Origin of the sequence: Bartonella callosciuri, from assembly GCF_014203215.1 — a bacterium.
In the GTDB taxonomy this organism is placed as follows: Bacteria; Pseudomonadota; Alphaproteobacteria; order Rhizobiales; family Rhizobiaceae; genus Bartonella; species Bartonella callosciuri.
Genome location: NZ_JACHIM010000002.1, coordinates 1 through 57,671 on the forward strand (window position 1 = coordinate 1; position 57,671 = coordinate 57,671).

48 protein-coding genes and 2 pseudogenes (1 of these 50 running past the window's edge) are annotated in these 57,671 nt (G+C 38.3%); 32 read left to right on the forward strand and 18 right to left on the reverse strand.

What is annotated here, in order from left to right; genetic code table 11:
* The 16 genes and pseudogenes from HNQ69_RS01955 to HNQ69_RS02030 all read left to right on the forward strand — a co-directional run.
* Positions 1–432 (forward strand): YadA-like family protein (locus tag HNQ69_RS01955; RefSeq protein WP_183228420.1); only part of this gene is annotated, 432 nt, incomplete at its 5' end.
* Between the two features lie 2 nt (positions 433–434).
* Positions 435–1,031, forward strand: a complete 597-nt coding sequence (locus tag HNQ69_RS01960) for an invasion associated locus B family protein (RefSeq protein ID WP_183228421.1) — start codon at positions 435–437, stop codon at positions 1,029–1,031.
* A gap of 825 nt (positions 1,032–1,856) precedes the next feature.
* Positions 1,857–3,169, forward strand: a pseudogene (locus HNQ69_RS01965) (Ppx/GppA phosphatase family protein).
* Positions 3,170–3,202: 33 nt separating this feature from the next.
* A complete protein-coding gene (locus HNQ69_RS01970; protein WP_183228422.1) occupies positions 3,203–3,931 on the forward strand; it encodes an RlmE family RNA methyltransferase in 729 nt (242 codons plus the stop codon).
* Between the two features lie 156 nt (positions 3,932–4,087).
* Complete coding sequence (gene obgE / locus HNQ69_RS01975) at positions 4,088–5,101, forward strand: GTPase ObgE (protein WP_183228423.1); 1,014 nt, start codon at positions 4,088–4,090, stop codon at positions 5,099–5,101.
* 14 nt (positions 5,102–5,115) lie between these two features.
* Positions 5,116–6,255 carry a glutamate 5-kinase gene (gene proB / locus HNQ69_RS01980; protein ID WP_183228424.1) on the forward strand — a complete coding sequence of 380 codons (1,140 nt, stop codon included), beginning with the start codon at positions 5,116–5,118 and terminating at the stop codon, positions 6,253–6,255.
* A gap of 48 nt (positions 6,256–6,303) precedes the next feature.
* Positions 6,304–7,560 carry a glutamate-5-semialdehyde dehydrogenase gene (locus HNQ69_RS01985; protein WP_183228425.1) on the forward strand — a complete coding sequence of 419 codons (1,257 nt, stop codon included), beginning with the start codon at positions 6,304–6,306 and terminating at the stop codon, positions 7,558–7,560.
* Between the two features lie 29 nt (positions 7,561–7,589).
* The gene (locus HNQ69_RS01990; RefSeq protein ID WP_183228426.1) at positions 7,590–8,183 is read left to right on the forward strand and encodes a nicotinate-nucleotide adenylyltransferase; all 594 of its coding nucleotides are present in this window, start codon (positions 7,590–7,592) and stop codon (positions 8,181–8,183) included.
* A gap of 56 nt (positions 8,184–8,239) precedes the next feature.
* Positions 8,240–8,668: a ribosome silencing factor gene (gene rsfS, locus HNQ69_RS01995; RefSeq protein WP_183228682.1), complete on the forward strand. Its 429-nt coding sequence runs from the start codon at positions 8,240–8,242 to the stop codon at positions 8,666–8,668.
* 1 nt (position 8,669) lies between these two features.
* On the forward strand, positions 8,670–9,152 hold the full coding sequence (gene rlmH, locus HNQ69_RS02000) for a 23S rRNA (pseudouridine(1915)-N(3))-methyltransferase RlmH (protein ID WP_183228427.1): 483 nt from the start codon (positions 8,670–8,672) through the stop codon (positions 9,150–9,152).
* A 96-nt stretch (positions 9,153–9,248) separates the two neighbouring features.
* Positions 9,249–10,535, forward strand: a complete 1,287-nt coding sequence (locus HNQ69_RS02005; RefSeq protein ID WP_183228428.1) for a murein hydrolase activator EnvC family protein — start codon at positions 9,249–9,251, stop codon at positions 10,533–10,535.
* Complete coding sequence (locus HNQ69_RS02010) at positions 10,525–11,835, forward strand: S41 family peptidase (protein WP_183228429.1); 1,311 nt, start codon at positions 10,525–10,527, stop codon at positions 11,833–11,835. Before HNQ69_RS02005 ends, HNQ69_RS02010 begins: the two co-directional genes overlap by 11 nt.
* 42 nt (positions 11,836–11,877) lie before the next feature.
* Entirely contained in the window at positions 11,878–12,399 is a 522-nt protein-coding gene (locus HNQ69_RS02015) for an RNA pyrophosphohydrolase (RefSeq protein ID WP_183228430.1), read from the forward strand.
* A gap of 125 nt (positions 12,400–12,524) precedes the next feature.
* Positions 12,525–13,085, forward strand: a complete 561-nt coding sequence (locus HNQ69_RS02020) for an invasion associated locus B family protein (RefSeq protein ID WP_183228431.1) — start codon at positions 12,525–12,527, stop codon at positions 13,083–13,085.
* A gap of 358 nt (positions 13,086–13,443) precedes the next feature.
* Entirely contained in the window at positions 13,444–13,737 is a 294-nt protein-coding gene (locus HNQ69_RS02025; RefSeq protein WP_183228432.1) for a YggT family protein, read from the forward strand.
* A 30-nt stretch (positions 13,738–13,767) separates the two neighbouring features.
* On the forward strand, positions 13,768–14,091 hold the full coding sequence (locus HNQ69_RS02030) for a DUF167 domain-containing protein (RefSeq protein WP_183228433.1): 324 nt from the start codon (positions 13,768–13,770) through the stop codon (positions 14,089–14,091).
* A gap of 40 nt (positions 14,092–14,131) precedes the next feature.
* Here HNQ69_RS02030 and ppa read toward each other — a convergent pair whose 3' ends face one another.
* From ppa to mgtE, 3 genes are all read right to left on the reverse strand, one after another.
* On the reverse strand, positions 14,132–14,662 hold the full coding sequence (gene ppa / locus HNQ69_RS02035; protein ID WP_183228434.1) for an inorganic diphosphatase: 531 nt from the start codon (positions 14,660–14,662) through the stop codon (positions 14,132–14,134).
* Between the two features lie 68 nt (positions 14,663–14,730).
* Entirely contained in the window at positions 14,731–16,557 is a 1,827-nt protein-coding gene (typA, locus tag HNQ69_RS02040; protein ID WP_183228435.1) for a translational GTPase TypA, read from the reverse strand.
* Between the two features lie 864 nt (positions 16,558–17,421).
* On the reverse strand, positions 17,422–18,798 hold the full coding sequence (mgtE, locus tag HNQ69_RS02045) for a magnesium transporter (protein ID WP_183228436.1): 1,377 nt from the start codon (positions 18,796–18,798) through the stop codon (positions 17,422–17,424).
* 352 nt (positions 18,799–19,150) lie between these two features.
* Between mgtE and HNQ69_RS02050 the strand changes: the two genes are divergently transcribed.
* Positions 19,151–21,175, forward strand: a complete 2,025-nt coding sequence (locus HNQ69_RS02050) for a M3 family metallopeptidase (protein WP_183228437.1) — start codon at positions 19,151–19,153, stop codon at positions 21,173–21,175.
* A gap of 146 nt (positions 21,176–21,321) precedes the next feature.
* Here HNQ69_RS02050 and HNQ69_RS02055 read toward each other — a convergent pair whose 3' ends face one another.
* Entirely contained in the window at positions 21,322–22,389 is a 1,068-nt protein-coding gene (locus HNQ69_RS02055; RefSeq protein ID WP_425486671.1) for an SGNH/GDSL hydrolase family protein, read from the reverse strand.
* Positions 22,390–22,404: 15 nt separating this feature from the next.
* On the reverse strand, positions 22,405–23,661 hold the full coding sequence (locus HNQ69_RS02060) for a lytic murein transglycosylase (protein ID WP_183228438.1): 1,257 nt from the start codon (positions 23,659–23,661) through the stop codon (positions 22,405–22,407).
* A gap of 258 nt (positions 23,662–23,919) precedes the next feature.
* On the opposite strand from HNQ69_RS02060, the pseudogene HNQ69_RS02065 reads away from it, so the two are divergent.
* Both HNQ69_RS02065 and HNQ69_RS02070 read left to right on the forward strand, forming a co-directional pair.
* A pseudogene (locus HNQ69_RS02065) lies at positions 23,920–24,830 on the forward strand (UTP--glucose-1-phosphate uridylyltransferase).
* Between the two features lie 39 nt (positions 24,831–24,869).
* Positions 24,870–25,862: a KpsF/GutQ family sugar-phosphate isomerase gene (locus HNQ69_RS02070; protein ID WP_183228439.1), complete on the forward strand. Its 993-nt coding sequence runs from the start codon at positions 24,870–24,872 to the stop codon at positions 25,860–25,862.
* A gap of 254 nt (positions 25,863–26,116) precedes the next feature.
* Here the strand turns inward: HNQ69_RS02070 and omp10 are convergent, their stop codons facing one another.
* Positions 26,117–26,488, reverse strand: a complete 372-nt coding sequence (omp10, locus tag HNQ69_RS02075; protein ID WP_183228440.1) for an outer membrane lipoprotein Omp10 — start codon at positions 26,486–26,488, stop codon at positions 26,117–26,119.
* A gap of 253 nt (positions 26,489–26,741) precedes the next feature.
* Between omp10 and HNQ69_RS02080 the strand changes: the two genes are divergently transcribed.
* The 3 genes from HNQ69_RS02080 to guaB all read left to right on the forward strand — a co-directional run bounded on the left by HNQ69_RS02080 (position 26,742) and on the right by guaB (position 31,795).
* Positions 26,742–28,127, forward strand: a complete 1,386-nt coding sequence (locus tag HNQ69_RS02080) for a sigma-54-dependent transcriptional regulator (RefSeq protein WP_183228684.1) — start codon at positions 26,742–26,744, stop codon at positions 28,125–28,127.
* 460 nt (positions 28,128–28,587) lie between these two features.
* A complete protein-coding gene (locus HNQ69_RS02085; RefSeq protein ID WP_183228441.1) occupies positions 28,588–30,159 on the forward strand; it encodes a phospholipase D family protein in 1,572 nt (523 codons plus the stop codon).
* Positions 30,160–30,295: 136 nt separating this feature from the next.
* Positions 30,296–31,795: an IMP dehydrogenase gene (guaB, locus tag HNQ69_RS02090; RefSeq protein ID WP_183228442.1), complete on the forward strand. Its 1,500-nt coding sequence runs from the start codon at positions 30,296–30,298 to the stop codon at positions 31,793–31,795.
* Positions 31,796–31,958: 163 nt separating this feature from the next.
* Here the strand turns inward: guaB and HNQ69_RS02095 are convergent, their stop codons facing one another.
* The gene (locus HNQ69_RS02095; protein ID WP_183228443.1) at positions 31,959–32,108 is read right to left on the reverse strand and encodes a hypothetical protein; all 150 of its coding nucleotides are present in this window, start codon (positions 32,106–32,108) and stop codon (positions 31,959–31,961) included.
* A 524-nt stretch (positions 32,109–32,632) separates the two neighbouring features.
* Between HNQ69_RS02095 and HNQ69_RS02100 the strand changes: the two genes are divergently transcribed.
* The 3 genes from HNQ69_RS02100 to HNQ69_RS02110 all read left to right on the forward strand — a co-directional run bounded on the left by HNQ69_RS02100 (position 32,633) and on the right by HNQ69_RS02110 (position 36,499).
* A complete protein-coding gene (locus tag HNQ69_RS02100) occupies positions 32,633–33,919 on the forward strand; it encodes an RsmB/NOP family class I SAM-dependent RNA methyltransferase (protein WP_183228444.1) in 1,287 nt (428 codons plus the stop codon).
* A 131-nt stretch (positions 33,920–34,050) separates the two neighbouring features.
* Positions 34,051–35,607 (forward strand): glutamine-hydrolyzing GMP synthase, encoded by a 1,557-nt coding sequence (guaA, locus tag HNQ69_RS02105; protein ID WP_183228445.1) that lies wholly within the window; start codon positions 34,051–34,053, stop codon positions 35,605–35,607.
* A gap of 169 nt (positions 35,608–35,776) precedes the next feature.
* Positions 35,777–36,499 (forward strand): glycerophosphodiester phosphodiesterase, encoded by a 723-nt coding sequence (locus HNQ69_RS02110; RefSeq protein ID WP_183228446.1) that lies wholly within the window; start codon positions 35,777–35,779, stop codon positions 36,497–36,499.
* 115 nt (positions 36,500–36,614) lie between these two features.
* Here HNQ69_RS02110 and HNQ69_RS02115 read toward each other — a convergent pair whose 3' ends face one another.
* From HNQ69_RS02115 to HNQ69_RS02145, 7 genes are all read right to left on the reverse strand, one after another.
* On the reverse strand, positions 36,615–37,661 hold the full coding sequence (locus tag HNQ69_RS02115; protein ID WP_183228447.1) for a sn-glycerol-3-phosphate ABC transporter ATP-binding protein UgpC: 1,047 nt from the start codon (positions 37,659–37,661) through the stop codon (positions 36,615–36,617).
* Positions 37,662–37,663: 2 nt separating this feature from the next.
* The gene (ugpE, locus tag HNQ69_RS02120; RefSeq protein WP_183228448.1) at positions 37,664–38,515 is read right to left on the reverse strand and encodes a sn-glycerol-3-phosphate ABC transporter permease UgpE; all 852 of its coding nucleotides are present in this window, start codon (positions 38,513–38,515) and stop codon (positions 37,664–37,666) included.
* A gap of 10 nt (positions 38,516–38,525) precedes the next feature.
* Positions 38,526–39,410 (reverse strand): sn-glycerol-3-phosphate ABC transporter permease UgpA, encoded by an 885-nt coding sequence (gene ugpA / locus HNQ69_RS02125; protein ID WP_183228449.1) that lies wholly within the window; start codon positions 39,408–39,410, stop codon positions 38,526–38,528.
* 103 nt (positions 39,411–39,513) lie between these two features.
* Entirely contained in the window at positions 39,514–40,839 is a 1,326-nt protein-coding gene (ugpB, locus tag HNQ69_RS02130) for a sn-glycerol-3-phosphate ABC transporter substrate-binding protein UgpB (RefSeq protein ID WP_183228450.1), read from the reverse strand.
* A 1,272-nt stretch (positions 40,840–42,111) separates the two neighbouring features.
* Complete coding sequence (locus HNQ69_RS02135; protein WP_183228451.1) at positions 42,112–43,038, reverse strand: metal ABC transporter solute-binding protein, Zn/Mn family; 927 nt, start codon at positions 43,036–43,038, stop codon at positions 42,112–42,114.
* Position 43,039: 1 nt separating this feature from the next.
* Entirely contained in the window at positions 43,040–43,921 is an 882-nt protein-coding gene (locus HNQ69_RS02140; protein ID WP_183228452.1) for a metal ABC transporter permease, read from the reverse strand.
* 3 nt (positions 43,922–43,924) lie between these two features.
* The gene (locus HNQ69_RS02145; RefSeq protein WP_183228453.1) at positions 43,925–44,677 is read right to left on the reverse strand and encodes an ABC transporter ATP-binding protein; all 753 of its coding nucleotides are present in this window, start codon (positions 44,675–44,677) and stop codon (positions 43,925–43,927) included.
* Positions 44,678–45,356: 679 nt separating this feature from the next.
* Here HNQ69_RS02145 and nrdH point away from each other — a divergent pair.
* Genes nrdH through nrdF form a run of 4 tightly spaced genes read left to right on the forward strand, consistent with a single transcriptional unit; the run spans position 45,357 to position 49,098 of the window.
* Complete coding sequence (gene nrdH, locus HNQ69_RS02150) at positions 45,357–45,575, forward strand: glutaredoxin-like protein NrdH (protein ID WP_183228454.1); 219 nt, start codon at positions 45,357–45,359, stop codon at positions 45,573–45,575.
* A 6-nt stretch (positions 45,576–45,581) separates the two neighbouring features.
* Complete coding sequence (gene nrdI / locus HNQ69_RS02155) at positions 45,582–45,980, forward strand: class Ib ribonucleoside-diphosphate reductase assembly flavoprotein NrdI (RefSeq protein WP_183228455.1); 399 nt, start codon at positions 45,582–45,584, stop codon at positions 45,978–45,980.
* Between the two features lie 26 nt (positions 45,981–46,006).
* Entirely contained in the window at positions 46,007–48,112 is a 2,106-nt protein-coding gene (gene nrdE, locus HNQ69_RS02160) for a class 1b ribonucleoside-diphosphate reductase subunit alpha (protein ID WP_425486672.1), read from the forward strand.
* 11 nt (positions 48,113–48,123) lie between these two features.
* The gene (gene nrdF, locus HNQ69_RS02165) at positions 48,124–49,098 is read left to right on the forward strand and encodes a class 1b ribonucleoside-diphosphate reductase subunit beta (RefSeq protein WP_183228457.1); all 975 of its coding nucleotides are present in this window, start codon (positions 48,124–48,126) and stop codon (positions 49,096–49,098) included.
* Here nrdF and prmC read toward each other — a convergent pair.
* The 4 genes from prmC to secA all read right to left on the reverse strand — a co-directional run bounded on the left by prmC (position 49,095) and on the right by secA (position 54,384).
* Complete coding sequence (gene prmC, locus HNQ69_RS02170; RefSeq protein ID WP_183228458.1) at positions 49,095–49,961, reverse strand: peptide chain release factor N(5)-glutamine methyltransferase; 867 nt, start codon at positions 49,959–49,961, stop codon at positions 49,095–49,097. The two genes, nrdF and prmC, sit on opposite strands and share 4 nt — an antisense overlap.
* The gene (prfA, locus tag HNQ69_RS02175) at positions 49,958–51,037 is read right to left on the reverse strand and encodes a peptide chain release factor 1 (RefSeq protein WP_183228459.1); all 1,080 of its coding nucleotides are present in this window, start codon (positions 51,035–51,037) and stop codon (positions 49,958–49,960) included. Before prfA ends, prmC begins: the two co-directional genes overlap by 4 nt.
* Positions 51,038–51,230: 193 nt before the next feature.
* The gene (locus HNQ69_RS02180; protein ID WP_183228460.1) at positions 51,231–51,647 is read right to left on the reverse strand and encodes a Fur family transcriptional regulator; all 417 of its coding nucleotides are present in this window, start codon (positions 51,645–51,647) and stop codon (positions 51,231–51,233) included.
* A 19-nt stretch (positions 51,648–51,666) separates the two neighbouring features.
* Positions 51,667–54,384 carry a preprotein translocase subunit SecA gene (gene secA, locus HNQ69_RS02185; protein ID WP_183228461.1) on the reverse strand — a complete coding sequence of 906 codons (2,718 nt, stop codon included), beginning with the start codon at positions 54,382–54,384 and terminating at the stop codon, positions 51,667–51,669.
* A gap of 412 nt (positions 54,385–54,796) precedes the next feature.
* Here secA and HNQ69_RS02190 point away from each other — a divergent pair, with 412 nt between their 5' ends.
* The 3 genes from HNQ69_RS02190 to mutT all read left to right on the forward strand — a co-directional run.
* Positions 54,797–55,750, forward strand: a complete 954-nt coding sequence (locus tag HNQ69_RS02190) for a peptidylprolyl isomerase (RefSeq protein ID WP_183228462.1) — start codon at positions 54,797–54,799, stop codon at positions 55,748–55,750.
* A 145-nt stretch (positions 55,751–55,895) separates the two neighbouring features.
* A complete protein-coding gene (argJ, locus tag HNQ69_RS02195) occupies positions 55,896–57,134 on the forward strand; it encodes a bifunctional glutamate N-acetyltransferase/amino-acid acetyltransferase ArgJ (RefSeq protein WP_183228463.1) in 1,239 nt (412 codons plus the stop codon).
* Positions 57,135–57,269: 135 nt separating this feature from the next.
* Positions 57,270–57,671 carry the 5' portion of an 8-oxo-dGTP diphosphatase MutT gene (gene mutT / locus HNQ69_RS02200; protein WP_183228464.1) on the forward strand. It continues 12 nt past the right edge of the window, so only the first 402 of its 414 coding nucleotides appear in the window; its start codon is at positions 57,270–57,272; its stop codon lies beyond the right edge, outside the window.

Sequence of the window (57,671 nt, forward strand, 5' to 3'; positions counted from 1 at the left end):
AAGGAAGCAGTGAATGGAGGTCAGTTGCATGATTACACTGAGCAGCAGATGAAAGTTGTTCTTGATGATGCGAAGAAATATACGGATGAACGTATAAAGGATATTACGATTGGTGCCATTGATGATGCTGTTTCCCGTGCTAAGGACTACACGGATATGAAGTTTGAAGCATTAAATTATAACATTGAGGGAGCACGCAAAGAAGCAAGACAAGGGGCAGCTATTGGCTTGGCTGTGTCTAACTTGCGTTATTTTGATACACCAGGAGCTTTGAGTGTTGCCTTTGGTAGCGGCTTATGGCGTAGCCAATCGGCCTTTGCTTTTGGTACTGGTTATACATCTGAAGATGGAAAAATTCGTTCTAACCTGTCTGTAACGAGTGCCGGAGGCCATTGGGGTATAGGTGGAGGAATTACTCTGAAGCTGAGATAATTATGCAAAAAACTGATATGATAATAAAAAAGAAAGATATTTTATTATGTATTATGTTCGTCCTTGCCTTAATCGGCAGGGGCGAAAGTTTTGCCAACGATAACGATAATATTTATACGTTGCATCCACCACATTTATCTATTCCTAAGGGAAAACCTGGTGAAACACGTCGAATTATTACGCAATTTTATAATTGGACTTTGATTTGCGATGAAAAACAAGAACAAAAGCTTAAACAAGGTGTATGTAATGTGACGCAAACCGTTCATGATCAGGAGGATAATACTATTTTTAGTTGGTCTCTTGTTTCTACAAAAAGTAGTCAAGCGGTAATGCTCCTTCGAACATTGTCAAATGCTGATACAAATGTTCCTATTCAAATGTTTTTAGAAGGTGTTAAAAAGCCTGTCCTCATTCATTATACACAATGTAATGAAGAGATTTGTTTAGCACAGTTGCCTATAGGACCAAGTTTTAGTAAACAAATAGAGCAAAAGAAAAAAGTACGCATTTCCTATAAGGTTAAAGACGGAAAGACATTTTCTTTTATTTTGCCATTTGAAGGGTTGAGTGAAGCAATTTATTCTTTACAGCGCTAGATTATTTAGAGTGTTTTTAACAAAGTTATTATTCTTGTAACTCATTGCGCTGTCTTTTCAGATCTAAGTATAAAAAATGCAACAAGGAAGCAATTTCCTCCTTTGTAATCTAAAGCAAATTATTCAAAATGAAGCATATTGTACAAGTGTAAATCACAATAAGATATTTTAGAAAGTTAAGTGAGAGCTTTTCGACAGGGCTTATAAGGTTAAACACATTAAGATTAACAGTTAAAGTCACTGAGAGCAATCAGCTTTAAAATTATAATAAATAAAACTATATGCTTCTATGGAAAAGTAATAAATCTATTTTTGCAAAATTTTTTACGGATTTTGAGAGTGATATTTTTTGATATCAATAACGCCTAATTGAAGTCCTGCAGCAGTTTTAATGGTGATGGCATAAAAGCCAGTCATTTTGCAAAGTGCAATTACTATGTTATTGTCATACGAATACAAGGAAAATGAGGGTTCAAAAAACTTCTCTAGGAATATAAATTTATTTTTTTACAAGAGTTTTTTTTCAAAGATATCCCCCATGTGAATGCTACAATGAGCGGCTAGCAAGTCATGATAGGTGTAAATGTAAACGATTGATTTGTAGTTTTCGGTCCATAAAGAGAGGGACAATTTTCTAAAAACAATAAAAAATTATTCAGAAACCTGAATGATGCTAGTATCAAAAATCATGATGATAGAAAAATAGCTAAGGTTTTCTTGATATTTGTAATTTAATATCGCATTGTGATTTTAGCTTTAGTAATGGGTAGGGGGACTCTCTCATCTTTGTTTATTTTTGGGAAAACGCTTAAGGAATAAGGAAAAATGACTCCGTTAGATTATGGTTCAAAAGAGTCAAAGCAAGGAAGAGCGTATAATAATAGAACAGAGAAATTATGTGGTCACCGTAGGTGCAATCAAAACAATCATTCTGTATTGTTGCAGACAGAGCCCGCCTCTATTTCTTTTGATGTAAAGAAACGGCAGCGAAAAAGGCATTATAAACAGAAGCAGGTTTTTGTTCAATCGGAGATGGCTTTTGAATTTCATGGTCGAGCAGTTGTAGGTGTCGAAAAAACAAAAATTCCTAAACTGTCTTTTTTTTCGCGGTTCTCTCAATTAAAATCTGCGCTTCTTTATGCGGCACTTGATTTGGGAACGAGTAATTGTCGTCTTCTTATCGCATCTCCGAGCAAACCAGGGTATTTTCGCGTTGTTGATGCTTTTTCACGTATTGTACGATTGGGGGAAAGTTTAGTAAATAATAGCCTTCTTAATACACCAGCTATGGATCGTGCGATTGAGGCGTTAAAGATTTGTTGTCTAAAATTAAAACAAAGACATATTAGACGTTATTGCTTGGTTGCAACAGAAGCTTGACGTTCTGCCAAAAATGGTCGACATTTTATTCAACGTGTTTTGGTTGGGACGGGATTTGAATTGGAAATTGTTGATCGAGAAACAGAAGCGCGCTTTGCTGTTTCAGGATGTGGTACGCTGGTTGAGCCAACTACTGATGCAATTGTACTTTTTGATATTGGAGGAGGGTCGTCGGAAATTGTTCTTCTTGATGTTTCAAAAAAGCGTTCTTTACCTTTAACTGAACAGATTACGGCTTGGACTTCTCTCCCTGTTGGTGTTGTCACGCTTGCTGAGCGCTTTGGGGAAGACGATATTAGTGTAGAAGACTTTGAAAAAATGAAAAGCTATGTACGGAGTTTTTTAAATAATTTTTCAAGTCGTCATAAGTTGGGGGCTCTAGCTCAGGGCTCAAAGTTTTATCTTTTGGGAACTTCTGGAACGATTACAACTTTAGCGGGAATGCGCCTTAATTTAGAGCGTTATAATCGAAGGCAAATTGGATGGTATCTGGATGAGTGATGCAGACATTACTCTTGTGAAGAAACGCTTATTGTCATAGGACATAAAAAAACGGGTAAATAATCCTTGCATTGGGCGAGAGAGAGCAGATTTAATTTTAGCCGGTTATGCAATTTTAGACGTTATTCGGGAAGCTTGGCCCAGTCAACGATTAAGAGTTGCTGATCGTGGGTTGAGAGAAGAAATTTTTGATAGAGTTGATGTTACGTGACGGTGTATGGTGTCGTCATAGAAAAGGAAAAAACTTTAAAGGCTAAATAGTTATTAGAATACGGAGACAGTGAATAACGATGAAAAAAACGATAAAAACACCGACTGGCGGCTATGGTGGTTCAGGATCGCATGAATTATATCAGCGTGTAAAGAAGAAAGCAGGAACCATTAAAGCGTCGTCACGGCGATGGTTAGAGAGGCATCTGAATGATCCCTATGTTCATCAGTCGAAAGTAGATGGTTATCGTTCGCGTGCAGCTTATAAATTAATCGAAATGAATGAGCGCTATAAATTTCTTAAAAAAGGCCAAAAGGTTATTGATTTAGGAGCAGCGCCGGGAGGATGGTGTCAGGTCGCTGTACGTGTAGTCGGGTTAAGTGATCAAAAACCTAGTGTGGTTGGTATTGATTATTTGCACGTTAATCCATTACCTGGAGTTGTGATATTAGAAATGGATTTTTTGCAAGCAGATGCACCGCAAAAATTGATTGATGCTTTAGGAACGAAGCCGGATGTTGTTCTTTCCGATATGGCTGCACCAACAACGGGGCATCGTCAGACGGATCATTTAAGGACGGTCCATTTATGTGAAGTTGCTGCTGATTTTGCCCTTTCAGTTCTCAAGCCTGGAGGGCATTTTTTAGCAAAGGCCTTTCAAGGTGGGGCAGAAAACACTCTTCTCACGACATTGAAACAGAATTTTAAAACAATCCATCATGTTAAACCACCTGCAAGTCGATCAGAATCCGTAGAGCTTTATCTTCTTGCACTCAAATTTAAGGGAAAAACAGAAGTGCAACCATAGCTTCTTCTTTAGTCTACTTAACATATTGAATGTATGGATATTTTCAAACAGGCGTCAAAGATATTTTTTGTTTTTCTCTTGTCATGATGAAAAACTAGTAAAATTGATGTATTACCTATAGAGGTAGAGGGATTGATTCCTCAGTGAGTATTTTTAATGAAATTTCTTGATCAAGCTAAAGTTTATATTCGTTCTGGTAGTGGAGGAGCTGGGGCCGTATCATTTCGTCGTGAAAAGTTCATCGAATTTGGAGGTCCTGATGGTGGTGATGGGGGACGTGGCGGTGATGTTTGGGCGCTTGTTGTTGAGGGGCTTAACACGCTAATTGATTATCGCTACCAGCAGCATTTTAGAGCAAAAACGGGAGGGCACGGTAGAGGGCGTAATATGACGGGTGAAAAGGGTGATGATATCATTCTTAAAGTCCCGGTTGGGACACAAATTTTTGAAGAAGATAATAAAACGTTAATCTGTGATTTAACAGAAGTTGGACAGCGTTACCGTCTTGCAAAAGGAGGGAACGGTGGCTTTGGGAATCTTCATTTTACAACATCTACGAATCGGGCACCTCGCCGTGCGAATCCTGGCTTGGCTGGAGAAGAGCGCACCCTATGGCTGCGTTTGAAGTTAATTGCTGATGGTGGACTTATTGGTTTGCCAAATGCTGGGAAGTCAACTTTCTTAGCTTCTGTGACGGCGGCAAAACCCAAAATTGCGGATTATCCTTTTACCACCCTACATCCTCATCTTGGTGTTGCACGCATTGATGCTCGTGAGTTTGTTTTGGCTGATATTCCTGGTTTGATTGAGGGTGCGCATGAAGGCGTGGGGATTGGAGATCGTTTTTTAGGGCATGTAGAGCGTTGTCGTGTTTTACTTCATTTGATTTCTGCTCAAGAAGGAGATGTAGCAAAAGCATATCAGGTTGTGCGTAATGAGCTAAAGGCATACGGAAACAACCTTAGTAATAAGACTGAAATTGTCGCTTTAAGTCAGATAGATACTCTCACTATTGAAGAGCGTAAAGCCAAACAAGAGGTTTTGCAAAGAATAACGGGTAAATCTGTTATGATGTTTTCTGCGGTTAGTCGTGAAGGTTTAGAAAATGTGCTCCGTGCTGTTGCACATATTATCGAAATGGCACGGGAAGAAGATGACGATAGAAAATAGCAGGATTGATTAAGATGGCAGTTGGATTACAAAAACTTGCACATTATAAACGGATTGTGATCAAAGTTGGATCTGCGCTTTTGGTTGATCCTCAGACAGGTTTACGCGCTGAATGGCTTAAAAGTTTAATAAGTGATGTTGCTAAGCTGCGTCAAAGAGGTGTTGAGATTTTATTAGTGTCTTCAGGTGCTATCGCTTTAGGGAGAACATTGCTACAGCTTCCTAAGGGGGCTTTAAAATTAGAAGAAAGTCAGGCATGTGCTGCTTTAGGGCAAATTGAATTAGCCAAAACATATGGTGATGCGCTTGCGCAGTATGGATTAAAAACAGGGCAAATTTTGCTCACTCTCTTTGATACGGAAGAGCGTCGACGTTATCTCAATGCACGTGCCACAATTAATGTACTTTTGCGTTTTGGAGCGGTACCGGTTATTAATGAAAATGATACTGTGGCAACAAGTGAAATTCGCTATGGTGATAATGATCGTTTAGCCGCGCGTGTGGCAACGATGATGGGTTCAGATCTTTTAATCCTTTTATCAGATGTTGATGGCCTTTATACGAAGTCTCCCCATCGTGATCTAACAGCTGAATTTATTCCCTTTATTGCATCAATTACAAGTGATATCGAAAAGATGGCAGATGTGGCTGCCTCAGAGCTTTCCCGTGGAGGCATGAAGACCAAGCTTGATGCCGGAAAAATAGCAAATTCCGCTGGAACGGCGATGGTTATTACTTCTGGTAAGCGTATGAATCCTCTTGCGGCGATTGATAAGGGAGAACGTGGAAGCTTTTTTGCTGCCAGTGAAAAACCTGTTAATGCTTGGAAAACTTGGATTTCTGGTCATTTAGATCCATCTGGTATTTTGACGATTGATCAGGGAGCAGTTAAAGCTCTTGAATCTGGAAAATCTTTATTAGCTGCAGGGGTTGTCGCAGTTGAGGGAAAGTTCCATCGTGGAGATACGGTTGCAATTGTTGATGCAAATGGGGTTGAGATTGCTCGTGGACTTGTGAATTATAGCAAAGATGAAGCCGTGCGCATTATGGGGTATAAAAGTGAAGAAGTTGAATCTATCCTTGGGTATGAAGCGCGCTCTGCTATAGTGCATCGTAATGATATGGTTTTACGTTGCTTGACCGATTCTGCTTAAAAAAGTTATTTTTACCTTGTTTATTGTTTTAACAGAGTGGATGATTGTATGGCTTTAAAAGAACAGATGAAAGAGATGGGGCAAAAAGCGCGCCGTGCTGCCGCAATACTGTCTGTTATGTCTTCTGAACAAAAAAACAAAGCATTAGAAATGATAGCTTTGAGTCTAGAAGCTCAGTCAGATGAAATTTTACGAGCTAATCATCAGGATTTAGAGAACGCTGTGCATAATAATTTGAAGGTAGCGATGGTTGATCGGCTTAAGTTAGATGAATTGCGTTTGCGGACAATCATAGACAGTGTCCGCCAAATTGCTTGTTTGCCTGATCCTATTGGACAAGTGATGAGTGAATGGACACGTCCAAATGGACTTCATATTAGCCGTGTCCGTACACCTCTTGGTGTTATTGGTATCATCTATGAAAGCCGACCAAATGTTACAATTGATGCAAGTGCTCTGTGTTTGAAGGCTGGAAATGCTGCAATTTTACGTGGTGGTTCGGATGGTTTTCATTCTGCCCAAGCACTTCATTTTGCGTTGGTGAGAGGGTTAGAGGAAGCGGGTTTTCCTAAAGATGCCGTTCAAATGGTTGGAACAACAGATCGTAATGCTGTTGGAGAAATGCTTCAAGGGTTGGACGGTATGATTGATGTGATTATACCCCGTGGCGGAAAAAATCTTGTTGCGCGCGTTCAGTCTGATGCACGTGTTCCGACTTTCGCGCATTTAGAGGGCCTCTGTCATATTTATATTGATCAATCGGCAGATTTAGAGATGGCGCGTGATATTGTTTTAAATGCAAAGCTGCGGCGTACAGGTATATGCGGTGCTGTTGAAACAGTTCTCATTGACCGTCAAGCATTAAAAAAGTTTTTTCCCGTTTTGACTGCTTTACAGGAAAAGGGGTGTGAAATTCGTGCAACAGAAGATATTGTTTGTCTTATGTCAGACGCCAAATTAGCCTCTGAAGAGGATTGGTCATATGAATATCTTGATGCAATTCTTTCTGTCAAAACAGTTGAGGGTATTGAGGAAGCTATTGCGCACATTCAACGTTATTCATCGGGGCATACGGAATCGATTATTGCTGAGGATATGAAGGTAGTAAAAATATTTTTTAATCGTTTGGATTCGGCTATTTTACTTCATAATGCATCTACACAATTTGCTGATGGAGGTGAATTTGGTTTTGGAGCGGAAATTGGTATTGCAACAGGAAAAATACATGCGCGTGGTCCTATAGGTGTTGAACAGCTGACATCATTTCAATATCATGTTAAAGGAAATGGACAGGTTAGGCCTTGAAAAACCTACTTTTCCCTTGGAAGAATCGCATGCCACATGTTGAAAGATCGAATGTTGTGGGTCTTTTTGGTGGATCTTTTAACCCACCGCATGGTGGGCACCTTTTTGTTGCAAAAAGTGCAATTCGACGTTTACGTCTTGATCAATTATGGTGGATGGTAACTCCAGGGAATCCTTTAAAAAACTGTACAGATTTACCATCGTTAGATGAGAGGATACGATTAAGTGCTGAACTCATTGATCACCCAAAGATCCGCGTAACGGGTTTTGAGCAAGCGATAGGTAGTAGAGTATCAGTAGATACGATTTCTCATATTCTTACACGTTGCCGAGGAGTTCATTTTGTGTGGGTTATGGGTGCAGATAGTTTTGCAACGATTCATCATTGGTATCGGTGGCATGATATCGTATCTATGTTTCCTATTGCAGTTATTGATCGTCCTTTTGTGCATCTGTCAGCACTCTCTTCTCCTATGGCATACATTTACCGTTCTTTTCGTTTAGATGAGAGAGAAAGTATACGATTACCTTTTATGCAACCACCTGCTTGGACTTATTTACATGGACCTTTGTCTTTTCAGTCTTCAACGAATCTTCGTTTAAAGGGGTACGATTTTTATTGAATATTTTTTAAGATTCTGCTTCTCTATTTTTATGTTATCAAGCGATCAGAAAGGATATTGGTCTGAAAAACGTTTCACAAAAACACTCTTACAATATTGCATCTTCAACAGAAAAAAAAATCTTTTCTATAGGTAATGGTCTCGAAATTATTCTTAAGAGTTTAGAGGATACAAAAGCAGAAGATATTGTTTCTATTGATATTCAGGGGAGGTCATCTTTAGCTGATTACATGGTTATAGCTTCAGCGCATTCACAACGTCATGTATCTGCTGTTGCGGATCATTTGTTACGCACTTGGAAAAACAGTGGGTATGGTCTTGCTAGTGTAGAAGGGCTTGCTGGAGGTGATTGGGTATTGATTGATACCGGCGATATCATCGTGCATCTTTTTCGTCCGGAAACTCGTCTCTTTTACAATTTAGAAAAAATGTGGCTTACTTCAGATTTTAAAAATACAAAATCGGTTTTCTTCGGAGATCATTAACATGCAAATTTCTATTTTTGCTATTGGTCGCATGAAGAAGGGAGCAGAGCGCGAATTGGTTGACCATTATTTGGATCGTTTTTCTAAAAATTCTGGAGCTGTAGGGCTTCATTTCAAAAAGTTACAGGAGATATCAGAAAGTCGTGCTCAAACAGCATGTCAGCGGATGAAAGAAGAGGGGAGAAAGCTTATCGAGTTTTTGCCTGAAGTATGCCGATTAATTGTCTTGGATGAGCGTGGAAAGTCGATTTCATCACCTGCTTTTGCGGAGAAATTGGGGTCTTATCGTGATGAAGGTGTCCGTGATCTGATAATTGCTTTAGGAGGGCCTGATGGGCATAATGAACAGATAAGAAATCGTGCCGATTTTCTTTTGTCTTTTGGTTTTATGACGTGGCCACATCAAATTGCACGTATCTTGCTTACAGAACAGCTTTATCGGGTTGTAACAATTGCAAGTAATCATCCTTATCACCGTGTTTAACATTTTTGTGTAGTTTTTTACACTTATTTACGCATTTATTAATATTGTTTTAGGTGGCACCATTTAAAGCATCTCTAGTTTATGCGATGAGGCTTAATGGTTGGGCAAATGAAAAAACTTCTTCATAGAAAAATGGAATGTTTGTATGAAGAATGCGTTATATTTGTCGTGCTATTGTTTTTGAGTGTAGGGTTTTGCTTTTCTATATCGCATGCTGAAGATACAGTAAGTAGTGTAGAAGCAGCACAGAAAGCGTTGGGAGAAATTCGCCAAAATATCTCACTCTCGCGTGAGCGGGTTGCTTTTCTTACGCGCCAAATTGAACGTTTAAAAAAAGATCAACGTGTTTTAAGTGATGCGCTTATAAAAGCTGCTGAAGCAGAACGTGCGATAACAAATGATATTGCTGAAAGAGAAAAAAAACTAAAGAAAATGATCGAAAAGCGGGCACAAATTCATGAAATTTTAAAAAATCGCCGCGCTGAATTTACTGAAGTTCTTGCCATTTTAGAACGTATGGGGTTTAATCCACCTCCTGCTCTTATGGTGCAGCCTGAGGATGTGTTAGCTTCTATACGGAGTTCTGTTTTATTAGGAGCTGTTGTCCCTCAAATGCAGGAGAAAACACAAACTTTAACGGAGAGTCTCAAGGTGTTAACCAATTTGAGTAATTCCATTGCTACCGAATATGCAGCACTAAAAACTAAAATGCAAAATCAAGCAGAGCAGAGAAAACGTTTAGAGCTTTTATTAGATGAAAAAGCCAAATTACAAAAAAATTCTGAAGAAGAGCTTACAGAACAAAAACAAAAAAGCCTTGTTCTTGCTAAAAAAGCGCAGTCTTTGGAAGAATTGATTTTAGAGCTTGACCATCAATCAAAATTTAGTTCTGATGCATCAAAACAGGTACGGAAAAATTTACAATTGTTAGAGCAGTCTAATTTTGAAAGCCAAAAAGGCTCTTTACTTTTTCCTGTTTTGGGAAAAAGAGTTAAGCATGCTCATAATAGTTCGCAGATAACACGCTTTGGTGAAATGATTGAAACAGAATCAGCAGCTGTTGTTATATCACCCTCTGATGCTCTTGTTGCTTTTGCTGGACCATTTCGTTCTTATGGACAGCTAATTATTCTCAATGTCGGAAATGGTTATCATATCGTTCTCATTGGAATATCGAAAATAAACGTAAAGCAAGGACAATTTGTTCTTGCCGGTGAGCCTCTTGGTATGATGGGGAAGCAGTTTATTGCGAACAGTTTTGCATTGGATATAGGAAAAAGTGCTCCAATGCTTTACATTGAGTTTAGAAAGCAGGGGAAGCCTGTGAATCCAACTCCTTGGTGGCGGACTGAAAAAACGAGAAGGAACCAAAATGATTCGTAAAGTTATTCTTTTGGTCGCTGGGGTATTGCTCGGCGCCTGTTCAATGATTATGGTGCAGTCTGTTGCTGCGAATAATGAAGGTGATACATATAAGCAGCTAGCCCTATTTGGCGATATATTTGAACGAGTACGTATGCAATACGTTACGGTTCCAGATGATAAAAAGCTTATTGAAAATGCTATCAATGGCATGCTCACATCGCTTGATCCCCATTCATCTTATATGAATGCTGAAGAAGCCAAGGATATGCGGGATTCTACGAAGGGAGAATTCGGAGGGCTTGGCATTGAAGTAACCATGGAAAAAAACTTAATTAAAGTTGTTTCTCCCATGGATGATACACCTGCTTCAAAAGCGGGTATTTTGGCAGGGGATCTCATTTCAAAAATTGATGGGGTACAGACGAATGGTCAAACATTAAATGAAGCTGTTAATAAAATGCGGGGTTCTGTTGGGACACCAATTACGTTGACAATTATTCGTTCTGGCGTTGATAAGCCACTTGAGATTAAGGTTATTCGTGATATCATCAAAGTAAAAGCGGTTAAATATCGCGTTGAAAGTGATATTGGGTATTTAAGACTTATCCAGTTTTCGGAGCAGACTTTTGGCAATCTTCAGGCTGCAATTAAAGATATTCAATCTAAAATTCCCCAAGATAAACTAAAGGGATATGTCCTTGATTTAAGGCTTAATCCTGGTGGGCTTTTGGATCAGGCTGTTAGTGTTTCAGATGCTTTTCTCAATAAAGGTGAGATTGTATCAACTCGTGGGCGTAAAAAGAATGATGTTATGAGATTTGATGCTAAGCCAGGGGATATTACCAATGGAAAGCCGCTTATCGTTCTCATTAATGGTGGTTCGGCAAGCGCTTCTGAAATTGTAGCAGGTGCATTACAGGATCATCGTCGCGCTACAATTTTGGGTACACAATCTTTTGGGAAGGGATCTGTTCAAACAATTATCCCTTTGGGTGAAGATGGTGCTTTACGCTTAACAACAGCGCTTTATTACACGCCGGCTGGCACCTCAATTCAAGGAACAGGTATCACACCTGATATTATTGTAGAGCAGCCTTTACCTGAAAAATATAAAGGTTATGATGTAAAAGTTGGTGAATCTGCATTAAAAGGGCATATCAAAGGAAAACGAGAGAACAATAAAGGATCTGGCTCAGCTGCTTTTGTTCCGCAAGATCCTAAGGAGGATATTCAATTGAATGAGGCTTATAAGCTTTTACGCGGTGAAATGGCACATGCAGCATTTCCACCAGATCCCAATAAGGATGTTTTAAAGTGAGAAAGAAGTGTGTACAGTTTATGCTTTTGGGGCGATAATTGAATGGATGGAGTTGTTAATTTGAAAGCTCTTCCTTATCGGAAATGTGTTGGAATTGTTGTCTTTAATCATGAAGGTAAAGTTTGGGTTGGGCGCCGTTTAATGACAAACATTCATCCCAATACTGAAATGTCTCGTTGTTGGCAACTTCCGCAAGGGGGTATCAATGAGGGTGAAGAGCCGTTAGATGCAGCGCGTCGTGAACTCTATGAAGAAACGGGTATTCGTTCTGTAGAACTGATCAAGGAAGCACAAGATTGGTTCCATTATGATTTTCCACAAGAACTTATTGGAGACACATTAAGCAATAAATATCGTGGACAAGTACAAAAATGGTTTGCTTTTCAATTTACAGGAGAGTTTTCTGAAATTGCGATAAATCCGCCACCAGATGGTAATAAAGCAGAATTTGATCAGTGGAAATGGGTTGATTTAGAAACTCTTCCTTCGACCGTTGTTTCTTTTAAAAAGCAGGTCTATATGAAAGTTGTTAGCGAATTTCAAGGTAGCGTTAAACGATTATAAAAGCTATATAATTGTAGAAAGCTCTTTTTTCTTTAAGATGCTTTGTATTATGTGTAATATTATATATGGATTTTAGAAAATAATAAAATTGTGTTTCTCTTTTATGTAAAGAACTGGAATATAAAATGAAAAAATTATTTAATTTACTTATAGCTTTTACTCTCTTGAGTATTTCTTCTGTAGCATTTGCATCAGATTCAAAGTCTTCTGCAACGAAAGCTCCTGCAGCTACATTACCAAATGGTGCTTCTTCTTTGACTGAAACCTACGGTTTGTGGAGCATTAACTGTGGTATACAGGAGGGAAAAAAAGTTTGTTTTATGCACCGTCAAGAGGTAAATGAGCAGAATCGTGTCATTTTAGCTATGAACATTGTTCTTAATGCTGATGGTGCTATATCCGGTAATTTAACAGTTCCTTTTGGTATTTTGGTCTCTAAGCCTGTTCGTTTACAAGTCGATGAAGGCAAGTCTGTTATCGAGACCGGTATTCGGACTTGTGTACCAGCAGGTTGTATTGTTCCAGTAGTTTTTGATAAAGATCATGTGGCAGCATTACGTGTTGGAAAGCATTTGAAATTGGCTATGACAATTGCTGCTCCAGGTGAACCACCTTTGAATGATTTGTTTGTTCAGCTGAATGGTTTTAGCAATGCACTTAACCGTTTGACAGCTTTGCAGAAATAAGCTTAAAAAGTAAAACAAAGACGGCCTTTTTAGGCCGTTTTTAGTTGAAGCGTTTCTGGCCGAAAGCTTTTAGCTAAAGCGGTGAGATTATCATATGAGAGATATTCAACAGTGTTTTGAAGATTTCTTAGATTGTTTGCCTTTGCTTCTGTTTTGATCAGCTATTTTTATTCCAATATTTATTTGTTAGGTTTCATCATCGTTATACTATGTGGATGAAGAGTGAAGATGTTTAGATTTTCTATGCATGAAAAATGGGGGACGTTGGCGTATAAAACTATTATTCGATAAACAGGCTTATTTTAATGAGTGCTCGATAGACGATTTTCTGTTTCTTTGATTGAAAGAGTGATAAGGTATGGTTTATATACTGCTTCAAGTGATTGATTTTATTTTCAATATTTATATTGATATTTTAATTGCAAATGTCATTTTTTCTTGGCTTTATGTATTTAATATCATAAATGCACGCAATCGCTTTGTTGTTTTTATTGGCAGTTTTTTGTATCGCCTTACAGAGCCAGTGTTAAGTCGTATCCGGCAGGTTTTGCCAAATCTTGGAACAATTGATATTTCTCCTGTTGTCGTGTTTATAATTATTTATTTTATTCGTATTTTCATGTGGCGCGCTTATGCGATCCTATCTCTATAGCTCTATAGAAAGACTGAGTGAGACGACGAGATGTTTCATCAAGTTGATACGAATGGTTTTATTCTGTTTGTACGCCTTATTCCCAAGGCTTCCGTTGATCGAATAATGGGGGTTGAGTATAGGGATGATGGAAAGCAGTATTTGGTTATACGTCTGCGTGCTGTTCCTGAAGATGGAAAAGCAAATAAAGCTCTTATTAAATTTTTATCGAAGCAATGGAAAATTCCCTCTTCTTGCATTTTTCTTAAGAACGGCACAACATCACGCTACAAACAACTTCACTTTTCAGCGCACTTAGAAGAGTTAAAGGAGATATGGAAGTCATTAGAAGATTGTACTTCTACGCAAAAATAAAAGCCCATCCAAAAAGACAGGCTTTATTTTTCGGAAAGAGTTATATTTCTTTATTGCACTCAATAGCTTGTTTAATTAGTTCACGTGCAAAATTTCTATCACGCCAACCTTCAATTTTAGCCCATTTTCCAGGTTCAAGATCTTTGTAATGTTCGAAGAAGTGCTCAATTTGCTTTAGTGTAATTTCGGGGAGATCTGTATAGTCTTGAATATTAATATAGCGTTTTGTTAATTTTGGGGTAGGGATGGCAATAATTTTTTCATCTTTACCACCATCGTCTTCCATAATCAGGGCTCCAATGGGGCAGACGTTGATAACACAACCAGGAAGAAGTGGACGGGTATTACAAATAAGCACATCAATTGGATCGCCATCGTCCGAAAGAGTATGTGGTACAAAACCATAATTTCCGGGATAAACCATCGATGTATGAAGAAAACGATCAACAAATAACGCTCCGGATTTTTTGTCCATTTCATATTTTATTGGCTGACCACCAACAGAGACTTCGACGATGACATTGATATCTTCTGGCGGATTCTTGCCAACAGGTATTTCCTTAATATTCATGTAAATATCCTTTCTAGAATATGATGAAGCTAGATACAATAAAATATTTGACCGAAGAAGTCGTGATACTAATTTGAAGTTGATGAGCGTTTTTTTTCAAAACGTTTGCGTTCATTAGGATCTAGATAGAGTTTACGTAGACGAATGTTCTTCGGTGTTACTTCTACAAGCTCATCATCTTGTATCCACGATAGAGCACGTTCTAATGTCATTTTAATTGGAGGAGTTAATTTTACGGCTTCATCTTTTCCAGAAGCCCGCATGTTAGTGAGCTTTTTCCCTTTTAAAACATTTACTTCTAAATCGTTATCACGTGAATGTATGCCAATAATCATACCTTGATAAACTTTAACGCCGGCATTGATTATCATAGGTCCACGATCTTCAAGATTAAAAAGAGCATAGGCGACAGCTTCACCGTTATCATTTGAAATCATAACACCATTAGTACGTCCACCAATGTCTCCCTTATAAGGTTCATAGGCATGGAAAAGGCGATTCATGATGGCTGTACCACGTGTGTCAGTCAAAAGCTCAGATTGATAGCCAATGAGCCCTCGCGTTGGTGCGTAAAAGACAAGACGGACACGATTGCCTCCAGAAGGGCGCAATTCAACCATTTCGGCTTTACGCTCAGACATTTTTTGAACGACAGTTCCGGAATATTCCTCATCAACATCAATGACAACTTCCTCGATTGGTTCAAGAGCTGTTCCGTTTTCATCGTTTTGCATCACAACACGTGGACGTGAAACACTCAGCTCAAATCCTTCACGGCGCATATTTTCGATGAGAACGGCAAGTTGTAATTCTCCTCGTCCTGAAACGTAGAAAGAATCTTTATCGGCTGATTCTTCAATTTTTAGGGCCACATTGCCTTCTGCTTCTTTTAACAAACGATCACGGATAACACGGCTTGTGACTTTATCGCCTTCGGTTCCGGCAAGGGGGCTATCATTGACGAGAAAGCTCATAGTAACAGTGGGAGGATCGATTGGTTGGGCGGTAAGAGGTTCATTGATAGTAGGGTCACAGAAAGTATCAGCAACGGTGCCCTTTTGCAGACCCGCAATTGCTATAATATCACCGGCAACACTTTTTTCAATAGGTTGTCGTTCCAGTCCACGAAATGCCAAAATTTTTGAAATACGTCCAGTTTCTAAGAGCTTTCCATCTTGTCCAAGAACCTTGACATTTTGATTAGGCTTTATAGAGCCTGAATGAATGCGGCCTGTAATGATGCGCCCCAAAAATGGATCTGCTTCCAAAATAGTTCCGATCATACGGAACGGCCCTTCTGCTATACTAGGAGAAGGGACATGGCGAGTTACAAGATCGAACAAAGGACTCAGTCCTTGATCTTTTGGTCCTTCAGGGGTTTCAGCCATCCATCCATCACGGCCTGATCCATAGAGAATAGGAAAATCGAGCTGTTCATCGGTTGCATCAAGCGCTGCAAAAAGGTCAAAAACCTCATTGATAACTTCATCAGCGCGTGCATCAGTCCGATCAATTTTATTGATCGCAACAATGGGGCATAATCCTACTTTTAACGCTTTGCCAACGACAAATTTTGTTTGTGGCATTGGGCCTTCAGCGGCATCAACAAGGACAATTGCTCCGTCTACCATGTTTAAAATACGTTCAACTTCTCCGCCGAAATCAGCGTGCCCTGGTGTATCAACAATGTTAATTCGGGTATCTTTCCAAACAACGGAGGTTACTTTTGCTAGAATTGTAATTCCGCGTTCTTTTTCAATGTCGTTGGAATCCATCATACGTTCGCTGGTACGCTGATTATCACGGAAGTTTCCTGATTGTTTGAGAAGTTCGTCGACGAGCGTTGTTTTCCCATGGTCAACGTGTGCGATGATGGCAATGTTACGCAATTGCATAAATTTTCTTCTTTTTGTTTAGTGAAACTTCATTGGAGGTAAAGCTTTTGCATCCCTTACCTAACTATTACAAAACCTTTTACATGTTTTTTTATAATATTGGAAGAGGAGGAAATATTTTTATGATAAAGTGTATGCAAAGGATTTTTATGTTCTGTTACTTAGAAAAATTTTTCCAAAAACTTTTCAGTTTGTGAGCATTTCATATGAAGTGTGCGCTAAGAAAAAAGAGTGTAATTTGCTTCTTTAGAATAAAGCGCATAGCTTAGCCATTATCTGTAAATCAACATCTAAACGCAATACAGCTGCGTATTATGAAGGTAAGATATTGATTTTAATAATATAGTTACCATTTTCTGTTCTACGTTAGAGTCCTAAATATAGAAAATACTTTCTCATTTATGTTCTTTTTATTATGAATCTAAAAAAATCACTTCTTTGCACGTTATAAGATTGATATGTGAAAAAATCCATTTGAGAAAGGACGAGATATCTCTCTAATGAATTGTCTTTCAAGGGTGATTGTAATATTAAGAGCTGGCAAATGAATGATAATGGTGGTTTTATATGTCTTTTCCCTCAGCTTGCATTTGCCTTGGTAGTTAAAGAATCCATTAAACATTATGGATTCTTTCTCAAATTGTTTTTATAGATCTTGTCACTTTTCTTGTGATTTGTCATTGAACAATTTTTGCTTCTTCATAATAAGAGCATTTCAAATAATGAACTATGACAGTCTCAAAGGATTTTGTTTAAAGTGCGTGATGCTGTTTCTGTTTTATATTTTAAAAAGATCAATCTTTTTTTGTACAGTTGCTTAAATCAAAGAAATTTTAAGGTGCGTGAGGTGCATTTTTCCCCATCTTAAAGTAGGGTTCCAGACAAAATAAGGGAGGCAACAGAAAAATAGATCACGATTCCCATAACATCCACTAAAGTTGCTACAAGAGGAGCTGAAGCACTTGCTGGATCAAATCCAAAACCTTTAAGAATAAAGGGAAGCATGGAGCCCGATAAAGAACCAAAGGTGACAATTCCAACTAAAGCTGTGCCTACTGTTATGGCAATGAAAACCCAATGTTCACCATAGTTGTAAATACCAAATTCTTGCCAAAGAGCGATACGTAGCATTCCAATCACTCCCAGTAAAAGACCAAGGGATATCCCTGCTGGAATTTCACGGAGGGTAATTTTCCACCAGTCTTTAAGTGTGAGTTCACGTAAAGCTAAAGCACGAATAATAAGTGATGTTGCTTGCGAACCAGAGTTTCCTCCTGAGCTCATGATAAGAGGAATAAACAGTGTGAGAGCGATGGCTTTCTCAAGTTCTGTTTCGAAATATTGCATAGCACTTGCTGTCAGCATTTCGCCAAGAAAAAGTAAAGAGAGCCATCCCCCACGTTTTTTCATCATTCCTAGAAAGTTGATTTGCATATAGGGCTTATCAAGAGCTTCCATACCTCCGAATTTATAAGCATCTTCACTCATTTCATCGACCATTGTATCAAGAACGTCATCGACTGTTACAATACCAATGACATGATTGCTATCATCAATTACTGGTACGGAGAGAAGGTCATGGCGTTGAAAAAGACGAGCGATATCTTCATGATGTGTAAAGGGAGATATTGTAATAGGTGTGTCATGTGTTGCGACATTTAAAATTGGATCATCTGGTGAAGCAAGGATAAGGTTACGCAATGAAACAGCCTTAAGAAGAGTCCCTGTTTTGGGATCAATAACATAGCTTGTATAGACTGTTTCACGTGTTCGTTCGACATCGCGAATGTAGTCCAGAGTTTTTTTTACGGTCCAGTTTGCGGGGACAGCTATGAACTCTGTAGTCATTAGTGCACCGGCTGTATGATCAGGATAACTCGTAAGTTTTTTTAGTTCAGCGCGCGTTAAGGGGTTGAGTAATGCATAAAGCCGCGTACGGTTTTCTTTATCTATTTCCTGAAAGACATCGGCGGCGGCATCAGCAGACATGCCATCAAGAATTTCAACGGAACGGTTAATAGGAAGAAGTTCAAGAATAGCTGCTGGTTGCTCAAGCTCGGGTTTGTCAAAGAGTTCTATGGTATAATCAAGAGGGAGAAGGCTGAGAATAGCTACGCGTTCCATGATATCGAGATCATTTATGATATCAATCGAGTCAGCAAAATGATGATTTTTTAATTCTTCGGCGAGAACTTCAGGAGAAGAATTTTTGAAGTCGAAGGTCGTTTTAATTTCAGTCATAATAAAGTACCTTCCGAAAGGTTGAAGAATTACAAATTCAAATTACGGGCAGGATAAAACAAAAGTTATAAAAGATCTAAAAAAGTCCTCCCCAGTTGCATTCTTCCAATTGTTAATATTTAAAATAAAGTCAAGGATAGATCGCAGGTTATAAACAATTTCATAAACCGGACACATAGCGATTCTCATTTTTATTTATCTCCTAATAATAAAGATATGCTTTATTTCTTTTCTTAAAAAAGAGGTCTGAAAGGTATCTGTAAAGCAGACTAAATGATTTTAGTATATGATCAATTTGTGTCGTAAAGGTAATTATTATTACAGTAAATTTAGAATGGAGATAGCGCGTATTATGACAAAAGAAGTAGTACTGGACTGGAAGGGATTCTCAGGGCTTCCTGATTTTTCTTCGATAAGTGATGAAGATTTTAAACCCGCTTTTGAACAGGCTCTTCAAGAAGCAGAGGAAGAAATAGAGATAATTGCAACAGTGCAAGAACCACCAACACTTGAGAATTTTTTGCAACCTTTTGAGCTTTCTGGCAAAGCGCTTGATCGTGTCTGTTCAATATTTTTCTTGCGCTCCGGTGCACATAGTAATGCGTTGATTCAACAGTTAGAACAAGAGTTTGTTGTAAAACTTTCTCATTATTCGTCCAAAATTATGATGGACACGCGGATATTTGCGAAAATGGATGTGCTCTATAAACAATCACAGCAGGGTGGGTACGATAGTGAAACAACACGTGTGCTTGAATTATGGTGGAAAAAGTTTGTTTGTAATGGTGCAAAACTTGATGAAGAAGGGAAAAAACGGCTTATAGAAATTAATGAAAAACTTGCTTTTTTAAGTGCTACTTTTGGTCAGCATGTATTAAAAGATGAAGCTGAATGGATTTTACTTTTAGAACAAACAGATTTGTCTGGTTTACCTGATGATCTTATTGCTTCAATGAAGGAAATTGCCCGTGAAAGGGGCCATGAAGGCGCTTATGCATTAACGTTGGCACGCTCAATTGTTGAGCCCTTTTTGAAATTCTCTCATCGTCGCGATTTGCGTGAGAGTGCATTCCAAGCTTGGTCTAAACGTGGTGAAAATAATAACGAGAATGATAATCGAGCCATTATTGTAGAGATTATTGCGCTTCGAGATGAGCAAGCTAAATTACTAGGTTATAAATCCTTCGCAGATTTGAAACTTGATAATACTATGGCAAAAAGTGTTGATACAGTTATGGATTTACTCACACCTATATGGGAACGCGCGAAAGCTAAGGCTGCTAGTGAACAGATTGAATTACAAAAATTTGCAAAAAATCAGGGAAGCAATGAAACTTTAGCGGCATGGGATTGGCGTTATTATGTTGAAAAACTTCGCACTGAAAAATTTTCTTTCGATGAGGCTGAAATTAAATATTATTTTCAGCTTGATCGCATGATTGAAGCGGCTTTTGGAGTGGCAGGAAAACTCTTTGGGATTACATTTGAAGAAAAAAGCGCTGTTACACTTTGGCATCCTGATGCTCGTTTGTGGGAAGTTAAAAAATCTGATGGAAGCTTGCTTGGACATTTTATTGGTGATTATTTCGCACGGTCTTCAAAACGGTCTGGTGCATGGATGAGTAGGCTGCAATCCCAACATAAACTGGATGGCGGACAAAAGCCTATTATCTACAATATTTGTAATTTTGCTAAACCACCCAAAGGGGAGATTGCACTTTTATCACTTGATGATGCGCGCACACTTTTCCACGAATTTGGCCATGCATTGCATGGTTTGCTTTCTGATGTAACATGGCCCTCGGTTGCAGGACCCTCAGTTTCGCGCGATTTTGTTGAACTTCCTTCCCAGCTTTACGAACATTGGTTAACTGTACCAGAGGTTTTAAAATCTTATGCTACGCATATAAAAACAGGGCTTCCTATGCCACAAACATTGATGGATAAAGTTTTATCAGCACAGACATTTAATGCTGGTTTTGCTGCGGTTGAATTTACCTCATCTGCTTTAGTGGATATGGCTTTTCATCAGGGAAAGACGGTAACTGATCCAACAATGTTTGAGCATCAAGAATTAGAAAAATTGCAAATGCCTGGCACAATTATTATGCGTCATCGCCCTGCGCATTTTACGCATATATTTTCAGGAGATGGTTATGCCGCTGGTTACTATTCTTATATGTGGTCAGAAGTACTTGATGCTGATGCTTTTCAAGCTTTTGAAGAAACAGGTGATGTTTTTAATTCAGAGCTTGCTGATCGCTTAAAACGTTTTATCTATTCTGCTGGAGGAAGCCGCGATCCAGAAGAGCTCTATACAGCTTTTCGGGGACGGTTACCATCACCAGAAGCGATGATTAAAAAACGTGGATTATAAGGTACAACGATACGGTATGGTGTAAGCCATACCGTTGTTCTATTTTTTCTGCGGTTGAGATCTATGCAAATTCCCGCTCCATTATGGTTAATGAACAGCGGCTTTCCATTTATGAAGAAAATTCAGGCTCTGTATTTTTAAAGACATCAGGGGAGAGAAAAATTATCAGCTCGGTCTCTTTGATGACCATTGAGTAGAAACCATGATCTTTTTATAGAGCTTTGATCTATTTTTTTGAGTAAGTGAGTATTTTGTTGTGCCAAATCATTAAGGCTCATTGGCGGTTGGCGCTCAATCTTCTGCGTTTGTTGCGTAAGATTTAGAGTATTGACATTGATAAAAAGTGGATTTTCATGCGAGAATGTATGATATAAAATGTCTTTCAGTTTTTTTTCTAAATAAGAGGCGAGTTTTTTCTTTCCTTCAGAGGTAAAGTTGATACCATCATCCGTGCGTAATCTAACAACTTTTCCATTTGTATCATAGCCTGAAAAAGAAAATTCACCTTGTTTATCAATGAAACCGTTCCAAATATCGATAAAATATCCTCCTTTTGCTTCTGTTATATCCTTATAAAGCTCATTAAAAATTTTCACTTTTTGTGTTAAATCGCTGTTTTTAAAGATAGGTTGGCCCATCCATATCCATGATTTTCCAGAATTATGAAGGCGTTCAGCAATTTCGGTAATTCTTTTTTTATAAATGCTTATCCATTCTGGTTGACTTGTGCTGAGTATGTTTTGAGAGCTCGTAATTGGTTGATTATCGTTTGCACCCATCAGGATGACAATAATATCGGCTTTATTTCTCTCAATGAGTGCAGAAATATTGTCTTTCCAAGAATAATAATCCGTTCTCACTAAGCCAGAAGCCGGCATTGTATTCTTTATGATGATGATATCGACATTATCAATAAAAAGCGTCTTAAGTGCATCGGCGACAGCAGAAGCTACAAAGTCCCCTAGGACAAGAATGCGTTTTGCATTTTCTTTTTTTAATTTTTGCACAGATTTTTGTATTATAGTCTTTTTTTGTAGTTTGTATGTTCTTTTCTCTATAAGTTGTGGTTGTTGTTGTGGTAGTTGCTCTTGTTCGTTATGTTGTAACAACCATTTAAAAAAATTTGTCGCTTCACTTTGAGTTGGGTGTAGAACATTCACATAAAAGAGAGAAAAAAACATAAAAATTAAGTATTTTGGGTGGAGATGGGACAAACACTTTACTCCAAATTATTGTTTTCGAAGAAGAGAGAGAACTTCAGGGGTGGGATATCCATTTACTTTTAAGCCGTGGTGTAGTTGAAAATCTTTAATCGCTTTTCGAGAGGCTTTACCGATTTTACCATCAACTTTTCCTTTATAATAACCAAGCGCGATTAAACGAGATTGCAGTTCTTTGCGCTCATGGAAATTAAGAGGTTGAAATGGACGTTGCCAATCTTGAACCAATCCAGGATGTCCAGCAATGCGGTTAGCGAGAAGGGCAACAGCGAAAGCATATCTATCTGCATTGTTATAACGTTTGAGAACGAAGAAATTTTTTGTTACTAAAAATATAGGTCCTTTGGGACCATCTGGGAATTTTAAGATTGCTCGTTCAGATGATGCAAGAAGAGGGCGCCCATTCGCATGTTTTACACCTAACTTTGCCCATTGCTCGAAAGAATACCAATCATCAGGAAAATTTTTCCCTTGCGGCAATTTAACTTCTACTCCCCAAGGAAGATTAGACTGCCAACCATTCATGTGAAGAAGATTAGCGGCAGTCGCGAGAGCATCTGGAACAGAGGTCCAGATATCACGCCGTCCATCCTCGTCCATATCAATGGCATAAGCAAGATAGCTACTTGGAATGAATTGCGTATGTCCCATTGCACCGGCCCAAGATCCAGTAAGTTGTTCTCGTGTAATTTCACCATTTTGAAGAATTTTCATGGCAGCAATCAGTTGTGTATGCGCGTATCTTGAACGTTTTTGATCAGCATAGGCTAGGGTTGCAAGTGAGCGAATGGTATCACGCATCACACCTTTATCTGCTAAAATTTTTCCATAATTGCTTTCTATCGACCAAATAGCCAGGAGAATATTGCGATCAACACCAAAACGTTTCTCAATTTGAAGAAGCCACTTTTCCCATTTCTGAGCTTGGCGCTGTCCTTCTATAGTTGCAATATCATGAACACGATTGTCGAAATAGTTCCATGAAGGATCGACAAATTCTGGCTGATGTGCAGCTTTTTCTAAAACTTCTGGATCAATTGCGCTGACACCTTTAAAAGCCATATCAAACGTAGAGGATGAAATCTTATTGGCGATAGCTGTTTTTTTAAACTCTTTAATCCAGTGTTTAAAACCGCTATTGGCATGTAAAATTGACGCAAAAAACATACAAAAAACAGGAAGAAGAACGGCCAAACCTATGATAAAATTTTTCCAATTTATCGATTTCTCTGAAGAAGAGAAAGTTTGGAATTCTATCTTTTGCATTTTTAAATTCCTTTCAACATTTAGATATTAAATATTTTGATGTACAAGGACGTCATTTTTATTTGGTGTTATCGATGATGTTATCAAGCGAATAAGGAAGACTGAAATGCATTATTTGTTTTTAAGAAATTTTCTCAATAAACGATTATACTCTTACATTTTTTTGCTGTCCATTATAATGCCAATCAAGACAATACGATATTTTTTTACTGTTTCGTAAAAATATATGTTAAACAAAATCAGAAAGTTACAAGATTAATGAGGAGCAGAAGAATCAGAGTGCGTAAAATCCGGAAAGCAGTATTTTCCGTGGCTGGTCTTGGTACACGTTTTCTTTCTGCAACAAAAACTGTTTCTAAAGAAATGCTGACTGTTGTTTATAAGTCGGTTATTCAATATTTTGTAAATGAGGCACGTGAAGCTGATATTGAGATTTTATTTTTGTTACTGGACGCAATAAAGCAGTCATTGAAGATTATTTTGATGAGCAAGTTGAGTTATATATAACTCTTTCTAAAGGTAGAAAAGAGAAGAACTTGAGTATTTACACAGCTTACAGCCTCTCCCTGGTGCAATTTCTTCCACGTGGCAACAAGGAGCCTTTGGGGCTAGGGCATACTCTTTTGTGTGCGTGTGAACTCGTTGGGAATAAACCTTTTGCTTTGTTATTACCAGATATGCTGATACAAGCTAAAAAACGTTGCCTTTCTGAGATGATCAATCTTTATGAGGAAACAGGTGGGGGAAATATTATTGCGGTTCAGGGGTGCAATCCCGAAGAAGCACATAAATATGGTATTGTTGGACAAGGAAAGCAGATAGCAAACGGTTTTAAAATCACAAAAATGGTAGAAAAACTAACAAAAGGAACAGTGCCGTCGAACCTATTATATTAATGGACGTTATATATTGCAATCAGAAATTTTTAATATTCTCTCCAACCAAAAACGAGGAGCAGACAATGAAATTCAATTAACAGATGCGATGGAACGGCTTTCAAATGAGCAGGATTTTTTTGGTTTTCAGTTAAAAGGGCTCACATTTGATTGTGGTTCTAAAGCTGGTTTTATTGAAGCCAACATTGCATTTTTTTTAGCACGCTCTGATATGCGTAACCACGTTTTGCTTTATTAAAAAATTTACTAGAAACCATTAAAGTTGAAAAATGATATAGATTCCTCGTTTAATTTTATTTATCAAATTTGTTTATGACAATACAGCCTCTTCATATGACTTTGCAGGGTGCCGTTACATCGGCGCTTAAAACACTTACAAGTGAAAAACAAGGGCTTGAAGCTCTTGAAGAAGCTCTTCTTAGAGACCTTTCTTCTGCCTTTGAAGCTGCTGTTCAAACGATTAGAAATGCTAATGGTCATGTAGTGATTACTGGTCTTGGAAAGAGTGGTCATATAGGTACGAAAATTGCTGCAACCTTAGCTTCAACAGGGACTCCTGCCTTTTTTGTTCACGCTGCAGAAGCCAATCATGGGGATCTCGGTATGATTGGATCTGATGATGTCATTCTTGCTTTGTCATGGTCAGGTGAGACTTTGGAATTAAGTGGCATTATTAATCATGCGGCGCGTTTTCGCATACCACTTATTGCCATGACATCGGGTGAGAATTCTGTATTAGGGCGACAAGCTGATATTGTACTCTTGTTGCCGAAGATAGAAGAGGCTTGTCCCCACGGACTTGCTCCGACCACTTCAACCGTTATGCAATTAGCTATGGGAGATGCATTAGCTGTTGCTCTTTTAGAAATGCGTAGCTTTACTGCGACGGATTTCAAAATTTATCATCCTGGTGGTTCTCTTGGTGCAAGCTTAAAATATGTGCGTGATATTATGCATGAGGGTGAATGTATTCCTTTAGTTGTGCAGGGGACAACAATGCCTGAAGCGATGAATGTTTTGGTTGAAAAACATTTTGGTTGCGTTGGTGTTGTGAATAAAAAAAATGAGTTAATCGGAATTGTGACCGATGGTGATCTTGCGCGTAACATGCACTTTAATTTATCAAAATTTAATGTTGATGAGGTGATGACAAAAAATCCTAAAGTTGTGGAGCCAAATACATTGGTTGGTGCTGCCACGGCTTTTCTTAATGATCACCATATTGGTGCCCTTTTCGTTGTTGAGAATAAAAAACCAGTGGGAATTGTTCATTTTCATGATCTTTTGCGCATCGGTGCTGTATAATTTGGAATGCTCATATCAGCTAAAGTTTATTTTAGAATAAACTAGCGACAAAAATAAAAAGATAAAATCTTATTGTGCAGCAGCTTTATAGATGTTTCTTAGAAAAGATGGTTTCTTGTGCATTTATAGTGTTTGCAAACTCTGTTGATAGAGGAGTGTGTCACTATTCTTACATATTTTAGAGGAAACTTTTTTATCAGGAGGAAAGTTTATACCTCCTGATATGCGTGCACCTACTATGTCTCTAATGAAAGCTATAGCGTTATTTCAAAATTTCTCTTAAGAGAAAATTGTGATCCTGTATGTGATATGCAGAGAAGTTTTGTTGCATCACGTGATATCACACAATTGACTTTGGATATTGTTCCACGGAGAATGGAGTGTATTTCAATTTCTATATTTTGGGCACTGACGTAATTATATGTGCCTTCTGATAGTTTTTCTTCGGTATCTGCTGCGCGCGTTTCAAAAACACCATCGTGGAAAGAAGAGATAATACCGTTTTCATCAACCCATTTACCATCAATTCCAGCTGGTATATTTTGTCCATAATATTGCGAAAGGCCACAAGCACCTACTACCACAGCAGTGATTGTAAGACATAAAACACGGTAGATATGCTTCATCTGTTTTACTCTATTTATATTACTTTGCTCTCTAATTTCTATAACATTGTTAAATTATTCCATGAGTCAATACGAAATATTTGATGAAAATCAATGAAAAAGCAAAAAAATGGAAAAAAATGCCTTAATGTTGTATTTAATTAGCAGCTTAATAATTTTTTTAGGTGAAGCACAAGAGGTAAAATATTTCTTATGGTTTACAATAATTTTTACATTAAGCTATTTAATAGTCTCAAAGGGGATTATTGAAATTATGGTTGGTCCCATTCTTGTTGCAAGTGAAGATTATGGAAGGCGTTTAGAGCTTTCTGCTATGCTTCGAGGTTTTGGTTACCGTGTCATTGAAGCAGAAAATGGTCTCCGGACGATTGATCTTTTACACAGACGTAAAAATATTGTGCTTGCACTCCTTGATGTCATCATGAGTGATCTGAATGTGAGTGATTTGATTAAAATGATTAGAGTCGCTGGTGTTGCTGTTCCTATTGTTGTGATAGCGCAACAAGAGAATCAAGATTTACTGCAAAAAGCTTTAACAGCTGGAGCAATTGATTATTGGATTCATCCAGTTACATTACTGCGGTTGAGAGTTACTTTGGATACTCTTGCTCTCATTTCTGCATTGGAGCGTGAGGTTCGTTATATTCGGCGAAAAAATAAGAATCATTTACGATTTTCTGACCTTTATATAAAAAGTAGGGCAATGCAGATAGTTCTAGAAAAATCGAGGAAAGCAGCATCTTCTTTACAAAATCTATTGATAGAAGGCGAGGTAGGAACTGGTCGTGAAACATTAGCACGCATTATTCATCATGAGGGTTTGTTATCGGAGGGAGCTTTTATTCGTTTTCAATGTTCAGCGATTGTTGATCCGGAAAAAGAAAATCACCATTGGTTTCAAGAATTTTTACCATTGGTTTCTTCTTTTGAAAAAGGCACACTTTGTCTTTGTGATGTTGATCGACTCGAGCCTAAACAGCAAAAGCGTTTAGCTCATTATCTTAACGAAAGAGAAAAGAATACAAAGGATAAGCTTTTTCCTTTTCGTATCATTGCTATTTCAACGTCGCGATTGAAGGATCTGGTTGCAGAGGACTTTTTTTTGCGTAGTTTGTTTGAGCAGTTTTCTCAATTATCTATTAGCGTTCCTGCTTTGCGAGAATTGAGGGATGATTTTCCCGAGCTGACGCAACGTTTGATTGATCGTATTATTACGGAAACAGGGCGATCGCATGTGCATGGTTTAGCAGGATCAGCTCTTTCATTACTTATGCAGTATGATTGGCCTGGCAATCGAAATGAACTTGAAAATTTTTTATTTCGTGCGATTTTACTCAGTGAAGGGCCATTGTTAACTGTTCGGGATTTTCCCCAATTGATGGGAAATTCATTAATGGGTGTTCCAAATATTATTGAGAGTAATGTGTACGAAGATCATGAACAAGAATTAATACAATTTTTGGATACTGATGGGCATGTGCGTACTTTTGCAGAGATGGAGCGTGATATTATTGAGAAAGCAGTTAAACATTATAAGGGACATATGAGTGAGATTGCTCGCCGTCTTCACATAGGGCGCTCTACACTTTATCGAAAAATAGAGGGGTTGAAAGCAATAAAAAACCAAGAACGGAAGTAAGATCCACGATAAACTTCCATTGGTCAAAAGTATGATTTTCAGAAAAATGTAGCAGTTTTGGGTAAAGACGAGGGGGGAGTATTTTGTGGCTTTTAAAGGAATGTTGTCTATGTAGTGTTTAGAAGTGAGAATGATTTTGTACACGCAATAAGTAAAGGTTTTATTTGATAGAATCATTTTCAACTCTCTTTTCTTGTTTCAATTTTCACAGCTTTAGCTATTAATATTAAAGGGGGCGAAAGAGGTTTGGAAAGGTGCTTTTGCTACTAAGATGAGAGAGCTTTTGCGCTTTTTAGCACGAAAGCTAAAATTCTGGGATCGGTGAGGTTGAGTTTATATTCTTTTAAGTAAAAGATGGCATTCTGCTTGTTACACTCTTAAGATAAGATTATTAATTTTTTATGTTGTAGTTCGTGTTGATTGTGGTGCGGTGGTTTAAAAAATGGAAAGTTGACCCACTTTGACTTTGTTACAAATTATTATCGCTTTTATCTTATTTTTTTTTGTTGCGTCTATGTTGGCGATTTACACATATGGACGTTTTGTGAAAAGTGCTAGGGGGACGTGTTCTTATGCGTTGACTGTTAAGAAAGATGAAACCAAGTTTGATCGGATAGTAAGTCGATTAGCAGAAGAAACGGATGGATTAGGGGTTGATAAAGATGCTCTTTCACTCATCATTAGCAATTTGGATGCGTTTTGTGTCCGTGCCATAGGAGCAGCACAGGCGGGGCGTAGTCTTGATCTAATGTATTATATTTGGGATGATGATTTAACAGGGCGCTTATTATTAAGTGAAATAGTGGAGGCAGCTGATCGTGGTGTTCGGGTACGACTGCTTTTAGATGATATTAATGCTCAAGCACGTGATCCAGCTTATATTGCGTTGGATAAACATCCTCATATTGAGGTGAGAATGTTTAATCCAGGACGATCACGTAAGGGTGGTTTACGCCGTGGTTTAGAGATTATGTTGCGGGCAATTACTGTAACGCGCAGAATGCATAATAAAGCTTTTATTGTGGATGGCCGGGTGGCTTTTGTAGGAGGACGTAATCTTGCAGATTCTTATTTTGATGCTGGTAAAAAATCACATTTTCGAGATTTAGATTTGATGTTAATCGGTCCCTCGGTTAAAAAAGTGGAAACCGTTTTTGATGACTTTTGGAATAGTGCTGTCGTTTTACCGATTCATACTTTGGTTGTTCCTAAAAATGCAAGTGATCTTAGCTATTGGAAGGAGAAGCTGCGAAAGTTTCGTGATTCCAAGGTTGCAAAAGTTTATTTAGATTATGTCAAAGATCATATTAATTTTGATTGTTTTATCCAGACAGGAAAGAGATTATTTTTAGCAGATAAAGTTGTTGTTCTTTCTGATCCTCCGGAAAAAGCGTTGCGCAAAAAAGCTGGAAATTGGCTCATGAAGGCACTTTCACAGGTTATTGGGGATGCCCAAAAAACTGTTCAAATTACATCACCTTACTTTGTTCCTGGTAAGGCAGGTACGCGGAATTTTAGCAACTTGGTTTCAAAGGGTGTTGATGTCAAAATTCTTACGAATTCCTTAGCAGCGACCGATGTAGCGCTTGTTCATGGTGGTTATGTGCCGTACCGTAAAGCGTTATTAAAAAGTGGAGTTAAGCTTTATGAGTTAAAACCGGATAGAAACATGCACGGGTTGCGATTGTTTCGATCAAGTAAAGCAAGTTTACATGCTAAAGCTTTTTTAGTTGATCGTAAAACTGCTTTTATTGGATCTTTAAACTTTGATCCCAGGTCAGCTGCTCTAAATACAGAAATGGGCATTCTTTTTGAATGTGCACCAATTACTGCTAGGTTAGATTTGCTTTTTTCTGAAGAAACGACAGGTGAGATGAGTTATCGTCTCCGCCTTGATGATAACAATCGTATTTATTGGGACTTTATTGAAAACGAAAAACAGCATAGTGTTGATCATGAGCCAGAAAGTCATTTTTGGCGCCGTGCATTTGCCAAAATAATAAGTTGGTTACCCATTGAATCGCAATTGTAGATTTTATAAATAATAATTATTTTTCTTTTCATTTTGTTTGTATCATGGCATAATTTTTTGCCAATCCACAACGTATGAGAACTGCAGTTGTATTTTAAAACACCTTGCGGTGTTTTTTTATAAAAGGAATTTGGCTATGGCAAAGATTGTTGAAACGGGGACAGGTGCATTGGCACTAACTTTTGATGATGTGCTTTTACAGCCTGGTCATTCTCTTGTTATGCCTAGCCAAGTAGATCTTAGAACGCGTATTGCAGCTGATATTAGGCTAAATTTGCCATTGCTTTCTGCTGCAATGGATACTGTAACAGAATCACGCTTAGCTATCGCGATGGCTCAGGCTGGTGGTCTTGGTGTTATCCATCGTAATATGTCTCCTACAGAGCAAGCTGAAGAAGTTCGTCAGGTGAAAAAATTTGAATCTGGTATGGTTGTCAATCCAGTAAAAATTGGGCCAGATGCAACACTTGAAGAAGCAAAAGCTTTAATGCGTTCTCATAGTATTTCCGGTATTCCTGTTGTTGAAAATGGTGCAAAAGGTGAGACTGCTGGCCGGCTTGTTGGCATTTTGACAAATAGGGATGTCCGTTTTGCATCGGATCCAAAACAAAAAATTCATGAATTAATGACATATGAAAATTTGATCACAGTGCGTGAAAATGTCCAACTCAGTGAAGCGAAGTATCTTTTACATCATCACCGTATTGAAAAATTATTGGTCGTGGATGAACAAAATCTCTGTGTTGGCTTGATAACAGTTAAGGATATTGAAAAAGCACAATTAAATCCAAATGCTGCCAAAGATTCTCAAGGTCGCTTGCGTGTTGCAGCAGCCAGTAGTGTGGGAAATGATGGGATTGAACGAGCTGAACGATTAATTGACGCAGGTGTTGATGTGTTGGTAATTGATACAGCGCATGGACATTCTCAACGTGTGCTAGAAACCGTTGAGCGGATTAAAAAAATGACGTGTTCTCCAGCTGTTATTGCTGGTAATGTAGCGACTTCTCAAGCAACGCAGGCGTTAATTGATAGTGGTGCAGATGCTGTAAAGGTTGGTATTGGTCCTGGTTCTATTTGCACAACACGAATTGTTGCAGGTGTTGGTGTACCTCAACTGGCAGCCATTATGAGTGCTGCAGAAGTTGCTGAAAAAATGGGTATTCCTGTCATTGCTGATGGCGGGATAAAAGCTTCGGGTGATTTTGCTAAAGCTTTAGCAGGTGGGGCTTGTGCTGCTATGATTGGTTCTCTTTTAGCGGGCACAGATGAAAGTCCTGGTGAAGTTTATCTCTATAAAGGGCGATCTTTTAAAGCCTATCGCGGTATGGGATCAGTTGGTGCTATGGCGAGGGGATCGGCAGATCGCTATTTTCAGGATGAAGTTCGTGATGAGCTTAAGTTGGTTCCTGAAGGCGTTGAGGGACAAGTGGCTTATAAAGGTCCTATAGCATCGGTTCTACACCAGCTTGCTGGTGGGTTGCGTGCTTCGATGGGGTATGTTGGAGCAAAAAATCTAGCAGAGTTTCGTGAAAAAGCGACATTTGTTCGTATTACTAATGCCGGACTTCATGAAAGCCATACACATGATGTTGTTATCACACGGGAGAGTCCAAATTATCGTGGTCCTGTTTGATGGATAAGATCTTAAGACTGCCTTATATGGTATAAAAATATTTTGAAAAGATGTATTGAGATTGTCTTTTTTCTCTTTGTAATTTTTTACCATAATCCTAAAAGGAAAAGAATTGGAGGCTGATATTCCAATTCCTTCCGTAGGTTATATGAAATGAAGGGAATTAACTTTTTGTTGTTTTCCGCTCCGTCTTTGACGCACGTTGGCGAGTGTTAGCCTGATCACTTTGGATGGACTTCTTTCCATTGTTTGAGGTTATTGTATTGTGACGGCTTTTAGATGAAGTTGTTTTTCCATTATTGTAAGTGTTCATTATTTTCTCCTTTTAAATTATCTGGCTTAAAGCCAGTACAGTAAAAACGGTCATGCCAAATAGTGGTTCCAAGCGTTTTCTAAAAAGTTAATATTTTGTCGGGAATAAGATGCGTGTGTCGGTATTAGTAGAAGTGTTTTTCCACATTTTCAGAAAGATAATATTTTAAAGATAGTCGATATTTTATATGATGTGCTGTTTATAGAGAGCTATGAAAATTTAATTTACGAAGGAAATAAGGGTTTGATAAATTTTGCGTACACATGTTGGCAGAGGGATTTTAAGGGACCATTCGGCTTTGCGGTTCAAGTTAGAGTATATATGTATTTTGACTTGAGAAGAATCTAAACAGATAGCATATGAAAGGAAAAATCCTAGTGTACTAAAAAGCGTGATTAGAATTATACGGAACGCAATGAAAATTTGAGATAGTCTTAATAAGATTGTCACTGGCAATAAGAGAGATGATGTTATTCTTTTCTTAAAGGGTTTGGACTTTTGTTGAAATTCAATGGGAGAAATAGATGCGATTAGGCGGGCGTTTGCAGGCAGCAATAGATATTCTAAAAGAGATAGAAATTCGATATCGCCCAACAGGTGAAGCTTTAAAAGATTGGGGAGTTTCTCATCGCTTTGCTGGTGCAGGTGATCGCGCAGCGATTGGTACAATCGTTTATGATGTTTTGAGACGGCGTTATTCTTTGCAATGGCGTATGGAGAGTGATGATATTAGGGATATCGTTTTTGGTACCTTATTAGATACTGGAAAAATGACGATTGAACAAATTGATAGTGAATTAGCAGAAGATCGATTTGCACCGCAGTTATTAGGGGCTCGGCAGCGTCAATCATGGCAAAAACAGCAATTAATTGATGCGCCAGACTATATTCGTGGTGATATTCCCCAATGGTGTCAAGCGCATCTTTTTCCTTCATTTGCTGACAATTGGGTTATTGAAGCTGCTGCGTTAGCAACACGTCCTTCTTTAGATTTACGTGTGAATAGCCTGAAGGCAACGCCAGAAAAAGTGCTTAAAGAATTAGCAAAAACCAAAGTGCAATCGTTGTCATGGTTTTCGCAAGCCTTAAGAATTGCGCCGATCAAAAAATTTGAACGTCATCCCAATGTTCAAGTTGAACCAGCTTTTCAAAAAGGGCACTTTGAAATACAGGATTTGGGATCTCAAATTGTTGCTTATCTTGCTGAAGCAAAAGCAAGTATGCAGGTATTAGATTATTGTGCTGGAGCTGGCGGTAAAACATTAGCTTTAGCTGCTAATATGAAGAATCAGGGACAAATTTATGCTTATGATTCAGACAAAGCCCGTTTAGCCCCTATTTTTGATCGTTTGCGACGCGCTGGTGTTCGGAATGTACAGCCACGTGGGCATATAGAAGAATTAAAGTCATTAGTAGGCCGGATGGATATAGTTTTACTAGACGCACCATGTAGTGGTACAGGGACATGGCGACGTCGACCAGATACAAAATGGCGTTTGACGTTAGAACAGGTCAGACAACGCCAAATACAACAGAAGGTTATTTTGAATGAGGCTATAGATTATCTTAAGCCAAATGGGCGTTTAGTCTATATTACATGTTCTCTTTTTGTGGATGAAAATGAAGAACAAATTTTCCGTTTTCTGCAACAACATTCCAATTTTTATCCAATAAATATGCGTGCACTTTGGCAGCAGCATTTTAGTTTTTCATTTATTCAACCGAACTTTTCAAATTATGGACTCACCTTATCACCTGCGACAACAAAAACAGATGGTTTCTTTTTATCTGTGTTGCAAAAAAAACATTGATACATATTTTGGCATTTTTTATCTTAAATTTTACGAGAAAAACCTTTTTTAAAGCTAATAGGCTTGTGAAAAGAGAAAGATTGAATAATAAATCCCATTAGTTCTTTTTTACAATTATTGATTGGTTTTCTATGAGCGTAACACATCTAGACACTGTTCTTATTATCGATTTTGGTTCACAAGTGACACAACTTATCGCACGGCGGGTGCGGGCAATGGGTGTCTATTGTGAAATTGTTCCTTTTCAGTTTGCTTTAGAAAGCATCAAACGAGTAAGACCTAAAGCTGTTATTTTATCAGGAAGCCCTTATTCAGTTCTTGACGATGGTTCGCCGCGTGTTCCGATGGAAATTTTTGAAATTGGTGTTCCAGTTTTTGGGATTTGTTATGGTGAACAAGTTATGTGTGTTCAGCTTGGAGGAAAAGTTGAATCTGGACATGAGCGTGAGTTTGGGCGCGTTTTTTTGGAGGTACAAGAAAATGATGCACTTTTTGATGGTGTTTGGGAAAAAGGATCTTGTTATCAAGTATGGATGAGTCACGGTGATCGTGTGACGGCTTTACCAGAAGGCTTTCATGTTATAGGGACCTCAAAAGGCGCTCCCTATGCTGCTATTGCTGATGAAAAACGGCGCTTTTATGCAGTGCAGTTTCATCCTGAAGTTGTTCATACACCCGATGGTGAAAAGTTGTTGCAAAATTTTGTTCATAAAATCTCTGGTCTTAAAAGCAATTGGTCAATGGCTTCTTATCGTGAGAAAGCAATTGCTACAATACGACAAAAAGTTGGAAAAAGTCGTGTCATCTGTGGTCTTTCAGGTGGTGTAGATTCATCAGTTGTGGCTGTGCTTCTCCATGAAGCAATAGGAGACCAATTGACATGTATTTTGGTAGATCATGGGTTGATGCGCAAGAACGAGGCTGAAGAAGTTCTTACACTCTTTCGCGATCATTATAATATAGAGCTTATTCACGTGAATGCCGCCGATATGTTTTTCAATGCTCTAGAAGGTGAGACAGACCCAGAGAGAAAACGCAAAACGATAGGCCGCCTTTTTATTGAAGTTTTTGAAGAAGAAACCAAAAAAATAGGAGGTGCGGAATTTTTAGCACAGGGCACGCTTTATCCAGATGTGATTGAGAGTGTATCAGCGATTGGTGAGTCAGTAACAATTAAAAGTCATCATAATGTAGGGGGATTGCCGGAACGGATGAACATGAAGCTTGTAGAGCCATTACGTGAGTTGTTTAAGGATGAGGTTCGCTCGCTAGGGCGAGAATTAGGATTGCCGGAGCAATTTATTGGCCGTCATCCTTTTCCAGGTCCCGGTCTGGCAATTCGGTGTCCAGGTGCAGTTACACGTGAAAAATTAGAGATTTTACGTGAAGCGGATGCCATTTATCTTGATGAAATTCGTAAAGCCGGCCTTTATGATGAAATTTGGCAGGCTTTTGCTGTTCTTCTACCTGTTAAGACTGTTGGTGTGATGGGTGATGGACGCACTTATGAATTTGTTTGTGCTCTTCGTGCGGTAATATCTGTAGATGGGATGACGGCTGACTTTTATCACTATGATATGGAGTTTTTAAGCAAAACAGCAGCTCGTATTATTAATGAGGTAAAGGGTATTAATCGGGTTGTGTATGATATAACTTCAAAGCCTCCCGGTACCATTGAGTGGGAATGATTGAAACGGAGTAGAAACCTTTTAAGAACAGAGTGTTGTTCAAAATTTGTTATTCTAGCAAGTAAACAGAAGAAGGCAGTTTTTAAAAAAAATTGTGTGATTTTAAAAAGTCATTAACTGGTCGCGTGTTGATCAATATCGTTCAAAATTGAGAAGTGTGAAGTTTTGTATGTCTGAGAAAAAAATTGTTGCACACCGTGGTGGAGCCCATCTTTATCCTGAAAATACACTTTCGGCATTTCGACATGCCATTGCATTGGGAATTGATGAAATTGAATGTGACGTTCATCTACTTAAGAGTGGTGAAGTGGTCGTATTTCACGATTTTTGTCTAGAACAATTGGTTGGGAAAACAGGATATATTCATGATATTGATAATGAAACACGCAAACAACTCTGCATAAAAGGAAGTAGCGAAGCTCCCCCTTTGCTAGAAGAAGTGCTTGATCTTTTAGCACCAACCAATGTTGCATTGCATCTTGAAATAAAAACATGTGGTGAAGTTGAACGTGAAACGATTTTATCTCAAAAAGCGCTTGCGTTAATAAAAAGTCGAAATTTAGCAGAACGGGTTTCTGCAATCAGTTTTGATCCTGCAAGCCTTCGTCCTTTCATTGAAGCAGGAATAACATCTGGCCCATGTATTGATAGCTTTGAAGGTGATATGCACCGTCATTTTTCTGAGTGGAAACAATTGGGATATTCTGATCTGAGTTTGTATGGCTTCATTGTCTCACGCGATTTTATTGAATCTGCTGTTGATGCTGGTTTTACTGTAGGGGTCTGGACAATCAATGGGAGAGCCCGATTGTCACATTGGCTTGATATGCCTGTCCATTATATTACGACAGACCAGCCTGACCTCGCTTTACAATTGCGCACACAAAGATAAAAAGCATACGTCTGTCATATAAGAAAAATGATACTGTTTAACAAAGCTGAACTTAATAGGAAAACGTAGAAAGTATTTACTGAATCCACTTATAAGGTCAAAGTTTTCACTTTATTTACTTATGACTTGTGCGTTTTCCTGTAGTTTTATTAAAAGTATGAAAGTTTTGATAGGCGACAGTGAAGTTTAGTTTTTTTCCATAGTCATGTGTAAGACGCTCTTTTATTTCAATAGTAAAAATATTGTCATTCCAACGCGTTAAAACATGGCATCCTGTTCCAACAGGCTTAATAAGCTCAATCTGTGTTTCGAAGACAGGTCCTTGATCTGGATATTCCCCCAACAAGATAACTTCTGGTCTGAATGCCAAAAGATCAGTTTCTTCACTATAAGATAATGAATGAGTTAAATGTTTTTCTAGGATTGGGCGATCAAGAAAATTCATAGGAGGAGAACCAATAAAATCAGCAACAAATGTTGTTGCTGGATAATCATAAATTTCCATTGGTGTTCCAATTTGCTCGATAGCTCCTTTATTCATGACAACTATTCTATCAGCCAATGTCATTGCTTCTAGTTGATCATGGGTAACATAAAGACTGGTTGTACCCAATGAACGTTGAAGTGTTTTAATCTCAATACACATTTGTGCCCGCAATTTTGCATCAAGATTTGAGAGAGGTTCATCAAAGAGAAAAACACGTGGTTGACGAACAATCACACGCCCCATTGCAACACGTTGGCGTTGCCCTCCTGATAATTGTCGTGGTTTACGATCGAGAAATTGCTCTATTTGCAAAAGTTTTGCGGCGTGTGTGATACGCCTATTTATTTCATCTTTAGGTGTTTTACGATTTTTAAGACCATATTCTAAATTTCCACGGACTGTCATATGGGGATAAAGTGCGTAATTTTGAAAGACCATAGCAATGTCACGATCAGCTGGTTCACGTTCATTGATACGCTCGTTATCAATACAGAGTTCACCAGATGTGATTTGTTCAAGTCCTGCAATGATACGTAATAGCGTTGATTTTCCACATCCTGAAGGACCAACAAGGACCAGAAGCTCCCTGTCTGCAACCGTTAAATTTAAATCATCAATGACTAAAATGCCGTTGGCATACTGTTTTTTTATATTTGATAACTGGATTATGGCCACAGTCATTTCTCCGTTTCAATAAGACCTTTGATAAAGAGCCGCTGCATGCAGATGACGACAAGAACAGGCGGCACCATGGCAGCGACCGATACTGCCATGAGTATATTCCATTGAGGATCATGTTGAAGCGATTCTACGATAAGCTGTTTTAGAATAATAAGAATAGTTTGATGGTTTTGATCAGTTGTAACTATAAGAGGCCAAAGATATTGTATCCATCCATAAATGAACATAATAATAAATAAAGCGGCGATATTGCTTTTGCTGAGAGGGAGAAGAATATCTTTAAAAAATTTAAATGGTCCTGCACCATCAACACGAGCAGCTTCTAAGAGTTCATCAGGAACAGTTAAAAAAAACTGACGAAATAAAAATGTAGCCGTTGCAGATGCAATGAGCGGAATAATCATTCCACCATAGGTGTTTATCATGCCTAACTGTGCAGCGATTGTATATGTTGGAATAATTCGAACTTCAACAGGGAGCATCAATGTAATAAAGATAAGGACAAAAGCAGTCTTTCGAAAGGGAAAGCGCATATAGACAATTGCATAAGCAGAAAAGAGTGAAATGATAATTTTTCCAATACTAATGCCAAGTGCCATAATAAGCGAATTCATTAAAAGTGGCCAAAGATTCGGTAAACCCATCTGTACAAGACCATCACCAAAGATTGTTTTATAGTTTTCTAGAGCATATTTCCCCGGCAAAAGTGGAAGTGTTCCTGAACTAAATGCTGCTGAACTATGGGTTGATGCAATAATAGCAACGTAAACCGGAAAGCAAATAATGATAATACCAATAATGAGAGTAAAATGGGTTAGAAACTTTAAAACAGGGCGATTTTCAACCATAACTCGCTTCCTAGTATTGTACACGACGTTCAATCCAGCGGAACTGAATAAACGTTAAGGCAATAACCATCAACATCAATATTGTTGATTGTGCTGCTGATGCACCGATTATTTGATTTTTAAAACCATCGTCATACACTTTGTAGACGAGAGTGCTTGTTGCACGTGCAGGACCTCCAGAGGTTATGGTATCAATAATACCAAATGTATCAAACATAACATAATGAATATTAATGATAAGAAGAAAAAAGGTCGTTGGTGAAATTTGCGGAAAAACTACGGTCCAAAATCGTTTAAAAGGGCTAGCACCATCAATTGCTGCTGCCTCTATTTGGGAACGTGGAATAGATTGGAGACCAGCAAGAAAAAAAAGAAAATTATAGGAGATCTGTTTCCAGCTGGCTGCAATAACAATAAGGATCATTGCTTGAGTGCCATTAATACGATAATTCCATATAATACCTATTTTTTCCAAAAGAATAGGGACAATCCCTATGGTTGGATGAAAGATAAATAACCATAATATCCCTGCTAATACTGGTGCAACAGCATAAGGCCAGAGTAAAAGTGTTGTATAGACCTTTTTTGAGCGGATGACACGATCAACACAAACAGCCAAAAGAAGCGATATCGTCATTGAAGTGACAGTAACTGAAACGGAAAATACTGCGGTTGTAAAAAGTGATTTTAAATAAGCAGGATCAGAGAGAACAGTCACATAATTTTCAAAACCGATAAAGGTTGTTGTAAAGCCAAAAGGATCCTCACGTTCAAAAGATGACTTTATCGCTTGGGCAGCAGGCCACAAGAAAAACAAAAAAGTCACCATGAGCTGAGGGAAAAGAAACCAGTAAGAAAGTAGACTATTTTTAAAATATGCGTGTTTTTCTTGCATTGGCAGGGCTCTTTAAACACAAAGACTTAAAAAGGATAAAAAAGAATTGAAAGAACTCGACCATTTTGTTGAGTTTTTAATATTTAACGCTAATAACAAGACCTTAATGATTGGCTTTTTCAAATTCGCGCAGGAGTTTATTACCATGCTCAACGGCTTCATTTAATGCATCTTTTGGTGTTTTTGAACCATTAAGAACGGCTTCTAGTTCTTGATCAAGAATGGAACGAATTTGCGGTAAATTACCAAATCTTATGCCCTTTGAATGAATAGTTGGTGGGTTAAGAGTGATCTGTTTTATGGCAATATCCGCTCCGGCATTTTTATCGTAATAATGTTGTTCTTTGCTCAATTCATAAGCAGCTTTTGTGGTTGGAAGGTAACCTGTTATCTGATGCCACTTAGCTTGATTCTCTGCTTGTGAGAGAAATTTAAGGAAAGCAGCTGCACCTGCATATTCTTCAAGTTTATGCCCTTTTAGAGCCCAAATAGAGGCACCTCCAATAACTGAATTTTGTGGTGCACCTTCTATATCATCATAGTAAGGCAACATACCAAATCCAACATTGAATTGTGCTTCGGAAAGGATTCCTGCACGCGATCCTGAAGATTGCATAAAGATTGCACAATTTTGTGTCATAAACATTGGTGTTGCATCTAATGCACCGGAAGGGCCACCATAGCGGAAAATACCTTTATCAGACCATTTTTTAAGATCGGTCCACATACGCACTTGTAATGGCCCATTAAAGGTAAGTTCTGAATCAAGCCCACCGAAACCATTTTCTTTCGTCCCAAAAGGAACATTATGCAATGCTGAAAAATTCTCTATGCCAATCCATTGGGCTGCATAAGCCATTGTAAAACCACAACTTGCTGCTTTAGTTTCAAGAATTTTTTTGGAAAAATTTTCGACTTCTTGCCATGTTTTTGGTGGCTGTTCTGGATCAAGTCCTGCTTTTTTAAAGATATCTTTATTATAATAAAGGATTGGTGTTGAAACGTTGAATGGCATAGAAAGCATTCGTCCCTGAACATCGGAGTAATAACCACTTATGGCAGGAAAATAATTTGTAGAGTTGAATTCTTGTTTTGTGTCAGCCATAAGTTGATAAATGGGATAAACTGCGCCTTTTGCAGCCATCATGGTTCCCGTTCCGATTTCATAGATTTGGGCGAGAACCGGTTGTTGTTTTCCGCGAAATGCTGAAATAAGTGAGACCATGCCCTCTTCATATTCACCACGAAATGAAGAAATAACTTTGTACTTAGATTGGCTGGCATTAAAGTCATTAATGAGACTTTCAGTTTGTTTTCCTAGTTCGCCACTCATAGAATGCCAAAAGCTAATTTTTGTTTGTGCAAAACTCGCTGTTGTCATGCCGATAGCAACTGTAAATGTTGCTATGAAAATATAAAGACGACTCATGCTCAACCTTTTCTGAAGTGATGGAATACAGATTTCTCCAAAATTGATAGTATTACACATGAACATGCCATGACAGTTTTGTTTCAGAAATATGCTAGTTCATTTAAACAGGAACCACCAAAAGGTCAAACGAATTTGTTGAGATTTATTAGTTTTTCCTTTGTGAGTGCTATTGTGTGTTAACGAGATCACTATAAACATCTGATAAAAATTGAATGGTGCAATAAATAAAGTATGAAGTAAACTCTGTGTACTCTACTTATAACAACGTCTGCTAAAACATCTGCTAAGGTAGCTTTTTAAAAGTTGATTTAATGAGCGGATATTACTTTTTAAACCCTCTGGTGGATTCACCAAAATCATGCCTTTAATTTGTGTTTTAGAATCTCTCTAACAAGCCTTGATCCCTAAAGTTAATGAGAGACTCTTGGGGTTCTAATGATGTCTTTGGGCTATAAAATCGCTTGTTTTAGCGTTCCTATACGGTTCAGAAACTATGATTTATGAGGCGTTTCGATTGGCGTCAAAATAAAAAAATTATTACATAGGTGTTGTTAGTTTTATGGGCAAAAAACAATTTTAAAATAAAACGTATAATTGCAAAAAAACGTCAAAAATTTTGGATAACATAATCAGCTCTTTTCAGGAGCAGTAAATGCATCTTTAGAAAATTTGGAAAATGAGACAGTTAATTCACGAATAAATGGTGTTTTTTGTGAGGGATATTTTTTGATTTGTCTTGGATAATTTCTATAAGACTTTTTAAAAAGCCTTTAGAGAAATTTTTAAGCTTTCCGGAAGTGTTTTTCTGTTTAACACATTATCAGATGTATTTGGAGCACCTAAAGAAAAGTTTTCCAATGTAACATAATTTCGGAACCGCCTAAGAAGGATAGAACAGTCCATTTTAGTTATGGAGCAGGGGTGTTGTTAGGTGTTTTGAAAGTTTTTCTCTGCTTGATGGGTAACACATAGATTTTCAAAATCGCGATAAAAAATAAAATAACAGACGTTTTGTGATGATATCATTTAAATTATTTTCTGCTAATATCGCCATTGCATGTTGAGTTGTTGCCTTTATTTTTCAAAATCATTACGCCTTTTAAGCATGATATAGACGATAAAGCTATCCATATTCTCACATATTCGTTATAATTTCTGATTCATAAATATCTGAGCATCAAATATCCCTGTTACCAATATTGATAACAGTGTAAATTCTAATGACTGTAATTTTATTATTTTTTTATCTTCTCTTTATACAGTTACATTTTAGTGCTTTGTTATCGCATCGATAATAGTCTTAACATTATGTTCCATCATATCAAGATAAGTCGCAGCAGGACCATTTTTGTTTGATAATGCATCAGAATAGAGTGTTCCACCGATTTTTAAACCTGTTTCTTTTGAAATCTGGTTTATGAGACGGGGGTTAGAAATATTTTCAACGAATAGAGCGGCCGCTTTCTTGGCTTTAATTTGTTTGATAAGTTTGGCTACGTCGGCTGCAGTTGCTTCAGCTTCTGTTGAAGCACTTTGAGGTGCAAGTATGGTAAAATCATATTCTTGAGCAAAATAGCCAAAAGCATCGTGAGATGTGATAATAATACGCTTATCTTTTGGGAGAATGGCAATCTTTGCTTTAAGTGTTTCTTGGGCTCTTTTAAGCTTTTTAATGTAAGATTCGGCATTTTTGCTGTAGTTTGCACAGGATTGTTGATCGATTTTACAGAAAGCAGTGGCGATATTTTTAACATAAATTTCAGCGTTAGGGATAGTTTGCCAAGCATGTGGATCAATATCACCGTGGTGATGAGGTCGTTGGGTATCATGTTCTTGATCTTTAATTTCGAGGGGAGGAATGTTGGAACTGACTTCAACAAGAAGTGCTTTTGTACCGCTTGCTGCGATGAGGCGGTCAATGAAGCCTTCTAGATGAAGTCCGTTGATGAAAATAATATCAGCCTTTCTAAGGGCTTGGGCATCACGGGGGGTAGGTTCATAAGTGTGGGTACTCGCATTGGGGCCAACAAAAGTGGTTATAGAAATACGGTCGCCCCCTACGTTTTTGACTAAATCTGCAAGAATAGAAAAGCTGGCGATAACTTTAATCTTATTATATGCAGAAGCAGAAAATGGAAAAAGAGCAAACAATAACAGCGTTCCAAGAAGAACAAATTGTTGAATAAGTTTAGACATATTATTTCCTTAAGGTGGGAAGAGATTTATAGAAGAGATGGGGAAACCATGCCACAATAAGGCCGCGTGGACTTGTGAAGCAGGAAAAAACATAAATAGATCCTGCAGCAATGATGATGGCAGGGCCGGAGGGAAGTGATAGATGAAAAGAAAGCAGTAGTCCGCATATGCTCGCAATGATTCCTAAAAGGATGGAAAGTATGCAGATAGGGCCAAGACGCGAAAGCCAAAAACGGGCTGTAATGGCTGGAATCATCATAATGCCAACAGAAAGTAATGTCCCCAGTGATTGGAAACCACCAACCAGATTCAACACAACAAGTCCGAGCAATGATACATGAACATATTTGCTCAATGGAGAGAGTGATTTAAAAAAGAAGGAATCAAAGCTTTCTACTACCAGTGCACGCCAGAAAATGCAGAGACTACACACTGTGATGAGCATGATAGTAGCAATCAAAAAAAGAGCTTGTGTATCAAGTGCAAGCACCGAGCCAAATAAGAGATGAAGCAGATCAATTGTGGACTTTTTAAGTGAAACAAGAATGACGCCTGTCGCAAGTGCAATCAAATAAAAGACTGTCATTGATGCATCTTCTTTCTGAAAGCTATTTCGTGAAGTCAAAACGGTTGCTAAAGCAACAATGATTCCAGCTAAGATGCCGCCAAGTGTCATAGAGATAAGTGAGAATCCACAGAAAAGAAAAGCAGCTGCAACACCAGGAAGAATGGCGTGGGATATAGCGTCTCCTGTTAAACTCATTCCACGTAGCATCAAAAACACCCCAACAGGGCAGGCGCTGATGGATAGAAGGATTGAACCGATAAGCGCGCTTTGCATAAAATGGAAATCAATGAAGGGGGCAAGAAAAAATGTATACACGTATTATAACCTAATAGAATCAGAATCATGAAGGGAAAAATGTTGTTTTAGTGCACCGATACACAAAGAGCTGGATGTGAGAGGTGGTCTAATGTGATGAATATTGTCATGGAAAAACTGTGTTGTTTCTCCATAAAAGGCGCTTTGTTCCTTTATGTGAATCATGTGAGGAAAATATTCTTGCACAATGAGGGGATCGTGAAGGGCTGTAAGAACTGTTCGTCCTTGTTGTTGCCAGTGTGTGATTAACGCAAGAAGGTCTTTTTGAGTATTATGATCGATACCATTGAAAGGTTCATCGAGCAAGATAATATCGGCATCTTGTACAATAATACGCGCAAAAAGAGCGCGTTGTAATTGTCCACTTGAGAGTGTATCAAGGGGACGGGTAGCAAGTGCTGTGAGCCCAACCCTGTCAAGTGCATTTTGAATTTTAGAGTAATAGGGACGCTGGTTTTTCCATAATCCACAAAAAGACCACAGTCCTGTTTTTATAAGCGCTTGTACATCAATTGGAAATGTTTGATCTACATCACATCGTTGAGTAAGATAAGCGATCCGGCTTTTCTTTGGTTTTGTAACTTTACCTTTGAGAGGTTTAATTAATCCAGCGATGGTTTTCAGCAGTGTAGATTTTCCAGCACCATTATCACCCGTTATTGCTATCAACGAGCTCGCTTTTAACTTTGCTGAAAAGCCCTTTATTGCTATTCTATTTACATAGCCTAATGTTGCATCGTCAAAATGCAGATCCATAATTTATAACACCTTTGATTATTGTCTTGGGATAACTATGTAATAATATAACGTTTGTCAATAAAATGTTATATTATTACATCTGTTTTTAGAGCTGAGAATTTCAGTGGGAAGATCGTGGAAAATTCAAAATAATGATTGAATTTTCCTTGACGAAAGAGAGAGTGTGTATACTATATATAGTATCAAAATGACTGGTGATTCTAAATAGACACAAGTGAGGGTATGGTGTGTTTCGTTTGGCATCTGAATTATTTCCATAATATGATCGCGAAGAGTTTATTGACTAAGAGGGGAGCAGTGTTTCTGCTGAGAGATCTCTGTCGGGAGAATTTCCTTTCGTTTTTGTCATGAAAGAGTAAAACTAAGCATTGAGAAGCGCATGCTGGGCGCATTAGTTTTTTAGACAACAGGAGGGAATTGTAATGCAAGCAAAAGATTATTTTATAACTGGGGGGGGCGTTTAAGCTATAGAATAATCGTTTATTCTCATCATAATTTTGAAATTATTTGATGGGGATTTCTATTGTATTGAGAAGGTTCCGTGTTATTTGAACAAGAGTGTAGCCATCTGTGTTTGCGTACAATTGCTGTTTTTTGTTATTCTTGAGTATCTATAAAATATTAGAATTAACGCTCTTTGAGGGTTTATTCTCTTGAAATTATGAAAGTTGAAAAAATGCCGATCACCATTTATAGTAAGCCATTGTGTGTCCAATGTGACGCTACGCGTCGCGCCTTTGATGCTAAAGGCATTCATTATCGTGTTGTGGATATTTCTCGCGATGAACAAGCATACAGTTTTGTTCAATCTTTAGGGTATCGTCAGGTTCCTGTCGTTGTCTGTGGTGAAAATCATTGGTCTGGTTTTAGGCCGGATATGATTAGCGGTCTTTAGTGTTGAATGGGACTCATTGTTTATTATTCGAGTGCGACGGGTAATACTGAAAATTTTGTTTCTCAGCTTGGTCAACGGCTTTTCAAGATTGATAAAAAAAAACCGTCTGTGTTAGTTGATGAGCCTTATGTATTAGCCGTTCCTACCTATGCAGATTGTGAAGGGAGAGGGGCTGTGCCGAAAGCAGTTATTCGCTTCCTCAATGAAGCAGAGAACCGCAAATTAATTCGTGGTGTCATTGGTGGTGGGAATCGTAATTTTGGTTGCTATTATAATTTAGCGAGCAAGATCATTGCTGAAAAATGTTTTGTGCCTTGCCTGTATCGTTTTGAGCTGCGTGGAACTGATGAAGATGTTATTTGTGTAAAGAAGGGATTGGAAAGATTTTGGAAACAGTCAGTGTAGAAAAATCACAGAAATCAGGTCAGATTATGGATTATCATGCGTTGAATGCAATGCTTAATCTTTATGATGAAAATGGCCATATCCAATTTGATATGGATTGTCTTGCTGCACGGCAGTATTTTCTTCAACATGTTAATCAAAATACGGTTTTTTTTCATAATCTTAAGGAAAAAATAGACTATTTGATAGAGGAAGGTTATTATGAAAAAGCTTTATTTGAGCTTTATGATTTTTCTTTTATCAAAAAGCTTTTTAAGCGCGCTTACGCGTTTAAATTTCGTTTTCCTACTTTTTTGGGTGCATTTAAGTACTATACCAGTTATACTCTGAAAACTTTTGACGGGAAGCGCTATCTTGAGCGTTATGAAGACCGTATCTGCCTTGTCGCTTTATATTTAGCTCAAGGGAATAAAGCGCTTGCTGAGACTTTTGTGGATGAAATTATTACAGGTCGGTTTCAACCTGCAACACCGACATTTTTGAATGCGGGAAAGAAACAACGCGGTGAGTTGGTATCGTGTTTTTTGTTGCGTGTTGAAGACAATATGGAATCAATAGGACGTTCGGTCAATTCAGCTTTACAGCTTTCGAAACGCGGTGGAGGTGTAGCGCTTTGTTTGACGAATTTACGAGAAGCAGGGGCACCGATCAAGCAAATAGAAAATCAATCTTCAGGTGTCTTACCTGTGATGAAACTTTTGGAAGATTCCTTCTCTTATGCCAATCAACTTGGTGCGCGGCAAGGAGCTGGTGCTGTTTATTTACATGCACATCATTTAGATATTATGAAGTTTTTAGACACAAAGCGCGAGAATGCTGATGAAAAGATCAGAATCAAAACGCTTTCGCTTGGTGTGGTTATTCCCGATATTACTTTTGAGCTTGCACGTAATAATGAGGATATGTATCTGTTTTCAGCTTATGATATTGAGCGCGTTACAGGCAAACCTTTTAGCGATATTTCTTTGACGGAGCATTATCGATCTTTTGTTGATAATGCTAAGATTCGTAAAAAGAAAATAAGTGCACGTGTTTTTTTCCAAACATTAGCGGAAATTCAATTTGAATCAGGTTATCCTTATATTTTATTTGAAGATACGGCCAACCGAGCTAACCCAATAGCTGGTCGTATAAGTATGAGCAATTTATGTTCAGAAATTTTGCAGGTGAGTGAGCCGAGTGAGCTAGAGACAGATTTAACTTATCGTACTGTTGGAAGTGATATATCCTGTAATCTTGGTTCAATGAATATTGCAAAAGCAATGGAAAGTCGTGATTTTGGGCAGACGGTAGAAGCTGCTGTTCGTGCTCTTACTGCTGTTTCTGATATGAGCGATATTGCGTGTGTACCTTCCATTGCAAAGGGTAATGCCGAAAGCCATGCGATTGGTTTGGGACAAATGAATTTGCATGGTTTTTTAGCGCGTGAGAAGATCTATTATGGGTCTCCAGAAGCGATTGATTTTACCAATATCTATTTTTATGTTGTGACGTATCATGCCATACGTGCCTCCAATTTAATTGCACGTGAACGCAACCAAATATTTTTGGGGTTTGAGAAGTCAGCTTATGCAGATGGTCGTTTTTTTGCAAAATATATTGAGAAAGAATGGAAGCCACAATTTGCACTTGTACAAGAGCTTTTTGCACGTAATAATATCGTTATACCAGACCAAAAGGATTGGCAGGAACTCAAGGATTTAGTTGTTAAATACGGGCTTTATAATCGCAATTTACAGGCTGTTCCTCCTACGGGGTCTATTTCCTATATTAATCATGCGACATCTTCTATTCATCCAATTGCTTCAAAAATTGAAATTCGCAAAGAGGGAAAAATTGGGCGCGTTTATTACCCTGCTCCTTATATGGATAATACGAATTTGGACTTCTACCAGGATGCTTATGAGATTGGCCCTGAAAAAATTATTGATACCTATGCGGCTGCTACGCAGCATGTCGATCAAGGTCTTTCGTTAACATTATTTTTTCCTGATACTGCTACCACGCGTGATATTAACCGCGCACAAATTTATGCTTGGAAAAAAGGGATAAAGAGTATTTATTATATACGGTTGCGGCAAGTCGCATTGAGTGGAACAGAAGTGGATGGCTGTGTTTCGTGCAGTCTATAGGAGATAATCATATGACAAAGATTACAACTAAGAATCCTGTTGTTTGCGCTGTCAATTGGAATAGATTGCATGATGAGAAAGATCTTGAAGTATGGAATCGCTTAACTGGAAATTTTTGGTTGCCTGAAAAGGTTCCGCTTTCTAATGATATTCCTTCATGGTCAAGTTTGACGGAGGAAGAACGTAAGTTAACGATTCGTGTTTTTACAGGGTTAACGCTCCTGGATACAATTCAAAATACCGTAGGAGCCATTTCACTTCTGGCTGATGCAATAACAGAGCATGAGGAGGCAGTATTGACAAATATTGCCTTCATGGAAGCTGTTCATGCACGTTCTTACTCCTCTATTTTTTCAACCTTATGTTCGACGGTAGAGGTTGATGATGCGTTTAGGTGGTCAGAAGAAAATATTCATTTGCAGAAAAAAGCCAGATTAGTCCTTGAGCGTTATGAAGCAAATGATCCACTAAAAAAGAAAATTGCTTCGACTTTACTAGAAAGCTTTTTATTTTATTCTGGCTTCTATTTACCTATGTATTGGGCGAGTCGTGCTAAATTAACAAATACAGCTGATCTCATTCGGCTTATCATCCGTGATGAAGCTGTACATGGTTATTATATAGGCTATAAATTTCAAGTGGGATTTGCAAAACTTGAAGAGGCCAAAAAACAAGAAATTAAAGATTTTGCCTTTAATTTACTCTTTGACCTCTATAACATCGAATGTAAATATACTGAAGATCTTTATGATGCACTTGGGTTGACGGAAGATGTGAAAGTTTTTCTTCATTATAATGCGAATAAAGCTTTAATGAATTTGGGATTTGAAGCACTTTTTCCAGCAGAGGTTTGCCACGTTAATCCTGCTATTTTAGCAGCTTTATCACCGAATTCTGACGAAAATCATGACTTCTTTTCAGGGGCTGGTTCTTCTTATGTTATTGGCAAAGCAGTTGCTACCACGGATGATGATTGGGAGTTTTAATACTTATATGTAAAGAGAAGGGCGCGGGGTATACCACTCAAGTCTTTGCGCATTTCTAAATGCTGGAAGCCATTTTTTTCAAATAAGTTACAGACGTCTTTTTCTTGAGAGTAGCCGATTTCGACAGCGATATAGCCTTTTGATTTTAAATGGTTTGCTGCTTCATGAGAAAGTTTTCGATAAAAATCAAGACCATCTTTTCCACCGATTAATGCCCGTAAGGGATCATGCAAACGCACTTCCTTGGCAAGGTTTTTAATATCTTTTTTTGGAATATAGGGTGGATTGGAAATAATGAGATCAAATTTACCTGTGACAGAATCAAACCAATCGCTAAGAAGAGGTGTAAAGCGGTTTATAACTTCAGCGTCTTTTGCATTTTTTGTGGCTGTTTTGAGGGCATCTTCAGAAATATCGACAGCCACTGCATAGGATTGGGGAATTTGTTTAAGAATAGCAATGGCAATAGCACCACTGCCTGTTCCCATATCAAGCAGTGTTGTTTTTCTCGAGTTTTCAACCTGTTTTTTGAGGAGCGGTAAAACAAGATCTACGAGCGTTTCTGTATCGGAACGTGGTTCTAATGTCTCTTGAGATAAGGCAAAAGATATGCCATAAAATTCCCGTTTTCCGATAATACGGTAGACAGGTTCGCCAGCAATACGTCGTTGTACAGCGTGTTCTAACTGTGCAATTTGTTCAAAAGATAGGCACATATCTGGTTGGGAAATCCTATCAGATAGAGTTGTATTCGTTATCCATTCAACAAGTATTTTTGCATCAAGATTGGCTTCAGAAATCCCTTGAGTACGCAACTTTTCTTGTGTTTTTAGGATGAGGTGATTGAGGGTATGCGTGCTCATCCGTTCTTGTCCATTTCCATAAGCAGAGCTGTTTGATGATCAGATATAAGCGCATGAATAAGTTCATCAAGATCTCCTTCTAGGATGCGGTCAAGCTTATAGAGCGTAAGATTAATACGGTGATCAGTGACACGTCCTTGTGGAAAATTATAGGTACGAATACGTTCTGAACGATCACCAGAACCGACTTGGTTTTTACGGGAAGCTGAACGTTCACTTTCCGCTTTTTGCCGTTCGATATCAAATAAGCGCGCGCGTAAAATTTGAAGTGCGCGTGCTCGGTTTTGATGCTGTGATTTTTCCGCTTGCACAACCATAATGCCGGTTGGAATATGTGTTATACGAACAGCTGAATCAGTTGTATTGACATGCTGTCCTCCTGCTCCAGATGCACGCATTGTGTCGATGCGAATATCTTCTGGGCGAATTTCAATATCAATTTCTTCGGCCTCTGGAAGCACAGCAACGGTAGCAGCAGACGTATGAATGCGTCCACCGGTCTCTGTTTCAGGGATGCGCTGCACACGATGAACACCTGATTCAAATTTTAGTTTAGAAAAAACACCTTTTCCTGAAATGGTTGCAATAATTTCTTTATATCCACCAACTTCCCCTTCATTAAGCGAAACGACTTCAACTTTCCAGTTATGATAAGCAGCATAACGCTCATACATGCGAAAAAGATCCCCGGCAAAGAGTGCTGCCTCTGATCCACCAGTTCCGGCTCGAATTTCAACAATGGCGCTTTTTTCATCAGCAACATCTTTTGGCAAAAGAAGAATTTGAAGTTCTTGCTCAAGTTGCTCCATTTTTTGGCATAACAATGGTAGCTCTTCTTGGGCAAGATTACGCATGTCTATATCTGTTGCTTTATCACTGATGATAGTTTCCAGTTCTGTGATTTCTCTGTAGAGATTATTTAATGCGCGTATGGAATGAACAATTGGCTGTAGTTCTGCATATTCAGAAGCTAATTTCACATATGTCTCAGCATTTGGATTTTTAGCCATTTGGCTTTCAATTATTTCAAAGCGCTTTTCAAGCTGTTTCATACGATCTTGTGGTAAAGAAACCATGATAATATTGGCCTAATTTGTTATAACAGTTTTTGTTGTAATATTGGTAATTGAGTGCTTTATCGCATCTTACAAAAAGGGTAATAAAAAAGAAAAACTTTCCTACCAATAAAAATGATAGTTTTTAGAGTGAACATGGACAAACTTTGATTTGCATGGGAAGCGTTTTGCTTATACATATGAAATCATTGACTTAAGTATTGCGTTTTTTTCCGTAAAGTTCAAGGCGGTGGTGAATGATATCATAGCCAAGGGATTTAGCAATTTCCTCTTGCAGCTTTTCAATGATATCAGAATGAAATTCAATAACTTGCCCTGTTTCTATATCAATGAGATGGTCATGGTGTTGCCTGTCTGCTTGCTCGAAACGAGACGGTCCACCACTAAATGTATGACGATGAATTGTCCCGTTTCCTTCTAATGTTTTCATGGTTCGGTAAACAGTCGAGAGTGAAATACTAGAATCTATTTTGTGAGCGCGCTGAAAAATTTCAGACGCGTTCGGATGGTCATTTGTATCAGTCAAAATATCGAGAATAATACGCCTTTGGCGTGTTACTCTTAAACCTGCAGTTCTTAATTCCTGCTCATATTTCCGTTTTTTATTCATCTTCTTAATTGTTTATTTTTCAAACGAAGGCTCCATGGCAATGTTTGTATTTTTTCTCTGAACCACAAGGACAACGTTCGTTTCGTCCAATTTTCCCCCATGTAGTTACATCGTTTGGGTCACGATTCTTCGGATTAACAATTTTATTTCCTTGTGTCCCTGCCCATAGGGTGGAAGTATTTTCTTCTCCTCGATTATTTGGAACAGAGTTATCAGCCTCTGTTTGCCCAGGCATGAGAGAAGCTGTAGGTTGCTGAATGATTTCGAAACGCATGAGTTTAGACGTAACGATTCTGCGTAAACTTCTAAGCATAGTTTGAAAGAGTTCAAATGATTCTGTTTTATACTCGTTGAGTGGATCTCGTTGCGCATAACCACGAAAACCAACAGCGGAACGCAGATGATCTAAATTTACCAGATGTTCACGCCATAAAGTGTCAATGGTTTCAAGTAATATGGCTTTGTGAAAATAAGCCATAACTTCTGGAGAGTAGCGTTCAATACGTTCATTTTCAAGTTTTGTAACAGCATCTGATATGCGTTCTAAAATTTGTTTTTCGGCAATTCCATCTTCTTTTGCCCATTCTTCTACCGGAAGCTCAAGATTGAAAAGTTGGTGGATTTCCTCTTGTAGAGTTTTCACATCCCATTTTTCAGAATATGTTCCAGCTGGGATATAGGTTTCTACGAGATCTTCAACCACTTCATTACGCATTTCAAGGATAGTATCTGTTAAATCATCTGCATTCATGACTTCCATACGCTGTTCAAAAATAACTTTGCGTTGATCATTCATGACATCGTCATATTTTAACAAATTTTTACGGATTTCAAAGTTTCGTGCTTCGACTTTTTTTTGCGCTTTTTCAAGGGCTTTATTAATCCATGGATGGGCAATAGCTTCATTTTCTTTCAATCCAAGCTTTTGCAACATACCATCCATACGGTTGGAGCCAAAAATACGCATGAGGTCATCTTGAAGAGAAAGAAAGAACTTTGAACGACCAGGATCACCTTGGCGACCAGAACGTCCACGGAGCTGGTTATCAATACGACGACTTTCATGGCGTTCCGTAGCAATGACGTAAAGACCACCAGCAGCTAAGGCTTTTTCTTTAAGTGTCTTAACATCTTTTTTTATTTCTTCAATTTTAGCCGTTCGCTCTTCTCCATCAGGTATATCCTGTAATTCTTGTCGAATGCGCATCTCGACATTCCCACCAAGCTGTATATCAGTACCACGACCAGCCATGTTGGTTGCGATGGTTAAAGCTCCAGGAACCCCTGCTTGTGCAATAATATAGGCTTCTTGCTCATGATAGCGAGCATTTAAGACTCTAAAATCAGTAATGCCCTCTTTTCGCAAACGCTCTGCTAATTGTTCTGACTTTTCAATAGAAGTTGTTCCAACGAGAATAGGCTGCCCTTTTTCGTGTGCTTGACGAATATCACCCACAATGGCACGATATTTTTCTTCTGCTGTTCGATAGATTTCATCATCTTCATCACGACGCTGTATTGGTAAGTTTGTAGGTACTTCAACAACATCAAGACCATAAATATTACTGAATTCTTCAGCTTCTGTTATAGCAGTTCCGGTCATTCCAGACAGTTTTCTATACATACGGAAATAATTTTGGAAAGTGATGGAAGCAAGAGTCTGATTCTCTGGTTGAATAGTCACATGCTCTTTAGCTTCTAATGCTTGATGGAGACCTTCAGAATAACGCCGCCCTGGCATCATACGACCTGTAAATTCGTCAATGATAACAATTTCATTATTGCGAACAATATAATCCTTGTCGCGGACAAATAACTTATGGGCTTTTAGGGCGTTATTGATATGATGGACGATAGCGACATTTTCTATGTCGTAAAGACTTTCACTTTTAAGATGCCCAGCTTGTTCAAGCATTTTTTCAATTTTTTCAGTGCCGACTTCGGTAAAAGTTGTTGTTTTTTGTTTTTCATCTATTTCATAGTCTTCTGAAGTTAAGGCAGGAATAAATGTATCAATAAGGTTGTAGAAGTCAGTGCGATCTTCTAGAGGACCTGAAATAATAAGAGGAGTACGTGCTTCATCAATGAGAATTGAATCAACTTCGTCGACAATTGCATAATGATATCCACGCTGGACCATTTGACTATGATCAAAGGTCATATTATCGCGCAGATAATCAAAGCCCAATTCATTATTTGTTGCATAGGTAATGTCACATGCATAGGCTGCTCGGCGGGCATCATTATCAAGATCATGGAGAATCACACCTGTTGTTAGTCCGAGAAAACTGAAGATTTTTCCCATTGTTTCAGCATCACGACTGGCAAGATAATCGTTTACTGTAACAACATGAACACCCTTTCCCTCCAATGCATTAAGATAAATTGGCAGAGTTGCCATTAATGTTTTACCTTCGCCGGTGCGCATTTCAGCGATGCCACAGTCATGAAGAACCATTCCACCAATGAGTTGTACATCAAAAGGACGCATATCATAAACACGTTTTGCTGCTTCACGGACAGTTGCAAAAGCTTCTGGAAGAAGCAAGTCAAGGGTTTCACCCTCAGCAAGACGTTTGCGAAACTCATCAGTTTTTTGGCAGAGCTGTGCATCACTTAATTTCAAGAACTGTTCTTCCAACGCATTAATTTGTATGACTTTTTGGCGAAGATTCTTGAGACGTCGCTCATGAGCTGAACCAAAAAACTTACGTGCAAAGACACCTAAACTGACCATCTCTGGTCCTTTCTACTAATTGTTGTCATTATTTTTGGACACTTCATACGTTATCTCTATACTCTGCACCTTCAAGCTATTCAATATAACGAGATGCAGATGGTACCATTATACCTGTTTGTGTGCAATTTTTTACTCCGATTATAAAATAGAGATAAAAGGCTAAGTGCACCATGTCAACTTTAGTCATGCTGTTTAGTTGATACAATACAAAGTAATTTAGGATCTAGTATGCCATTTTTCTATATTATCATGATTTTTAACAGCATTAGGCAGTGTGTGATAAACTGAGATAAAAGAACATGTTTACACTTTTTAAAATAAAATTACTGATTTATTTATCTTTGTTTAGAGATTAATATGATAAAAAATTGGAATATTGAACGAGCCTTCATTTTTAAGGAGTATATTTATGAAGTTCAAGTTTATCACGCTGTTTTTGGCATCAACTTTATTGGTAAGTACGAGTTTAGGGGTGATAGCCCGAGAAAGTTTGAATTCATCGTCTAATGATTTAAAGACTTTGGAGAAAGCTTCTGAAAAAAACATTCCTCCCTCCCATATTATGGCAGTTATTGATGGGAAGAATATTACAGCAGGGCAATTGGATGAGTTAGCGCTTGAAATAAATCCTAATTTAACACGTCTTCCTGATGAACAACGCCGTGTAATGGTTTTAAAAGCTTACTTGGATATGCAGGCACTTGCTAAAGCAGCAATAAGTAAGGGTCTCGATAAGAGTGAAGCTTACGATAAACGTATGGCAGTTATGCGGGATAATGTTCTTCAACAGCTTTATTTTAAACAGACGGTTGTTGACCAAATTTCGGATGCTGATTTGGAAACTCTTTACAATAAAGAGGTTGCTGCTTTGCCCAAAGAGGATGAGATTAAAGCGCGCCATATTTTAGTAAAAACGAGAAAAGAAGCAGAAGCTATCGTTAAGCGTTTAAATAAAGGGGAAAATTTTGAAGAGATTGCAAAGAAGAGTTCAACAGATGGTTCTGCAGCTGTTGGGGGCGATCTTGGTTATTTCAGTCATGGTCAAATGGTCAAGTCTTTCGAAGATGCTGCTTTTGGGCTAAAAGTTGGCGAATACACTAAAACGCCCGTTGAAAGTCCTTTTGGTTGGCATGTTATTAAGGTAGAAGATCGTCGTTTGAAACAACCTCCTGTATTTGATGAAGTTAAAGAGATGTTGCGTACACAGCTGATCAAAGAACGCTACCAAAAACTGATTGTTGATTTGCGCAGCAAGATAGATGTGAAATATCCTGATCCTAATATTGAAAAACTCATGCAGTCGCTCAGCCAGAATGGGATGTCGCTGCCAGATGAAACATCTGATGAAGAAGATACGGAATAGGAAGGAAAATGAAGTGGAGAGTATATTGCTGGGCAATTTGATAGATTAATTTCATTCGAAAAGCCTGGCGGTTGTTTGCTAGCGGGTGTTTTCCGACAATAATATTCTTGCATGAAATTGCCTCTATTTTTATGGAAAGTGTACTGTGACTTTAAAAACATCGCCTTTGTCTCACCAAAACATACAGGAACTTCCACCATTATCTGGTGTGCGGATAGCGACAGCTGAAGCTGGGATTAAATATAAAGGTCGTACAGATCTTCTTTTTATCATCTTTGATGAGCCAGCAAGTGTGGCGGGTGTTTTTACGCGCTCAAAATGTCCATCTGCTGCTGTGGAGCATTGTCGTGCATCACTTCCTCATGGAGTTGCTCGGGGTATTGTTGTTAATTCTGGGAATGCAAATGCTTTTACAGGACATAAAGGAAAGCATACAACAGATGCAATAATGTGTGCAGCAGCAAACGCTTTGAAGGTGAGAGAAAATGAAATTTTTATGGCCTCTACAGGTGTTATTGGTGAGCCAATGGATGCGTCAGGTATTATAAATATTTTACCAAGTATGGCGAAAACAGCAAAAGAAGGAAACTGGTTGGAAGCTGCAAAAGCCATTATGACGACTGATACATTTCCAAAACTTGCTACGCGCAGATTTGATTGTGGGGGAGAGACTGTTACTATTAATGGGATTGCAAAAGGTGCTGGTATGATCGCACCAGATATGGCGACAATGCTTTCTTTTGTTATAAGTGATGCAGGAATTTCTTCCGATATACTCCAATCCATGTTATCGGAGGCAGTTCAGAGCTCTTTCAATTCAATTACTGTTGACAGTGATACCTCAACATCAGATACACTTATGATATTTGCGACAGGAAAAGCAAAGAAAAAAATCCCTTGTATTACGAGTCAATCTGATCCACGTTATGAGGTTTTTGCAAAGCAATTGAGTGCGCTTTTGCATGAGCTTGCATTACAAGTTGTTTGTGATGGAGAAGGGGCGCGTCATTTAATTGAGGTAAATGTGGTTGGCGCTACAACAGATAGTGCTGCTAAGACTATTGCTTTATCAATTGCAAATTCACCACTTGTAAAAACTGCCATTGCAGGTGAAGATGCTAACTGGGGGCGGGTGGTTATGGCAGTTGGTAAGGCAGGTGTTGAAGTAGACCGTGATCTCTTAGCAATTTGGTTTGGGGAACATCGTTTGGCTGTCAATGGTGAACGAGATCCTGAATATTGCGAAGAGACAATAGGCGCTTATATGCGAGGTAAACATATTACAATTCGGGTTGAGATCGGTTTAGGCATTGGTGAAGCGACAGTTTGGTCTTGCGATTTGACGAAAGAGTACGTTATGCTCAATGGCGATTACAGAAGTTAAATGATGCATCATAAATTTGACATTGGGGGCTTGTATGTTCTGTCAGAGGTTACCTGAGTACTTGAGTTATTTTGTCTTTGAGAAGAGGATGTGGTAAAAAAGAGACTTATTTTATTATTCCCGTTGGAGAGCGGTATGTCTATAAAAACTTCACTTCTTCTTGTTGTTGCATGCGCGTTATTAGGTCAAGATAATCATGTTTTGCTTACAGAGCGTCCTCAGGGAAAGTCACTGGCTGGTTTGTGGGAATTTCCTGGTGGAAAGGTTGAACACGGAGAAACTCCAGAGGAATCCTTGATTCGTGAGTTAGAAGAAGAGCTTGGTGTTCATGTTCAGCCAAATGATTTATCGCCTTTAACATTTGTGAGCCATGGTTATGAAACATTTCATCTTTTAATGCCATTGTATCTTTGTGCCCATTATAAGGGTGTTGTGCAAGGACGAGAGGGGCAAAATTTAAAATGGATTTTTATTGGCGATCTTGATAAATATCCTATGCCTGATGCTGATAAACCGTTGGTTCAGGTACTAAAAAAT

What these genes read in the sequence shown, in the direction of transcription:
- HNQ69_RS02015 (WP_183228430.1), top strand. Translation starts at nt 11,878, where the DNA reads ATGGATGGAGTTGTTAATTTGAAAGCTCTTCCTTATCGGAAATGTGTT.
- guaA (WP_183228445.1), top strand. Translation starts at nt 34,051, where the DNA reads ATGAGCGTAACACATCTAGACACTGTTCTTATTATCGATTTTGGTTCA.
- ugpE (WP_183228448.1), bottom strand. Translation starts at nt 38,515, where the DNA reads ATGGTTGAAAATCGCCCTGTTTTAAAGTTTCTAACCCATTTTACTCTC.
- ppa (WP_183228434.1), bottom strand. Translation starts at nt 14,662, where the DNA reads ATGAATATTAAGGAAATACCTGTTGGCAAGAATCCGCCAGAAGATATC.
- typA (WP_183228435.1), bottom strand. Translation starts at nt 16,557, where the DNA reads ATGCAATTGCGTAACATTGCCATCATCGCACACGTTGACCATGGGAAA.
- HNQ69_RS02050 (WP_183228437.1), top strand. Translation starts at nt 19,151, where the DNA reads ATGACAAAAGAAGTAGTACTGGACTGGAAGGGATTCTCAGGGCTTCCT.
- HNQ69_RS02020 (WP_183228431.1), top strand. Translation starts at nt 12,525, where the DNA reads ATGAAAAAATTATTTAATTTACTTATAGCTTTTACTCTCTTGAGTATT.
- HNQ69_RS02110 (WP_183228446.1), top strand. Translation starts at nt 35,777, where the DNA reads ATGTCTGAGAAAAAAATTGTTGCACACCGTGGTGGAGCCCATCTTTAT.
- HNQ69_RS02070 (WP_183228439.1), top strand. Translation starts at nt 24,870, where the DNA reads ATGACAATACAGCCTCTTCATATGACTTTGCAGGGTGCCGTTACATCG.
- HNQ69_RS02030 (WP_183228433.1), top strand. Translation starts at nt 13,768, where the DNA reads ATGTTTCATCAAGTTGATACGAATGGTTTTATTCTGTTTGTACGCCTT.
- omp10 (WP_183228440.1), bottom strand. Translation starts at nt 26,488, where the DNA reads ATGAAGCATATCTACCGTGTTTTATGTCTTACAATCACTGCTGTGGTA.
- ugpA (WP_183228449.1), bottom strand. Translation starts at nt 39,410, where the DNA reads ATGCAAGAAAAACACGCATATTTTAAAAATAGTCTACTTTCTTACTGG.
- HNQ69_RS02190 (WP_183228462.1), top strand. Translation starts at nt 54,797, where the DNA reads ATGAAGTTCAAGTTTATCACGCTGTTTTTGGCATCAACTTTATTGGTA.
- HNQ69_RS01990 (WP_183228426.1), top strand. Translation starts at nt 7,590, where the DNA reads ATGCCACATGTTGAAAGATCGAATGTTGTGGGTCTTTTTGGTGGATCT.
- HNQ69_RS01985 (WP_183228425.1), top strand. Translation starts at nt 6,304, where the DNA reads ATGGCTTTAAAAGAACAGATGAAAGAGATGGGGCAAAAAGCGCGCCGT.
- nrdH (WP_183228454.1), top strand. Translation starts at nt 45,357, where the DNA reads ATGCCGATCACCATTTATAGTAAGCCATTGTGTGTCCAATGTGACGCT.
- proB (WP_183228424.1), top strand. Translation starts at nt 5,116, where the DNA reads ATGGCAGTTGGATTACAAAAACTTGCACATTATAAACGGATTGTGATC.
- HNQ69_RS02145 (WP_183228453.1), bottom strand. Translation starts at nt 44,677, where the DNA reads ATGGATCTGCATTTTGACGATGCAACATTAGGCTATGTAAATAGAATA.
- secA (WP_183228461.1), bottom strand. Translation starts at nt 54,384, where the DNA reads ATGGTCAGTTTAGGTGTCTTTGCACGTAAGTTTTTTGGTTCAGCTCAT.
- mgtE (WP_183228436.1), bottom strand. Translation starts at nt 18,798, where the DNA reads ATGACTGAAATTAAAACGACCTTCGACTTCAAAAATTCTTCTCCTGAA.
- HNQ69_RS02095 (WP_183228443.1), bottom strand. Translation starts at nt 32,108, where the DNA reads ATGAACACTTACAATAATGGAAAAACAACTTCATCTAAAAGCCGTCAC.
- nrdE (WP_425486672.1), top strand. Translation starts at nt 46,007, where the DNA reads ATGGATTATCATGCGTTGAATGCAATGCTTAATCTTTATGATGAAAAT.
- nrdI (WP_183228455.1), top strand. Translation starts at nt 45,582, where the DNA reads ATGGGACTCATTGTTTATTATTCGAGTGCGACGGGTAATACTGAAAAT.
- HNQ69_RS01970 (WP_183228422.1), top strand. Translation starts at nt 3,203, where the DNA reads ATGAAAAAAACGATAAAAACACCGACTGGCGGCTATGGTGGTTCAGGA.
- HNQ69_RS02135 (WP_183228451.1), bottom strand. Translation starts at nt 43,038, where the DNA reads ATGTCTAAACTTATTCAACAATTTGTTCTTCTTGGAACGCTGTTATTG.
- rlmH (WP_183228427.1), top strand. Translation starts at nt 8,670, where the DNA reads ATGCAAATTTCTATTTTTGCTATTGGTCGCATGAAGAAGGGAGCAGAG.
- nrdF (WP_183228457.1), top strand. Translation starts at nt 48,124, where the DNA reads ATGACAAAGATTACAACTAAGAATCCTGTTGTTTGCGCTGTCAATTGG.
- HNQ69_RS02025 (WP_183228432.1), top strand. Translation starts at nt 13,444, where the DNA reads ATGGTTTATATACTGCTTCAAGTGATTGATTTTATTTTCAATATTTAT.
- HNQ69_RS02010 (WP_183228429.1), top strand. Translation starts at nt 10,525, where the DNA reads ATGATTCGTAAAGTTATTCTTTTGGTCGCTGGGGTATTGCTCGGCGCC.
- HNQ69_RS02100 (WP_183228444.1), top strand. Translation starts at nt 32,633, where the DNA reads ATGCGATTAGGCGGGCGTTTGCAGGCAGCAATAGATATTCTAAAAGAG.
- HNQ69_RS02180 (WP_183228460.1), bottom strand. Translation starts at nt 51,647, where the DNA reads ATGAATAAAAAACGGAAATATGAGCAGGAATTAAGAACTGCAGGTTTA.
- prmC (WP_183228458.1), bottom strand. Translation starts at nt 49,961, where the DNA reads ATGAGCACGCATACCCTCAATCACCTCATCCTAAAAACACAAGAAAAG.
- prfA (WP_183228459.1), bottom strand. Translation starts at nt 51,037, where the DNA reads ATGGTTTCTTTACCACAAGATCGTATGAAACAGCTTGAAAAGCGCTTT.
- HNQ69_RS01960 (WP_183228421.1), top strand. Translation starts at nt 435, where the DNA reads ATGCAAAAAACTGATATGATAATAAAAAAGAAAGATATTTTATTATGT.
- ugpB (WP_183228450.1), bottom strand. Translation starts at nt 40,839, where the DNA reads ATGAGTCGTCTTTATATTTTCATAGCAACATTTACAGTTGCTATCGGC.
- HNQ69_RS02080 (WP_183228684.1), top strand. Translation starts at nt 26,742, where the DNA reads ATGGTTGGTCCCATTCTTGTTGCAAGTGAAGATTATGGAAGGCGTTTA.
- obgE (WP_183228423.1), top strand. Translation starts at nt 4,088, where the DNA reads ATGAAATTTCTTGATCAAGCTAAAGTTTATATTCGTTCTGGTAGTGGA.
- HNQ69_RS02005 (WP_183228428.1), top strand. Translation starts at nt 9,249, where the DNA reads ATGGTTGGGCAAATGAAAAAACTTCTTCATAGAAAAATGGAATGTTTG.
- HNQ69_RS02060 (WP_183228438.1), bottom strand. Translation starts at nt 23,661, where the DNA reads ATGCAAAAGATAGAATTCCAAACTTTCTCTTCTTCAGAGAAATCGATA.
- guaB (WP_183228442.1), top strand. Translation starts at nt 30,296, where the DNA reads ATGGCAAAGATTGTTGAAACGGGGACAGGTGCATTGGCACTAACTTTT.